Raw genomic sequence first — 56,794 nt, forward strand, 5'->3', positions numbered from 1 at the left:
CGCTGCCCAGCAACTTCCAGACCACCCTGTCGAGCTTTGCCGCCCTGGGCGTGGACGTGGCCCTGACCGAGGCCGACGTCACCAACGCCTCGACCAGCCAGTACGCCGGGCTGACCCAGGCGTGCATGAACGTCCCGCGCTGCATCGGCATCACGACGTGGGGCATCCGGGACAGCGACTCCTGGCGCGGCAGCGAGAACCCGCTGCTGTTCGATCGCAACAGCAACCCCAAGGCCGCGTACACCTCGGTGCTCAACGCCCTCAACGCCGCGTCCACCACGGTGCCGGGGACGAGCACGCCGCCGAGCACCCCGGTCAGCACGCCGCCGAGCACGCCGACCAGCACCCCGCCGAGCACGCCGCCGGTCACCGGGCAGCCGGGCACCTGCACCGCGACGTACCGCATGGTCAGCACCTGGGGTGGCGGCTACCAGGGTGAGGTCACCGTGGCCAACAACGGCGCCGCCACCCTCAACGGCTGGACCGTCCAGCTCACGCTGGCCGGCGGGCAGACCATCGCCAACGTCTGGAACGGCACCAACACCGGCACCAGCGGCACGATCAGCGTCCGCAACGCCGCCTACAACGGCTCCGTCGGCGCGAACGCCTCGACCACGTTCGGCTTCCTGGTCAACGGAAGCAGTGACGCGGCGCCCGGCAACATCTCCTGCACCAGCCCCTGACCGTCGGCCGTCCGCTCAGGAATACGGCCGGCCGGGCCGGCGCGTCAGGCGGTGGCGCGTTCGGGCGGCGGGCGACGACGCCGTGCGACCTCGGTCAGCGATCGCGGCGGCGCCAGGGCGTTGCGGTTGCAGAGGTTGGCCCCGGCGCCACGATCTCGTCGATCCGGTCCGAACACGAGCTGGCCGAGACCCGGGTCGCTCTCGGCCCGGCCTGGCGACGCTGGGGTGGCGTCGTCCAGCACCAGCGCGGCGCCCTGGAGAACGCCCTCGAGCTGCGGCATCGCGTAGCGCCGGAGGGACCGCCGCGGGCGGCGGTCCCTCCGGCGCGCTATCGAGCGGTACAGGTCGGGGTGCCCGATGGGCCGGTCCCTGTGCCCTGGAACCCGAATTCGGTGTAGCCACCGGCCGGGACGGTGCCGTTGTAGCCGACGTTGGTGAAGCTCACGGCGCCCGCGCTACCGCTGGCGGTCGCGTTCCAGGTGCTGGTGACCGCGGCGCCGGACGGCAGCGTGACTCCGGTCGTCCAGCCGGTCAGGGGGGCCGAACCCGCGGTCACCCGTGCGGTTGCCACGAACCCACCGTTCCACTGGTTCAGCGTGACCGACGCGCTGCAGCCGGAGCCGGACGGCGGCGTGCTGGAAGTGGTCGGGCCGGTGGTCGGGCTCGTCGGCGGACTGGTGGTCGGGCCGCCCGAGCCGGGCGTGATGGTGATCCGGTAGGCGTTGTTGGCCGCCATCGTGATCGGGACGGAGATAGACCCGCCCGACGGGGTGTAGGTCGAGTTCGCGATCGTGGTCGGGCCGGCCGAGGCGACCGTGCGGCCCTGCGAGGTGGTTTGCTCGACCTTGACGTTCACGGTGCCGCCGAGGCTGAGCGCATTGAGCCCGTTGACCGTGACAGCGCATGATCCGTTGCAGTTGCCGGTCATGATGCTGACCTCGTTGCGAGCGGCCGGTACCGCGGCGAACCCGTCGATGCCGGTCTGCGCGGGAGGGTTCGTCACGACCATGTTGCCGCTCATGGCCGCGTACCAGGTGTAGAGCCAGTACGCGGCGTTCGGGCTGCCGCCCCGGGCGGTCAGCAGGTCGCCCAGGGTGCCGGACTGGTTCCAGAAGGCCAGCTCGGCGTCGCGGATGCCGAGACGCTCGAACTTCGAGATGTAGCCTACGAGCGGGCCGGGCAGGCCGACCTCGCTGGGTGCCGCGTATTCCTCGATCGCGATCGGCCGGCGGCTGATGCCGAGCTGGTCCTCGAGCGCCTGAACCTTCGCCACGTCGCTGGCGATCTTCGAGGAGCTCGAGAGCTCGTGCCATGCCAGGACGTCCGGCACAGTGTTGGTGGCGACCGCGTTGCGGAGGAAGTTCTCCATGTCGCTGATGTTGTCCGAGAAGCTCGGGCCCTGAATGGGTTTGGTGGCGTCGAGCGAGCGGACCTGGCGGAAGGTCGTGGTCCAGAAGTTCTCGTAGGTGCCGTTGGCGGACTTCCAGGTGTTGTCCGACTCGTTCCACAGCTCGTACGCGGAGATGCTGTTGTAGTACGACGACGACTTCATCGTGTTGATCTGCGAAGTGATGAACGGCGTCCACGTGTTCCAGCTGAACTGATAGGGCCAGCCCGCGTAGTAGTCCGACAGCCGGTTGACCAGCTTCGCGCCGGCGCTGACGGCGGTCGGCGCCACCACCGAGATGTCGCCGGTGGGCTGCTGCTTGCCGCCTGCGGGCATCTGCACGAAGGTGTTCGGCTTGATCGCCTGGGCGAGGGCGAGGGTCGGCTGTGTCGCGTTGGCCAGGCCGTACAGGCTGCCGGTCGCGACATGCGTCACCGGCCGCAGGGTCTGGCCCGCGTTGACTACCAGGGTGTTGGAGGCGGCCGCGGCGGCCGCCGGGCTCAGCACGAAGCCGGCCGAAACCAGCCCGAGGGCCAGCGCCGACACCGAAGCGACGGCCGCGGCCCGGCGTCCTCGTCGCTGTTTCAGCGCCGAGAAGGTTCGAATCATGTTGCTCTTCCTCTTCTCACGGGAGCGGTCGTCACGAGATGCCAGGGCAAGGCGATCCGGACAGCACGGTGACAGCGGAGCGTCCCGCCGCTCCCGGGCACGGTGGCACTCGGGAAAACGGCAACGGCTTCGATCATTCAGTGGACCGTTAGCAGGGACGGCAGCTCGGAAAACGTTTTCCCGAACGTAGCCAGCCGAGGGCCGCGAGTCAAGAGACATGAATCAATACGTATGACCCCTGATGCGAATGCCGACCCGGGGGTACGCCCGGCGCCTACGCGGTGACGACGACGCTGACCGCCCACGGGACCTGAGGCGACGGGCACGGCATGGGCTCGTGGTTGCACCCCAACTACATCCTCGCCGCCTATATGGCCTCCGGAACATGACCGCCTGGATTCCCTGCCCTGGAGTGCGTCGGTGCCCAGGGGGTCGGCGGAGGCTGAAGCACAAGGTCAGGCCCGGGCCGTGTCGGCCCGGGCCTGAGTTCGTGTACGTGTTACCGGTCCGCGTTCTTTCGTTTCAGCGCCTCGACCACCGTGAGCGGCTGCGCCGGCGAGGTGGAGGCGGCAAAGGTGCTGTCGCCGTTATAGGTGGCGGTGATCTGGTAGTCGCCCACCTTGAGCTGAGTGGGCTTCAGGAAGCAGCCGTTGCCGGCGGCCAGGACGATCGTGCACACCGCCACCCTGCCGTTCTTGACGGTGACGTTCCCGGTCGGGGTCCCACTCACGGCCGGGACGACCTCGACGGTGAACAGCTCGGCGTCCTCGCTGCCGAACGCGATGACGTCCGCCGACTCGGTCAGGACGGTGGTGGTCGGCTCCTTGGCCACGACCAGGGTCTGCGAGGTGTCCGAGGACGGCGTGTCGGTGACGTCGCCGTTGTAGGTGGCGGTGAGCGGGTAGCTACCCGGCCGCAGCAGGCTGGCGGACGGGCTGCAGTGGCCCGTGCCCCCGCTCAGGGTGAACCCGCAGATCGGCGTCGACCCGGTGCTGATCGTGACGGTCCCGGTCGGCGTGCCGCCCCCGGCGTTCGTGACGCGGGCGGTGAGGACCTCGGTCTGCTCGCTCGCGAACGGCACCGACGGGCTCGACAGCGTCAGCGTGGTCGTCGTCGACTGCACGGGCACCACGGTGACCGTCCGGCTCGTGGCGGAGCCGGCGTAGACGCCGTCGCTGAAGTACGTCGCGGTGATCTCGTTGGTGCCGACCGGCAGCGTGCTCGCCCCCAGGGAGCACGAGGCGAGTTCCCCGAGGCTGTTCAGCATGCCGCTGCACAGGGTGGACGTTCCCGAGGACGTCGTGTCCGTGATGGTCATAGAACCACCCGGAGTGCCCTCAACGGTGCCCTGGGCGACAGCGTTGAACGAATAGCCCTGTTCCTGGCCGAAGACCAGCCGGGGATCGCCGGACACCGTAGACCCGAAGGGATCCGAGATCTGCATGCTCGTGGTGCTCGGCTGCAGGAGCACGGTGAGCGTCACCGGACCGGAGGTGGACGGGAACGTGTCCTCGTTCCCGTCGTAGTTGGCCCTGAGGGTGTAGGTGCCGGTCGCCAGCGCGCGGGCCGTCATCGTGCAGGTCGCCACGCCGCTGATGAAGCCGAAGCACAGCGACTTCCCGCCGCCCACGACTCCGAAGCTGCCAGTGGGGTTCCCGGCCGAGACGCCGACCGTCATCACATCCCGGTCCAAGGCCCCCGCGAACGCGGTGCCGCTCTGCAAGCTCAGCGACGTCGACGACCCGTCCTTGTCCGCCAGCGCCGGGCCGGCCGTCACCGTCTGCACCACGAGCGCGGCGGTCACCACGCTCGCCAGTCCGGCCAGCACTTTTCGCCATTTCATGGAAACCTTCCCCGTTTCCGCGTGGGCTTTGGTAGTGAAGCCCTCGCATGGTGCGCGGGTGGACTGAAACGGCGCTGAAGCGGTGCTGGAACCGCAGATCTACTGGACCGGGCCGGTCGCGACAAGCGGTTCCAGCTCCCGCAAGGGGTCATCTACGGCGGCTGGCCCTCCAGCAGCAACACCGCGTGGCACGGCGTCCTACGAGGTCGGTGCGGGAGTGGGTCCAGGAGGCGGTGACGTCGGTGACCTCGGCGTCGGTGCTCACCGAGCTCATCGACATCTCGCCGTGGCGGCCCCAAATTGGCGGCCCGAGCGTGGACCGACGATCGACGACCTCAGCGGGGCACGCCGGCGGGGCGGGCGGGGCCTGGTTCCCGACCCGGCCGGGAATCAGGCGACCCGCAGTGCCGCCATCACGCCGTCGCGGATCGGGACGATGCTGCCGACGTACCGGTCGTCCTCGGCGACCAGGCGGTTGTGCTCGCGGATCGCGGCAGTCTCGCCCGGCTCGCCCGGTGGGTGCAGGTCGCCCAGGCCGGTCGACCGGTTCGCGCCGATTCGCTCGAGGTAGGCATCCACATTCATGCGCACCAGCATCGAACTTGAACCCAGGTTGGCGCGAGGATGCCCGGAATTGAAGTCGCCGAAGACACGGCGTGGCTCGACGCCTTCGGCGTCGTGTCGAAGCATTGGTTGTCCCGTGGGTGACAATTTCCGTTTTCCGGTTGTCCCGCTCCCGGGTCGCGGACGTGACCTACACGCCAGTGGCGCCGTCGATGGACTGTCGGATCAGGTCTGCGTGACCGTTGTGCCGCGCATACTCCTGAATGACGAACGTGATGATCCAGCGAAGTGAGAAGTTGTCATGGCCCGACGTGGCGTCGAGGGACGGCGCAGCCGCAACGACTTCTCGAGATCTGGCACACTCAGCCTGCCAATGCGCGAATGCGGACGATATGTCGGCGGAATCCGCGTCCTCGAAGGAGGCGTCCGGACGATCTTGGGTTCGGTAGCTGTGTTCGGGCACTTCGCCGACAAAATCTCGAAACCAGACACCCTCGACGTCTGTCATGTGTCGTATCAGTCCGATGAGAGACAGATTCGATGCGGGGACGGGCGCGGAACGCAGCTCGTCATCGGATAACCCTTGGCATTTCCAGAGCAGTGTTTGCCGGTGGTACTCCAGCCAGTCGATCAGTGTGACGGACTCTGGCGCCTGCAATGGCGGTTGTGTACGGGCCACGCTGTATGCGCCCCCTCGCAAGGTCTGAAGACCGCTTCCTCAATGGTTGTCCGGTCCAGTCGAAGGCCCACAGTGGAGTCGTCGGCGCCGGGCTACTTGGCCTCGTGCGAAACGTCCGCAGTCTGTGTACGACGATCGTCGCCGCCGGCGTTGTCGTAGCCGCCCGCGGCAACGATCGTGGATCCCACCGCAGTGCGCTGGTAGAGCATCCGCCGCCCGCTGCGCCAGCAGGTGACCAGGCGGCAGCGACGCAAGATCGCCAGGTGCGCGCTGACGGTAGCCGGGGTCAGATCAAGTGAGCGGGCCAAATCGGTGGTCGACCGCGGCAGCGAGAGGCTGACCAGGATCTCGGCGCGGGTCCGGCCGAGCAGCGCGCCAAGTGCGTCCTCCTCGGTCGCGCCATCGTTGTCCTGCCACAGCGCACCGACGCCACGCGCGCCGTATGTCAGGCTGGGCTCACCGGCCAGGCCGAGCTCCACCCAGAGGTGCGGCCAGATGAACACGCACGGCACCAGCGTCAGGCTGCCGCCGTCGACGTCGTCCTCGGCCATGCTGGCGATCCGGATCGCGTTCTCGGTCAGCTCGATCGACGGGTGTAGGTCCTGCATCACCTCTTCGATGCCGCCGCGGGCGAACTTGCCGACTCGATAGGCGACATCGGCGTCCAAGACCGCGCGCAGCTGCGGCCAGTACGGCGCGACGGCGACCCGCCAGTACTGCTCGAGCGCGTCGGCCACCCGAGGCGGACCGTCCGCGCCAAGGTCGAAGAGCCTGCGCGCGGCGGCCGACGAGCTGAATCCGCGCCGGGCTTGCGTCAACTCGCCCACAAACTGCTCCAGCGGCCAGTCCGCGACGAGCTGGAGCTGCTGTTCGATCGTTGTCGTGGTGGCTGTAGCCCCGACGAACAGAAACTCCGCGACGTGTCCGCCGGGCGGGACGACCGCGCGGAGCAGCTCACGGTCGACCCGGCCGAGGTCCGGGCGGACGCGCTCGTACCAGCCGCGATGCAACGGGTGGATGGTGCCGGAGTTGATCATGTACAGGCTCTTGGCAGTTTCCGCCAGCGGCGAATACGCGAACCGCATCCGCGACAGGAATGCCGAGCTGAGCCGCAACCGGATCATCAGGCCAGTGTCTCGCACATGTTTTCAACCGTGCCCTGAACCTCGGTGAACTCCCTCGACCCGTCCGGATGCGCGACGAGCACGATGTGCCCCGACACGACGTAGATTCCCGGCGACGAGCTGCCGGCGAAGATGGGCGCGATGCCATTGCCCTCGAACACGAACTCGGTGCCGCCGTTTCCGTCGCGGGTCGCCCGCAGGGTGCCGGACCCGTCGCGCCGGGCCGACGCTCCGCTTTCGACGTTGGTGTACACGACACCGAGCGCGCCCTGGAACTCCTGCACCTCGGGGCTCCCGTCGGGGAACGTCCTCAGGACCCGGGTGAGCTCGTGGTCGTAGACCACCTCGCCGTGGAGCTCGAACGAGCAGGCAGCCCCGGCGGGCAAGGTGAACGACGGCGTCCGGGTCGGCACCCAGCCGGAGTTCCCGCCGGCCGCCGCCGCCTCTGCTGACGCCGCGGGGGCCGCCATCATCAGCCCCGTGCCGAGCGCAACCAGTGCCTTGACGAATATTCTCATGGCGACAGCGTGTGCGCGGTCGCCTGACGGGGCCACGATTAGTCCTACGTCTAATCATCGGGAAGTAGAAGGCTGCTGCCTCTCGATCCCGCCACGCACATCGCAGATCCGCGGGGCCGGGCTCCCTGGGCCGCCAGCATGTTGGGCGCTCATACCTGCGCACCTCCCGTGGCGCCAAGGAGGCACGTTGATCCTCTTGCCCATGATGGTGGGCCGACGGCAACGAAAACCGGGTGGCAGATGTGAACCTCGACGCGCGCCCGATCGGACCGGCCTTACCTTCCCAAAATGGTCGTCCAGGCGATACCCGCCGAGGTCCTCGACGGCTTCGATCTGATGGCCTCGATTCGCGGGGTGTCGCCCGGTTGCCTGGGCGGTGCGGACCGATCAGCCCGACCTGCTGTTCCGATGCTCGGGCCGGCTATCCGGTTCGCGGACGGCTGGTAGAGCGGTCGGCCCGCAAAATCCAGCCGTTGACCGGGGTTGTTCCGGCGGTTATCAACCTAAGTTGATCACCTGCAGGTTGAGCGGGAGCTGCCGTCGGTGCGGCCCGGCCAGTGCGGGACTGATGGGTGTCGGGGCGCCCTCGAACAGGATGTTCTCGTCGGTCACCGTGCCCGGGCTGGCGAATGTGTCGAACTGGAACGGCAGGCCGTCGGAGTCGAACGACGGGCTGTCCATGATGTGGAAGTGCAGATGCGGCCCGGTGGAGTTGCCGGTGTTGCCGAGCAGGCCGAGTACCTGCCCGCGGTGGACTCGGTCTCCGACCTTCGCGGTGATGCTGTGGGGTTGCAGGTGGGCGTAGAACGCGAAGTGGCCGCCGCCGATGTCGACCACGAGCCAGTTGCCGCCGGCGTTCTGCGGCGTCGGGAAGTCGGCGGGTCCGTTCGGCGGAGTCTGCTCCGGCTCGCCGTCGTGGGTACGCACGACGGTGCCGTCGGCGACGGACCGCACGTCTGCGCCGAAGTACCGGAAGCTGGAGAGGTTCTCCAGTGGACCGACGAACAGCCGGCGGTCCGGGCCGAGCTGGACGAAGTCGATGGCGAAACGCTCCACGGCGCGCAGGTTGCCGTCGATGGGGATGATGCCGCCGCGATGGCCGGTGGCCGAGTCGCAGCAGCCGTTGACCGCCACCCAGCCGGCACCACGCAGCGGCGGGGCGATGGTGATCGGCTGATGCCGTGACACCGTCGTCCGTCCGGCGAGGTAGGGCACCGGCGCCGGGAACCCGGGTGGGACGGAGTCGGGATCGAAGGAGATGGTGAGGCGGTGCACCAGGGTGCGCGGAAGCGGCGAGTGGGCCGGTAGCGAGGCGTCCAGCACGGCCAGGCCGGTGAGGCCGGCGCCGAGCGTACCGGTGAACTCGCCGCCCTCGGGGCGCCTGACCAGCGCAGCCAGCGCGGCGTCGCGGACCGTGGCCAGCACCGCGCCGGTGTCGGCGTCAAGCGTGTCGATCCGGGCGAGGGTCACCGGGAACGGTGCGACGTTGAGCAGTTGCAGCTCGTGCGCGAGGTGCCGGCGGTTGTCGGCGCCGAGCACCGCATTCGGTGGTGCCAGCACAGAGCCCACGACCAGCGTGAACGCCTCATTCAGGTTCGGCGGCGCCGCAGAGCCGCCGGCCGGGGCGGGACTGGTGGCGGACGCTGGAGCCACAGCGCCCACGGCCACCAGGACCGCGGACAGGACACCCGCCTTGATCCATTGCCAACGCATCACAAGCCTCCGGATTGCTGGTGAGAACGGGACGGGCGGTGCCCGACGTCAGGGCCTCCGGCGATGTACAGCCACCATCCGCGCCGGATGCGAGCAAGGACGCAGGTAGGAACACGACGCAACGGGAGCGCTCGGTCATGGGATCGCCAGATTGTCGGGTGCGTCCGCGCCGGTGGCGGACGGTTGCGCCACCGGGGACCTGAGCAGCAGCCTCACCGTACTCCCCATTGTTCCGGCCGGCGCTGCCCCAACGGCCTTGATGCCAAGTACGGCTACGCTCTCAGCCGCAGGATGTGGCTCGCGGCGATCCGACCGCGGCCCATGCACGACCGAACCGCCATGAAGGCTCTGGAGGTGGCCGAGCTGGTCACGACGGTCGACCAGCAGCCGCAACGCCACCGTGGTGTCATCCATGTCGACCTGTCGCAGGCTCGGGGTGCGCAGGGCGACCACGGCGACGTGTGCGCGTCGACCGGGTCGGTCTTGCGGCCTTGGCCGGTGGAGAACACCCGGGCCCGGGCGGACAGCTTCGCGGGAACGTCGAGGACGGGTTCGCCGTCGGCGACCAAGCGCTGGGCGACACACTCGTCGCCGCCATTGTCCAGTCGTCCAAGCAACGAAGCAACGCGAACTGCCGAAATGCTGGGACAGCAGTTTCACCTGCCAGTTCGTCGAGAGCCGGGTCGCCGACCGCTACGCGCGGGCCCGGAACTGCGGGGTCGGGTCGGTTGATCAGCCGGTCCGTCGACGGCGCCGGGGCTGGAGAACGACACCGAAGGCGCTGCAGGACGGGAAGACTTGGGTGGCGGCCATTGCGACGCCGTGATCTGGGCACCGGTGACTGGCAGGGTGGGCGAGATCTGGTCGAGCAAACGCTGCGCCAGAGTGGCGTCGATCTCGAGGTCAGCGCTGATGCGAACATCGGCCGTGGTTGCCAGGTCCACGACGTCGTCGCTGGTGAACGCATCAGCTCCGAGAGTACTCAGCCGCCGCGCGAACTCTTGGACATTGATCATCTGCAGCCTCATCGTCGGATTGTTGATGTCCACCGTAACCCCGCTTCGGTCGGCGGTTCCTGTGCCCACGTGCGGGCCACTGCGGCCAACAGTCGGTGCCAGCAACTGCGCCAGCTGCTCGGTGGTCCGCAACTCCTCGGTGAGCTGCTTGCGCGCGGGGGTCGGAAGGGGCGTCACGCTCTGTGTATCCTGTGCTGCCCCCGGGACGCCGGGAAATGCCGAGAACAATGCACTCGATCATGCTGAAAGCGATCCCATCGCATCGATACGCTATGTCAGACACTATTGGTTCGTCGTCATCAGGGTCGCCGGCCTGGGCGCGTTCGAGAAAGACAGGAGAAAGTGGTGCGGATCGACGACGTGACCGGACTGGCCGAGGCGCTGGCAGGTGTGCGCCGTACCACGGCGGACGGGCTGGCACAGTGGCGGTACCGGGGCTGGCTCGTCGCCCGTCAGCTCAACGATGTCCATCTCGTGATCCGCGCCGATTTCGACTACCGCGCCTCGGTGTTGCACCATTTTCCCGAAACCTTCAGCGTGCCGACCCGCTACCGCAAGCACATGATGGTTGTCGCTGACCTCGCCAACGGTGACCCCGGCGCCATCGAGGACGCCCTGGAAACCGCATGGCAGCTTCAGCGCAATGCCGACTGACCCCGGACGCGGCGCACGAAGCTGACCGCCGCAACCAGTGAATTGGCCGCTTCCGCGATCGAATCACTCATTTGCCGCGATTCGGACGCCGCTGCCCGCGTAGGGGATTCACGCCGGCTCCCAGGGGGTTGAACGCGCGGTGGCGTGGGGCGACGTGACGGCTGGATGCCACGGGTACCTGTCGGGCGCGCTCTGTCAGGTTGCACATCGGCGAATACTGCTCAACGCCCGGGCGGGTTTCCGGACTCATTGTCACCGGCGGCGACATGCCGCAGAACGGCGAAGAAGCCGGGGATTGGTAGGAACGGACGTTGCCCGTCCTGGTCGATCACGCCCATCTCGATCGTGCCGCTGTCCAGCCGGGGCCACGAGTCGGCCGGGAAGGTACGGTCCAGTTCGGGACGGGCGAACCGTCTCGGTGGCGGGATGCCGGCACCCACGAGCGGCCGCACCAAGGCTGGTATCCGCCCATGCCCGCCTCCGACGTACTCCAGATAGGCCAACGGGTCGCCTTCGAAGGCGGTTTCCACCAGCAACACCCGTCCCGAATCACCGGCGAGCGCAGCGATTCCCTCGGCGATGTTGACCCGCTTGTCCGGCGGGGTGATGTGCAGTACCCCCCGAATGAAGACGTTGACAGGTCCGATCTCGTCGGCAAGGGTCCGCATTGCGTCCGGGTCGGCCACGTCGAGGACCCGATACGAGACGCGTGGCTGCCCCGCGGATTCGATGTCTGCCAGCCGTATCGCGCTGGCCGACATGTCAACCCCCACCACCACCGGAAACCTCGCGGCCAGCAACCGGGTGAACCGGCCGTTGCCGCAGCCGAGGTCGACGACCGGCAGCGCCGGGTCGAAATGCTGATCGGCCTGCGCCTGGCACCAGTCCAACTCCGTCCGCTCGGCGACGTCCCAGAGCACCTCTCCACCGGGACCAGTGCGCCGCACGCCGGACCAGAACTGTTCCCAGCCCCGGGCGCCCTGACGTCGCAACCGGACCGAGGCCCGAATCAGCCCCGGCAGCAACAAGAACTTGCGGACGGACACGGCTTCCTCCTCCCACGCCGGCACTCGTCATCGTGCCCCATCGGGACGGCGAATCGTTGCGCCGAGAAGCCCACAGATCTCAGACCGAGCGCGACCAGCACAGACAGCTTCAGTGCCGATCTCCGAAGGGATCTGGTTGATCGGCTTGAGCAGCAAAGCCAAACGATGTGAGCCTCCCCGCTTTGATGGAGCTCCGCCAAACCGGGGGAAGCTCGGGGCGTGGGTCGGGCGTGGCGGACGGCGAATCGATGCGCGGTGACGCAGAGTCGGCGGACGGACGACCGTTCGGAAGATCGTCTTGCCGGTGATGGCGTGATGGCTTAGGACAGTGTTATGACTCGGCGTACGGCGGTTCCCCTCACTCTGTTGGCAATGGCCGGCGTGGCGCTGGTCGCGCCGCCGGCGGTGGCTGCGCCACCGGCACCCCGTACGGTGGTTGGGCTGGGCGTTGCCCTTCCGCTCGGCCCGGCCGGGCTGGCGGAGACGAGGACGACACGGATCTTGCAGCCCGGCGTCACCCTGACCCGGATCGTACGGGGTCGTACCGACCCGAGCGCCGTCTGGACGGTCGAGGTTGCGGTGCCGGCGGGTCCGGGATCACCCGATCCGGACACGCCGCCGGCCGCGATAAGCGACGAGCTGTCGGCTCGGGCCGCTGCCGACCGGCTCCGGGCAGCGGATCTCGATCCGCGGGTGGAGAAGGTGAGTACGCCGCCGCTCGTGGACTTCTCCGGTGACCTGGGCTGGCGGCTGCGGGTCGGTGAGACCGCGACGAAGGCGGCGGCCGACGCGATCCGCCAGCAGGTCCTCGCGACGGGGTTGAGCGGTTCCAGCGTCTACACCGGTTGGGACGGCGAACCCGACGACGTCGCCGGATCCACCGGGCCATGGCACATCGACGTTCTGACCATCGACCCCCGCACCTTCAGCGGCCGCCTCGACGCGACGTACGGGCCAGACCTCGAACAGCGCGAGACCACCAGCCAGCTGGCCACGCTGGAGGGCGCGGACGCCGCCGTCAACGCCGGCTTCTTCGTGCTCGACCCAGCCGCCGGTGCGCCCGGCGACCCGGCCGGGGTGGCAGCGTACTACGGGCGGCTGGTCAGCGAGCCGATCGCGGGCCGCCCGGCGCTGGTGGTGCGCGAGGACGCCCGCCGCACCTCGATCGTTCGGCTGCGCTGGCGTGGCGAGGTGGCGGGCCTCCCGCTTGACGGACTCGACCGTGTGCCGGGCCTGATCCGCAACTGCGGAGGGTTCGGCGATCTCCCCACCGATCTACCCCGACACGACTACACCTGCACCGATCCCGACGAGTTGATCGCCTTCGACGCCGCCTACGGCATGCGGACGCCGAGCGGTCCGGGAGCCGAGGTCGTACTGGACCGCAGTGACCGGGTCACCGAGATCCGCCCGGCCCGTGGCGGAACCATCCCCGCGGGCGGCCGGACCGTGCAGGCAACCGGAGCGAAGGTCGACGCGTTGCAGGCAGTCGCCCATCCGGGCCGCAAAATGGTGATCCGGGCAACGCTGATCGACCAGCGCGGCCGGCCGGTGCCGACCTCGCCGGTGACATCGATCGTCAACGGCGGCCCCGAGCTCGTCCGCGACGGCCGGCTGCACGCCACGCCGAGGGCCGACGGGATGGTGCGTCCGGGCGATCCGAGCTTCTACTACGGCTGGGTGCACAAGCGGAACCCGCGCACCTTCGCCGGGGTAGATGCCGAGGGTCGCACTGTGCTGATCACGGCGGACGGCCGCAGCACCTCGAGCGTCGGGCTGGGCATCGCGGAGACCGCCGCAGTGGCACGGGCGATCGGGCTGCGCAACGCGATCAACCTCGATGGCGGCGGCTCGACCACGATGGTGGCTGACGGCGCAGTGATCAACGTGCCGTCGGACGCGACCGGGGAGCGCCCGGTCGGCGACGCGCTGGTGGTGTTGCCCGCACGGTGATCCCGACGCGGTTGCCGAACATCGGTCAGGCGGCGGTCAGTGGTGGCATTCGGCCCGGAATGAAGAGCTCGGCGTCAGCGGTGGTACGCCCGGAGCCTTTGTGATCGGTTCGCGTTGCGAAGGAGGGGAAGTCGTCCGATGTCGTATCCCAGGTCGGCGACGTCACGTTCCTTGAAGCCGACCCGGCCCAGCTCCATCCGGCTGATTTTGGACTCGGAAGCACGGATCGGAAATCCCGCCTGCTCCCGGGACAGACCCTTCGCCAGCCGCAGGGCACGAAGCTGAGCGCCGAGCTGGATCCGGCGGACGGTCGAGCCGCCGCCCTCGCTTCCGGGCGGCATCGGATCGGGGTTACGCCTTCCGCCCGACGGCGGCGAACTGGGCGATGTCGGGAGCGGCCAGTGCCTCTTCGTCCGGCTTCCAGCGGGTCACCGAGACCACGCCGGGCTCGATGATCTCCAGACCGTCGAAGAGCGCCGCGATCCGCTCGGGGCTGCGCAGGTGGTATTTCGGCTCGGCGGAGATGTTCCAGATGCGCGCAGCCTCCACCACGGCCTCCTCGGTGTCGCCACCGTCGTACATCGCGAGATAGCTGCCCGAGGGAAGGCCCGCCAGCAGCCGGTCGACGATCGACTTCGCCGCCTCGTCACTCTCGACATGGCCGAGGATGCCCATGAGCATGAGCGCGACCGGCTTGGTGAGGTCGAGTGTCTTGCCGGCCTCGTCGAGGATCAACTCGGGATCGCGGAGATCGGCGTCGACGTAGGCTGTGGCACCCTCGGGGCTGCTGGTCAGCAGGGCCCGCGCGTGCGCCAGCACGAGCGGGTCGTTGTCGACATAGACGATGCGCGAGTCGGGAGCGGCCCTCTGCGCCACCTCGTGCGTGTTGTCGGCCGTCGGCAGGCCTGTGCCGATGTCGAGGAACTGCCGGATGCCGGCCTCAGCCGCGAGGTAGCGCACGGCCCGGGCGAGGTATTTGCGGGACAGCCGGGCGTACGTCCCCAGATGGGGCATCGCCGCGGTGATCTGGTCGCCGACGGCCCGGTCGGCCTCGAAATTGTCCTTGCCGCCGAGAAGGTAATTCCAGATCCGGGCGGTCTGCGGAATGTTCGTCTCCAGCTTTGCCGCGGTCGTGTCGCCGTCGCCGGCCGGGTGCTCCGTCACGTCCAAATCCTCACACTGGGAACGGGCCAATGCGTCCATAGTGGATCACGTCGATCTTGGGCCGAGCATACTCCCCGCTGACAGCCGCTCACGTCGGATACAAACAGCCTCGAAAAGGGGTAGCCGCGCTCGAGGTCACCGCCGCGCGCTCGGCATTCGGATGACGATCAGCGGTAGGCGCGCAGGAACGCGTCCACCCCGTCGGCGATGATCGCGTCGAGCTCCGGCGGTGGGGTGCCGGTCCGCCGGCCGGTGACCGCGTTCAGCGCGAGGCTGATCGTCAGGGCGGTGAAGTGCCGGGCCGCGAGGGCGGGATCGGGGGCCCGGATCGCCCCCTCGGTCGCCAGCTCGGCGAACCGCTCCTCGAGCATCCGCTCCGGACGGTCGCGTGCCGCCTCGGGCAGCTGGACGGACCGCTGCTGCGACTCCAGTCGGCGGAAGGCCAGGTAGTCGGAGGACGCGAAGGTCTGATCGGCGATGCGACGCCCGAACGCGGTCAACGCGTCGCGCAGGTCGCGGCCCGGCGGCAGCTCCTCGTCGATCGCCGTGCGGATGGTGCGGACCAGCGCGTCGTTCACCCGCTCGAGCACCCGCAGGAAGATCGTTTCCTTGTCGCCGAAATGGTCGTAGACGGTCCGCTTGGAGACCTGGGCGCGCGCGGCGATAGCGTCCACGCTCGCGCGCTCGTAGCCCTCGGTGATGAACAGAGCCTCGGCCGCGTCGAGGATCGCGGTCTTCTTGCCCTCGGACCGGCGGCGGCGCCCCGGGGTCTGGACCTCCGCGATAACCCTCGGCACGGCCGACAGCATACGCCCGCGTCACTCAGACCCACCGGAGGTGCGGTGTGCACGACGGTTCCGCGCCTGGTCGGAGGCGATCGGTGTGCCGTCCCTCTGATTCTCTCAGGCGCGCTTGCCGCGGGTCGATAAACTACACCGGACAGTGTGGTTTTCGAGGAGGGGTGTATGTCATCAGCAAGCGCGAGATCGGCCGTCGGCATCCGGGCCGAGAAACTGACCAAGAGGTACGGCGGCACCGTCGCGGTCGACGATCTGTCCTTCACTGCGGAACCGGGGGTGATCACCGGGTTCCTGGGGCCCAACGGAGCCGGCAAGAGCACGACGATGCGCATGCTCTTCGGGCTGACCACCCCGACGTCCGGCACCATCACGATCGGCGGCCGTGACATCGCCGACCTGGACGACCCGGCCCGCACCATCGGCGCCCTGCTCGACGCCCGGGCGGTGCACCCGCACCGCGCCGCGTTCCATCACCTGCTCGCCTTCTCCCAGGCCGCGGGCCTCGACCGGCGCCGCGTCCACGAGGTGCTCGAACTGGTCGGGCTCTCCGGCGCCGCCGACCGCCGGGCGGGGGAGTTCTCGCTCGGCATGAACCAGCGGCTCGGCATCGCCACCGCGCTGCTCGGCGACCCCGGCGTGCTGGTGCTCGACGAACCGCTCAACGGCCTCGACCCGGAAGGCATCCGCTGGATCCGCACCCTCATGCGCGATCTCGCACGGGAAGGCCGCACCATCCTGTTCTCCAGCCACCTGATGTCGGAGATGGAGCTCACCGCCGACAACCTCATCGTCGTCGGGCAGGGCCGCCTCATCGCCGAGGCCTCCCTCGACGAGTTCGTCCGGGCCAACACCACCCAGGCCGTCACCGTGCGAGCCCAGTCCCCGGCCCGGCTCGCCCGGGCGCTGGGCGCGGCCGGCGTCACCTTCACCACCCAGCCGGACGCCTCGTTCCTGGTCACCGGCGCCGACTCCGGCACGGTCGGCCGGATCGCCGCGGCCGAGGGGGTCGCGCTCGACGAGCTCGGACGGGTCCGCGAGTCACTGGAGGACGTGTTCCTCCGCCTCACCCACGACGTCACCGAGTACGAAGGTCTCCCGGCATGAACATTCTCCGTTCCGAATGGACCAAGCTCCGCAGCGTCCGCAGCACCTGGATCGCCGCCCTGAGCGCGGTGGCCTCCGGCGTCGCCCTCAGCGTGCTTGGCGCCTCCGACCTGCTCGGCACGTCGGCTTCCGACCTGCCCGCCGGCTGGGACCCGACCGCCGAGAGCCTCAAGGGCTTCCTTTTCGCGCAGTTGATCATCGGAATGCTGGGCGCGCTCAGCGTCACGCCCGAGTTCGGCACCGGCATGATCGGCACCAGCCTCGTCTTCGTGCCGTCCCGGTCCCGGCTGCTCGCCGCCAAGGCCACCGTGGTCGCCGCGATCGGTCTCGTGGTCAGCCTGGCCACCACGATGCTCAGCTTCGGCGTGGTGCAACTGATGCTGAACGGAGCCGGCCTGCCCGCCGCCGGCCTCGGCGACCAGGGAGTCGCCCGCGCGCTGATCGGCGGCACCCTGTACCTCACCCTCGTCGCCCTGCTCGGGGTGGCCATCGGCGCGCTGGTCCGGTCGGCGACCAGCAGCCTCGCGTTGCTGGTCGGGGCGCTTCTGCTGGTGCCGGCGCTCGGCCCGGGCCTACCCGGCGCCGTCGGCGACTGGTTCGGCGAGTACTGGCCGATCACGGCCGGTCAGGCCGCCTACGCGGCGGTGCCGGCCGACGGCATGATCGCTCCGGCACTCGGCCTGTTCATCCTGGCCGTCGCCGCCGCCGCGGCCACCGTCGCCAGCCACGTGACGTTCCGCGTGCGCGACGTCTGACGGCCGCGGGCGCTGCCCGGCCGGCTCGCGGCCGGCGGCATCGGCCCGGGTCAGTCCCCGCCGGGGACCGCGCCGTCGCCGGCCAGCAGCGGCACCGTACGCACCGATCGGCCCTCAGCGTCCAGGATGCGGCCCAGCAGCTTGACCACGCGCAGCACCACCGAGCGGTCCTGCACGCGCAGCGCCGCCGAGGTGCTGGGGAGGTAACCGCCAGATATTCTTACCCGAGAAAGTCTTGCTCCAGACGTTCCCGGCTCATACGATCTCTGCATGTCATCGCTTCCCAAGCCCGCCGCCTGGACCCACCCCCTGCCGGTCGCTCATCCACCCGCGGACCTGGCCATCTACCACCTGCCAACCGGCACGTACGAGACCCGGGCCGCTCTCGCCGTCCGGGGCGGGTCGTTCCGCGACAAACGCCACTTCGCCGCGTCCGCGGTCCTGATCCGGCACCCGGAAGGGGATCTGCTGATCGACGCGGGCTTCGGCGCCGGCGTCGCGGCCCACGTCGCGCTGCTTCCCCGGTTCGTGCGCGCCCCCTACCAGGTGGGCCGCACCGTGAGAGAGCAGCTCGACGACGCCGGCTACGACCGAGGCCGGCTGCTGGGCGTGCTGCTGACCCACTCCCACTGGGACCACACGAGCGGCCTCGACGGCCTGCGGGGCACGCCGATCTGGATGAATGCGAACGAGCGGCAGTACGCCGCCACCGACCCGGACGGAAAGGTCTTCCGTCAGGTGTCCCAGGGCCGCGAGATCCACGAGTACGGGTTCGCCGACCAGCCGTACCTCGGATTCGACTCGAGCTACGACGTGCACGGCGACGGCTCGGTGGTCATCGTCCTCGCCGGCGGCCACACCACCGGCTCCGTGATCGTCTTCGTGACCCTGCCGGCCGGCCCGCGGTACGCCTTCATCGGCGACCTGACCTGGCAGATCGACGGCATCCGCCGACGGGTCGAACGGCCGTGGCTGCTGAGCAAGCTCGCCGACAGCGATCCCGGCCGGCTGCGCCAGGACCTCCTGCGCATGATCGCCCTGGACGGGCTGATGCGGATCGTCCCCGCCCATGACCTCGGCTCCTACGACGACATCCCGCTGCTGACACGTGAAGCCGCGGCGCGGTCCCACTGAAGACGTACGGTTTGCCGATGCAAAGCCCGCCAGCACCGTCGCCCGAGGCCGCCGGCCCGAGCCCCACCATCGACTCCGAGATCACCTGGCTCCTGCACCGAGCGGCTCAGCGCATGCACGCGGCGACCGGCGAGGTGGCCGAGAAACACGGACTCACGCTGCGCGACTACATCGTGCTGAGCGCCCTCGTCAAGACGCCCGGCCTCACCCAGGGCGAACTCGGCAGAGCCCTGGGGCTGGACAAGACCACCCTGATGAGCCAGCTGGACCGTCTCGAACACCGAGCCCTCGTCGTGCGCCACAGCGCCCCCCACGACCGCCGCCTGCGCATCCCCGTCATCACCGACGACGGCCGGGCTCTGTGCGCGACGGTGGCCGACGCCTGCGCCGCCGTCGAGAGCTCCGTCCTCGACAGCTTCGGGCACGACCAGGTCCAGACCCTCCGCCGCATGCTCTTCACGATCATCGGCGACGCCGAGGACCGCGGATCGTGCCTCTGAAAACCAGGAGAAGACCATGACAAGCTTTTCCCCGTACGGGATGAGCGATCGTGCCGCCGCCGGCCGGGAGGTCTACGCCCGCAACTTCGCCGTGGACTCTGCGCAAGCCGAGCGGATCATGACCGAGCGCGCTGGTGCCGTCTTCACCCGGGAGGCCTTCGAGGCCGCCGGCGGCCCGGGCTGGCAGAGCACGGCCCTGACCGACCGGGACCGCGCCATCGCCGCCCTTGTGGCGCAGAACGTCACCGACCAACGCTTGACCACCTAGGCGCCAGTCCCTCGTGGGTTCGTCGCGTTGCAGACGCTGCCGGAAGGGCTGCTCGCGGCCCTGCTGCGTCGCTTCTTGCGAGGCCCGACGGCCGCACATAGCGGGCTCAACAAGCTAGATCGAATACCTGATTAGCAACCCTCGTCGATAGGCGCATGGCCCGACGGTCCGCCATCGGCATGTCCACCCACGCCTTGATGGGATCAACCGCCACACCCGACCCGCCGCCGACCGCCGCAAACAATGGCTTGACTTAACCAGGAACGCCGCCGACCATGTTGGGAGCGCTCCCATCGAAGAGGGTCAATAGCATAAGGGGCTTCTCATGAAACACCGCGTTGCCCTCGTGGCAGCGGCGGCAGCCGGCCTGTTCACCACCGGCGCGGTCGTAGCCGTGTCCACCGCATCGGCCGCGACGACCGGCTGTACGGCGACCTATACGGTCGTCAGCCAATGGCAGGGCGGATTTCAGGGCGGTGTCTCGTTCACCAACCTCGGCGATCCGCTGTCCAGCTGGAAGCTGGAGTTCACCTTCCCCGACGCCGCCCAGAAGGTCACCCAAGGCTGGAACGCCACCTGGTCCCAGTCGGGTTCGGCGGTCACCGCAGTCAACATGAGCTGGAACAACAGCGTCGCCACCAACGGTTCCGTCTCGCTCGGGTTCATCGGCAGCTGGGGTAGCAACAACGCGAGCCCGGCGTCCTTCAAAGTCAACGGCGTCACCTGCACCGGCAGCTCGACCACCACACCCCCGACCACAGCCCCGACGACTCCGCCGACCACCGCGCCGACGACTCCCCCGACGACGGCCCCGACGACTCCGCCGGCGGGCGGTTCGGCGCCCGCGCTGAAGGTCTCCGGGAACAAGATCGTGACCTCCGCCGGGACGACCTACCGTCTGCTGGGCGTCAACCGCGCCAGCGCAGAATTCGCCTGCGTGCAGGGCAAGGGCGTCTTCGACGGTGCGCAGCCCGACCAGGCCTCGGTGGACGCCATGAAGACGTGGAACATCCACGTCGTCCGGATCCCGGTCAACGAGCAGTGCTGGCTGGGCACCAACGGCACGCCGAGCGGGGCCACGTACCAGCAAGCGGTCAAGGACTACGCCACCCTGCTGGTGGCCAACGGAATCAATCCGATCATCGACCTGCACTGGACGTACGGCAGTTACAGCGGCGGCGGCAACGGCAACTGCACGGACGTCAACGCGACGTGCCAGAAGCCCATGCCGGACGCGCAGTACGCGCCACAGTTCTGGACCAGCGTGGCCAACGCGTTCAAGGGCAACAACGCGGTCCTGTTCGACCTGTTCAACGAGCCGTGGCCGGACAACGCCGACGGCTACGCCAGCGCGGCCAACGAGTGGAAGTGCTGGCGTGACGGCGGGACCTGCGGCGGCATCACGTACCAGGTGGCCGGCATGCAGAGCCTGGTCGACGCGGTACGCGGCACCGGCGCCACCAACATCCTCCTGCTGGGCGGCCTCGCGTGGTCCAACGACCTGACGCAGTGGCTGACGTACAAGCCGACCGATGCCGCGGGCAATCTGGTGGCGGCCTGGCACGTCTACAACTTCAACTCCTGCTCCAACACGTCCTGCTGGGACAGCCAGATCGCCCCGGTGGCCGCCCAGGTGCCGGTCGTGGCCGGTGAGATCGGCCAGAACTCGTGCGCGCACGACTTCATCGACCAGGTGATGACGTGGGCCGACACGCACAACGTCGGGTACCTCGCCTGGACCTGGAACCCGTGGGGCTGCAGCGGCGGCAACGTCCTGATCCAGGACTACACCGGCACCCCGACCGACAGCTACGGCTCCGGCTTCAAGGCACACCTGCTCACCGTCAACCCGTAGGCCCCACTCCACACAGCCTCGGCCGGCTCGCGCGACCACCTCGTGCGCGCCGGCCGAGGCGCGCTTGAAGTGGCGGGCGCGGTCGGCTACGCCGCCGCCGGTCCCGGCGGGGGACTGCTCGCCTCCGCCGTCGCGTTCAGCCACCTTGTTCGCATTCGTCCCGCTCGGCGCTTCGACCGGCTGCGGGACGACCGACGCGTGCGGGTCTTCGTCGACGGCGCCGAACCGGCCGCCGTCGGCGTGATCCTGGGCTCCGCCGTCCCGCTCACCCGGGCGCTCGGGCGGCCCTGGCAGTACGCCGTCCTCGCCGGCGCCGCAGTCCTCATCCTCGTCCTGCGCCGCGGGCCGGTCCGCACGCTGCTCGCGGCCGCCGCTGCCGGCGTCATGCTGGTCCTGACCGGCGGAGCCCTCCACAACGACCCTGGTGTCCGAAACGTTTTCGACGTCCAGCGAGACCTGTCTAGCAGGACTTAGCTCTCGTCGATCGACAAACCTTTCGATAGGTAAGCCCTTGCCGAAAAGGTTTTCGTCCGCCATGCTGGCGAACCAGTGATGACTGTCGATGCGATGGGCATCGCGGCCCCCACCGAGCCGCAAGGAGAGGACCATGCCGAAAGGATTCCGCCGGATGCTCGTCTCGGCGAGTACCGCAACGGCGGTCGCGCTGGCGGTGGCCAGCGCGGTCGTCGCCCATGCCGCCGCTGCCGGCTGCCAGGTGACCTACGCGGTCAGCTCGCAGTGGAGCGGCGGGTTCGGCGCCACCGTCACCATCACCAACCTGGGCGACCCGATCGACGGCTGGACGCTGCGGTGGTCGTACGCGGCCGGGCAGACCGTCACCCAGGCCTGGAACGCTACGGTCAGCCAGAGCGGCGCCGCGGTCACCGCCATCAACGTGGGCTACAACGGCACGATCGCGACCAACGGCAGCGCCGGCTTCGGGTTCAACGGATCCTGGACCGGGTCCAATCCGGCGCCGACGGCCTTCACCCTCAACGGCATCGCCTGCACCGGCGCCGTCACGCCCACCACGCCGCCGGCGACGAGCCCGCCGACCACCACCCCGCCGGCCACCCCGCCGACCACGCCGCCGACGACCCCGCCGACCAGTTCGCCCCCGTCCAGCGCGCCGCCGGCCGTCCCCGGTACCCCGGGCACGTGGACCGCGGTGCCGGTGAACCCGTACAACGGCGGCGCCGGCACGTTCATGTGGCTGCTCACCGACGGCAGCATCCTGTCCAACGGCAGCGACCTGCACCAGTGGGTCAAGCTCGTGCCCGACCAGTTCGGCGATTACACCAAGGGCACCTGGAAGCAGCTGGCGACCAGCCCGTACGGGGTCGGCGCCGCGCAGGAGCAGATCCTGCCAGACGGCCGCTTCTACCAGGCCGGCGGCGAGTACGTCTACCAGTGGCCGTCCGGGAGCTCGTCGAACGACCACAACGGCGTGCAGTTGTACGACCCGGTGGCCAACACGTGGACCCTCGGTCAGTCCGGTCTCTACGGCAACCTCTGGGACACCGGCACGGCACACCTGAAGGACGGCCGGATCGTGTCGAGCGACCAGCGGCAGGCGCGTACCCAGATCTTCGACGGGAAGACCGGCAAGTGGACGGCGGGACCGAACCGGCCCGCGCCCGCCGCCGAGGACGGCTGGGTGCCGCTGCCGGACGGCTCGATCGTCTCGATCGGCAACGGCGGCGCGTACCGCTTCGACCCGGCCGCCAATGCCTGGTACACCGTGGCGCGCCCGCCCTCCTCGTACGCGAACGGCAGTGTCGACACCTCGACCGTAACGCTGATGTATGACGGGCGGATCCTCGCCATGGGGCACAACACCTCGGTCATCTACACGCCCGGTGCGCGGCCGAGCGACCCCGGTTCGTGGCAGCAGGGCCCGGCGATCCCGCAGGGTTCGTTCACCGACGACGTGTATGCCACGCCCGAGGTCAACGGCAAGGTGATCTTCGATTCGGTGCAGTGCAGCTGGCTGACCAACGAGTGCGGGTCCGCGTCCGGCGCGAACGTCAACGAGTTCGACCCGGCGACCAACACGATCGCGATCATCAGCAAGCCGAACGACGCCCGCGGCGCCCCGGTCAACTTCATCAATCTGCCGAACGGTCAGGTCCTGGCCGCCGCGGGCAGCCGCAACTGGGTCTACACGCCGATCGGCGGCCCCCGGGACGCCTGGCGGCCGACGGTCACGTCGATCACCGGCAGCGGCACCTATCACCTGTCCGGCACGCAGCTCAGCGGCCAGGTGAGCCTGGGTGAGGACGACTACCAGAACCCGCAGAACTACCCGATCGTCTACCTGAAGGACAGCGCCGGCCACGTCTACTTCGCCCGCAGCTTCAACTTCAGCTCGATGATCACAAGCCGGCCGGGCGAGGCGCAGACGGCCGACTTCACCCTGCCCTCCGGCCTGCCGCGCGGCACCTACACGTTGTATGTCTCGGCGTGCGGTGTCTCGTCGGCCGGATACTCCTTCACCTACTGAGGCAGCTGATGGCGCGCTTCCGTTCCGCCCCGCTCGCCGCCACGACGGCCGCTCTGGCCGTCGTGGCGGCGGCCGGCGCCTTCGCATTCGTCCGTTCCGGAGCCTCGGCGGCGGCTCCGGTGCCGACCGAACGGGAGGCGCGGGCGCTCATCGACAGATATCGCACCGACGCCGCCGCCGGCATTTCCCGGGACATCCGGTACGCCGAGGCGGTGCGCACGATCGGCGCCTGCTCCGATCCGCCGGGGACGTACACGATCTCGTCCCGGTTCAGCATGATGCCGCCATCCGGCACGGACGGCGCCGCGGCCGTCGATGCGCTGCGACAGCACTGGGCCGATCTCGGCTACCGCGTCGTCACCGACGTGCCGGGGCAGAACTCGCAGCTGCTCACCGAAGATCCGGCCACCGGCTTCCGGGTCGGGATCAGCCGGCGCGCGGCAGACTTCCTCCGCCTCGTCGTCTCGTCGCCGTGCTTGGCGTTGCCGTACACGCCGGCGTCTCCGGTGCTGCCGGCGGAGCAGGCCGGCGTTCGCGCGGCGTACCAGGAGTATGTGGCCGGCGTGCTGGATCGGCTGACCCAGGACGTGGCCGCGCTGCGGACCGCGGTCGGAGGGCGGGACCGGGCGAAGGCCCGCGCCGCCTGGCTCACCGCCCAGCTGACCTGGGATCGCGTCGGCGCCGCGTACGGCAGCTTCGGCGACTACGCGGACGCGATCGACGGCCTGCCGCAAGGGCTGCCCGGCGGTGTCCGGGATCCGGCCTTCACCGGTCTGCGCCGGATCGAGTACGAACTCTGGCACGACAAGCCACTCGGCACGCTGCGACCGATGGTCGACGCCGTCGCCGGGCAGGTGGCCGCGCTCCGTGCCGACCTGCCCGGCTCGGCGCCCGACGCGATCGACCTGCCCCTGCGGCTGCACGAGATCCTGGAGGACGCCTTGCGCTTCCACCTTGCCGGGCTGACCGACATGGGCGCCGGCGCCGGTCTGGCCGAGACGGCGGCCGACGTGGATGCCACCGAGGCCCTGCTCGACTTGTTCGGTCCCCTGCTCGACGAGCGCAGCCCGGCACTGCGACCGGCCGCCCACGCCGGACTCGAGAACCTCCGGCACGCGCTGGCCGCCGCGCACGGGTCACCCTTGGAAGCCCTCTCTCCCGCCGTACGCCGCGACATCGAGGCCGCCCTCGGTGGTGTCCTGGAAACGCTCGCCGGATCCCCCGGCCTGCTGGAAGTGACCGGATCATGACCGTCAACCGCCGCGACGTCCTCAAACGGCTGACCGCGGGCGCGGTCGGCGCCGCCGCCGTGGCCGCCCTGCCCGGCGCGCAGCCCACGCTCCGCGCGGTCGCGGTCGCGGCCGGCGCGGAGGCGCCGTCGTTCCACGGACCGCACCAGGCGGGAATCTTCACGCCGCCGCAACGCAGCGCCGTCTTTGCGGCCTTCGACATGACCGTGCCGTCGGCCGGCGCGCTGCGGCAGACGCTGCGGACCCTCACCGCCCGGGCCCGTTTCCTGACCACCGGCGGCGAGCCGGACGCCGGGCCGATCACCACCCCGCCGGCCGACAACGGCGTGCTCGGCCCTGTCGTCCCCGCGGACCGGCTGACGATCACCGTCTCGGTCGGCGGCTCGCTGTTCGACGGGCGGTTCGGCCTGGCCGCGCGCAAGCCCCGCGCGCTCACCGCGATGGGCGTCTTCCCCGGCGACGCGCTCGACCCGGCCTGGTGTCACGGCGACCTCCTTCTGCAGATCTGCGCGGATAACGCGGACACCGTCCACCACGCGCTGCGCGACATCGCCCGGAACACCCGCGGAAGTCTGCTGTTGCGGTACCGCCGCGCCGGATTCCTGAACCCGCCGCGACCGTCCGGAGCGCCGCGCAACCTGATGGGCTTCAAGGACGGCACCAGCAACCCGATCGCGGCCGAGGGCGCCGACCTGATCTGGGCCGGTGCCGACGAGCCGGACTGGGCGGCGGGCGGCAGTTACCAGGTGCTGCGGTTCATCCGGATGCACACCGAGTTCTGGGATCGGGTGTCGCTGGCCGAACAGGAGGCCATCATCGGCCGGCGGCGGGACAGCGGGGCGCCGCTCGACGGCTTCGACGAGTTGGACAAACCCGATTACGAGCGGGACCCGGCGGGCGCCCTCACCCCGCTCGACGCGCACATCCGGCTCGCCAACCCGCGGACCGCGGAGACCACGGGCGGCCGCATCCTCCGTCGCCCGTACAACTACGACGACGGCCTGATCCCCGGCGGCAACCTGGACGCGGGTCTCATCTTCTGTGCCTACCAGCGGGACCTTCGGCGCGGTTTCGAGGCAGTTCAGAGGCGGCTCGCCGACGACCCGCTCAACGACTACATCCGGCCGTTCGGCGGCGGCTACTTCTTCGCCCTTCCCGGCGTGACGTCCGCACAGGATTGGTACGGCCGCGGCCTGCTCGACTGAGCCGGGCGCCGGCAGGTGAGGATGGGGCCGAAGTCCGCCGCGCCGCCGGGGAACGCGACGTCGGGCGGCCCCGATCTGCAGCGGCACGACGTAGTTGGCGAAGGCGAACAGGGTTGGCGTGGCGAACAGCAGCAGCATGATGGTGCCGTGCACCGACGGTGACCTTCCGCCGGGGGACTTGCCGGCGGCGCGGCCGGAGGCGAGCCGGCCGTCAGCCGTTGTGTCGCTGCTGGCATGGGACGCAGAACCGGGCGTGCGGCAGGACCGCCAGCCGCTCGGCCGGGATCAGGGTGTCGCACTTGTCGCAGCGGCCGTAGCCGCCGTCCGCGATCGCAGCGTTGATCGGGGTACATTCCGAGTCTCTTCTCCCAGATCACCGCCCGCATGACTGGTCCGATCAATGAGCCTTTTTCGTACGCCCAGCAGAATGATGGCGCCTTTTCGATAATGGCGACGACCCTCCGCACCCGTGTTGCAGCGATTATCTGAGCCTTGAGGAACTCGAGGCGGAAGGTCTCATCGCTTTTGCGTCAATTCTGCTTACGTACGCAGCCATTCCAGTAGGTCGCGGTTGATGACCTCATGCTGTGTGGTGATCATGCCGTGCGGGTAACCCTGGTATGACTTGAGCGTCCCGTTCTGGACGAGCTTGACGGTCAGGGGACCCGCGTCGTGGAACGGAACGACCTGGTCGTTGTCGCCGTGCATGACCAGCGTCGGGACCGAGATCTTTTTGAGGTCCTCGGTGAAGTCCGTCTGTGAGAAGGCCACGATGCTGTCATAAGCGGCCTTCGCGCCGCCCATCATGCCTTGGCGCCACCAATTCTGGATAAGGGCCTCTTGCGGCTCGACGCCGGGCCGGTTGAAGCCGTAGAACGGGCCGGCTGCGACCTCGCGGTAGAAGCCGGAGCGGTTGCTGGCCAGTTGCGCCTGGAAGTCGTCGAAAACCTTCTTCGGCGTGCCCTCCGGGTTCTTGTCGCTCTGCACCATGATCGGCGGAACCGCGCTGATCAACACCGCCCGGGCGACCCGGCTCTCGCCGTGCCGGCCGATGTAGCGCGCGACCTCGCCGCCGCCGGTGGAGTGACCCACGTGGATCGCGTCGTGCAGATCCAGGTGGTTGACCACGGCCGCCAAGTCGTCGGCGTAGTGATCCATGTCGTGGCCGTCGGCGACCTGCTCGGAACGCCCGTGGCCGCGGCGGTCGACTCCCACGACGCGGTATCCCTGGTTCAGGAAGAACATCATCTGGGGATCCCAGTCGTCGGAGGACAGCGGCCAGCCATGGCTGAATACGATGGGCTGCCCCGACCCCCAGTCCTTGTAATAGATCTCCGTGCCGTCATTCGACGTAACAGTAGGCATTTTCCGCTCCTTCGCCGTACATCGCTTTTACTCGCGAAGTCTGTCGTGTGCAGTTACTTTGTCCCGCGCGCGCAATTGCATGCGAAATGATGCATAACTCTGGGCCTCATCGCTGGCTCCCAGCGGCGAGTGGAAAGCGGGATCTGTGTATACAATGAGCGTACGTGTCGCGACGTTTCACGATGTGCTGAAGGCGACATATCCGAATGGCGGCGGAAAGGCATTTCCGTCAGGTAGGGCGTTGGCCACGTACACCGGCGCGGACGGCGAGCCGGTGCTCACTCGCCGCACGTCCAGGGACGGCACATCCACCGGATATACGCCGACGACAACACCCCGGATCGTCCGCTCCGCCGATATCACTAATTGTGTATCTCATGCACAAAAATCCCGGCATGCGCAAAATCGACCGCCTGATACCGCGTCGAATTATCACTCGGTCTCCGCAGGTCGACGCGCGAAAGCGCGGTGTGCCCGACTTAGGCCAAGATCGTTAGATCCTGCCTTGGCTGGTGGTGTTGAGCTGCGGGTTCGCTCGTCGGCTCGAGCGAATGTGCGCACTAATCGTCGAGTCCGTACGGTGAGTCCAGCGTCATGGTCTCTCAATCGCTGTGGGCCTCTGAACCGGCCCGCCGCAGTCGTCCTGGAGGTCGCGTGCGCATCAGCCTTGGCGATGTGTCCCTGTGGTTCGATGTCTCCGGCCCGTCAGTCATCCCGCAGGGGGACACGACGGTGGAGCGCCCGGTCCTCGTGGCCGTCCACGGCGGCCCCGGCCTGGACCACATGACGGTGAAGTCCGCGCTGGAGCCGCTGGCCGCCGATTTCCAGGTCCTGTACTTCGACCTGCGCGGCCACGGCCGCAGCGACCGCAGCAGCGCCGAGTCCTGGAACATGCGGACTTGGGCTGACGACCTGCGGCGGCTGTGCGACGCGCTCGGGCTGCGCAAGCCGGTCATCCTCGGCAGCAGCTTCGGCGGGGACGTCGCGCTCACCTACGCGGCGCTGTTCCCCGATCACTCTGGCGCCATCATCCTGGCCAACACGACTGGTGGCCACTGGGACGATCCACGCGTCATCGAGGCGTTCGGCCGCGTCGGCGGCCCCGAAGCGGCCGCCATCGTTGAGCGCGTCCGCACATACCGCCGGGGCGGTTACGCCGCGGACGCCGAGGATCTCCAGGCTGAGTTCACCCGCGTCTGCTACCCGCTCTACAGCGCCACGCCGGGCTGGGCCGAGGAGTCCCGCCGGTTCCTGGCCCGGATGATCAGGAACCCGGACGTCGCCGCGCACTACGACAGCCACGAGGTCTTAAGCTTCGATCCCTGGAGCCTGCTCGGCGCCGTCCGGTGCCCCGTCCTGGTCCTCGCCGGCGAGGACGACCCGGTCTGCCCGCTGCCCGTGGTCGAGGAACTAGCCAGCCAGCTGCCGGCCGACACCACCCGCCTCGTGCGACTTCCCGGGGCGCGTCACACCATCTTCCGCGACCGCCCGGACCTCGCCTTCCCCGCCGTCAAGACCTTTGTCGCCCAGATCAGGCAAAGCCACCCCGCCAGCTGACCCGCGCTGCCCGGCCAGGAAGACTGGACCACAGCCCGCCAGGTTCGCAAACTGTACGGACCCGGCCACCACTGGCCACGGCTCCCTTGCCCCTGATCTTGAACACAGAACGTCACCCAACGGGCGGCGGTGTTCAGGTAGAGCCTCGTTGTTCAGATAGGTGTTCATGTAGCCGGTCGATTGTTCAGAGAACTGATCCATACAAAGGAGGTTCCCCAACGCATCCACGGTGGCCCAGGTGCGCACTAATGTGGCCTAACTCGGGTCACTCGGTCTCCGCAGGTCGACGCGCGAAAGCGCGGTGTACGCCCAAGTCCGCTGCCGTCGTCCTGGACGCGCTCGGGCGCTACGGTCGCAGCAGCCCGAGGTCACGGCCCCGTGCGACGACGTCGTTGCGGCTGGAGCACTGCAGTTTCCGGCGGATCGAGACGAGGTGGGCCTTCACGGTGTTTCGGGAGATGTACAGCTCCGCGCCGATTTGGCCGAGGGACAGATGGGTCGGCAGTAGTTGGAGCACCCGCATCTCGGCCCTGGTCAGCGCCATTGCGCTCGGGACCGGGACTTGCCCACCGTCGGTGACGAAGCGGGCCAGGACCCGGCTCAGTTGCTGTCGGAGTGTTCCTTCGGTCAGCAGTCCGTCCAGCTGCCGTCCGGCTTCCTCCGCCTGGAAGCGTGCAGCGACGAAGTCGCCCAACTCGAGGAAGGTCTCGGCGAGCGTGATCGCCACCTGGGTCGACAACCAGGGGATCACCGCAGGTAGAAGTGTGGTGTTTATCCGCAGGACGGTGCCGGCGTAACGCCGGGCGGCCACCTGGTTCCCCTGGTGGGCGGCGACTCGCGCGGCGGCGACGTAGCCCAGGATGCTGAACAGGTGTTCCTCTATCCCGGCGGTCTCGATCAGGTTGACCGCCTGGCCGGCCTTGTCTTCCGCGCCGGGCCAATCGTCCCGGTCCGCCGCGAGTAGTGACAGCTCGGCCAGGGCCCCAACGGCGGCTGTCGGCGGTCGTCCCTCCGCGCCGAGCCGGGCCGCCAGGCCAAGTTCCTTGACCGCCACGTCGGCAGCGCCTTTCAGCGCGTGGGCGATGCCGAGCGCCGCCATTGCCGCCGGAAACCACGGGCTGCCGGGTGGCTCATATTTCGTAGCTGCCTGCGCGTCGAGCAGCATCTGGTCGACTCCCAATGCTCCCAAGGAGGCCCGCAGGACCGTGACGGCGGACGCGAGCGAGCTGCTGCCGTCCGGAAGTGGACCATCGAACGATCCGCGCTCCGCGGCATGCAGGCAGCGCTGTGCGCCCGGCATGTCTCCGATGAGCGCCAGGGTCCACGCCGCGGTGATCGCCAAGGGCGGGTAGCTGGCCAGGCCGTCCTCGCCCAGTGCCTCCAGCCATCGGCGGATCGTCTGAAGCCGGCCGGCGGCGACAAAGTCCGGCGCGTGCCGGTTGATCAAGCGGGCCGCCGCGAGGGTATCTCCACCTGTCAGCCGGTGCTCGATCGCGTTCTCGAGCTGCCCCTGCTGCTCGTACCAGTCGGCGGCGCGCCGGTGCACCCGGGACTCCTCGCCGGGTTCGCGGCGTCGGAGTTCGGACCGCAGCATCTCGGCGACCAGGCTGTGGTAGCGATACCACTCGCCGCGCCGGTCCAGCGGGACCACGAACAGGTTCCGTCGCGCCGCCTCGGCCAGCCGAACCGCAGAGCCGCGACCGCCGAGCACATGGTCGCAGAGCGCCCCGGACATCTGGCCGAGCGGGGCGGTGCGTAACAGGAACTGGACCGTGTCCGGAGATTCGTGGACGAGAAACTCCTCCCGGAAGTAGTCGACGATGTACGGATCGTCTCCGGTGAGCCGTCTCGCCGCGACGGCCGGATCCGACGCGGTCCGGATGGCCCGGGTGGCGAGATAGACGCCGGCCGGCCATCCCTCGGTGCGCTGGACGAGTGTGCCCACGGTGTCGTCCGAGGCGTCCACACCAGCGCGGGTGAGGATCGCCCGAACCTCCTCCGTCGTAAATGCCAGGGACTCCACTCCGAACTCGACGCAGCGGTCCTCGCTGCGCAGTCGACCGAAGCCGAGCCTCAGCCGGGACCCGATCGCGACGTGGAAGCCTGCCGGGAGGCCGGCGGCGAGCACGCGGATGAAGTTCATCGCCCCGACATCGCGCAGCTCGTGAACGTCATCGAGCACCAGAACAGCCCGCCGGTTCCAGTTCCGCAAGGACATCAGAAGGTGGCCGAGCGCCGTCAAGTGCCGGGACCCCTCGCCGACCGCGAGAGCCCGGAACACGGCCGGGTCCAGCGGCTGGATGCGGTCCAGCGCCAGAGCGACGTGGCCGGCGAGACGGACGGGGTCCCCGTCGGCCTCATCGACTGTCACCCAGGCGAACTCCCGGGTGTCCTCGGTCGCCCACTGGCTCAGCGCGATCGTCTTCCCGTAGCCAGCCGGCGCGGTCACCAGGATGAGCGTGATGCGCTCAGGCGTCGCGGCGAGAGCCTCCAGCAGCCTGGTACGCGCAATGAGACCCTCCCGGTGGACCGGGCGCTGAATCTTCGCCTCGACCACAGCGAAAGGAGGCTCCGAGTGCCGGTTGCGCATCATCCACCCGTCCTCGGCCGAGCGGCAGCTCGGGCCGCTGCCACGTCGTTGAGCAGTCGCTACACGCTACAACGCTGCCCGAGCGTCCGCTCGCTGGCGTGTCCTGCTGCATCTGGCTGTGGCAGTCGGGGAGTCAGGTTCGAGCGAAGCCCGCCGAAGTCGCACAACGGCGTACGCACCCTGATGCTCGACCCGGTGACACACGAACTGCTCGGGCCGGTCACGGCAGGGCCGGCGTCGCGGTATTTGTTCACCGGCTGTACGGGCTCGATGGAATCGGCGGAAAGAATCCTCGCCGAAGAACAATTGGTCGAGTGAAGCCGGTTGCCGAGTCAAGGGGTTATGGCGCCGCGACTCCTTGACCTACAGGCCGTGCGGCGGGTCAGCGTGACGCAGATGGTGGTGACCCCCGCCCCGGTAACAGCCACGGCGACAACCGGGGCGGCCCCTCGAAGAGGCCACCCCGGATTTTCCTGCCCGCCGTTGCTCAGCGCAGCCGGGCCGTCTGCCCGTCGGCGTAATAGTGAGCTTCGCTCGGATAGGTTCCGACGCAGACGTACGCCTGAGCCAGGAAGGTCTGGCTGGTACTAGGCGAATAGATCCGAGGCGTCCAGCACATCGTCTGACCGGGTTCGACGTACCGGTTCCCGCCGCTGGAGTTGCACGACCACTTGGCGCCGTCCGGGGAGCGGAAGAGGAGCGCGTTGCCCCAGTAGCCGGAGCGAAGCGGCGAGTACATGACCATGTATGCCCAGTAGTAGGACCCGCTTCGGCACAGTTGCACCGCCCCGACCGCCTGGCCGCCGACGTTGAGCCGCAGGTAGTCCGCCGACACGACGCTGCCCGCGCCCTGCGAGTGCTGGCAGTTGGCCGCGGCGACCACGGACTGGGTACCACTGGCGGCGTGTGCCGGGCTCGCCATACCGCCGACCGCCAGTACCAACAGGGCGATAATCGCAAGAAGTCGTTTCACCGGGAGCTCCTCAGCCACAGTTGATCCCGTACAGGATCCTGTCGGTCTGAATGCCGGCCATTCCACCGACGTCGACGCACCTGTGGGACATGTCGACGCCTGCCGGCGTGTACACCGGCCCCGCGTAGTACTTGTAATATCCCTCGTCGCAGCCGACGCTCGGGCACGCCGGCCACCTCGATCCCGACGGCCGGATCTGCGCCAGCGAGTACAGGTTCGCGCCGTACGCGCTGCCGGCGTGGTTGGCGACGAGACAATTGCGCTTCGCGGTGGACGAGTAATAGACGTCCAGGTACATGTTGACCTCGCCGGTCGCCTGGCTGGTCTCCGGGTAGTGGGTGACCAGCGAGTAGGACGATCCGCACGGTCCACCGGCCAGAGCCGAGACCATGCCGGTGAGGTTCCTCGAGTGGGCCTGAGCGGACGCCGGCGCGGCGAGTCCCATCAGGAGGGCGGCTATCGCCCCGACCAACGCCAGAGATCGCTGAGCACATGTCTTTCGCACTGCTTTCCTCCATGGTGTCGCCATCAGCGGATACGGCTGCCTTGCACCCCCCGGGCACGGCAGACCTTCTCGACTGAACACCACCGGTTGGACCGGCCGGCGTGTACCGACCGAATCCGAACGCGGTCGGCACGTCCACCGTCGTTAACCTAGGACGCACCCGGGACATCGACCCCGACCAGGAGGTGAGACATGCCGTCAGGGTTCCGGCGGGAGCTGGCCGGCCAGCCGGTCGACACCTTCGCGGATCCGCCCGACCCCGGGCAGGCCCTCACCCTCGACGACATTGTCGAACGGCTGCGGCTGTTGAAGGTCTGGGCCGGCGACCCGTCCTACGAGACCATCAAGGACCGCATCAACGCGGCGTGGTCCGAGGCCGGGCGACCGACCGGTGAGCTGGCCGGCAAGACCACCGTGGTGGACTGCTTCCGGTATGGCCGGCGGCGGCTGAATTCCGACCTGGTGATTGCGGTGGTCGAGGTCCTGCACCCCGATGTCGGGTACGTGACGCAGTGGCGCCAGGCGATGCGTGTGATCGGCGGAGAGACAACGGCGGCGGCGCACGTCCGGGTCCAGGACGAACTGCCCCAAGACCTGGCCGAGTTCACCGGCCGCACCGTCGAACTGGACCGCCTGCGCAGCGCACTGCAACGCGGTCAGCACGACGGCGGCGCGGTGGTGATCTCGGCGATCGAGGGCATGGCCGGGGTCGGCAAGACCCAGCTTGCCGTCCACGCCGGGCACCTGCTCGCCCGGGAGAGACCCTTCGAGCACGTCCTGTTCGTGAACCTGCGAGGGTTCCACCCTGACCCGGCCCAGCCGCCGGCCGATCCCGCCGCCGTCCTGGACGGCTTCCTGCGCCTCCTCGGCGTGCCCGGTCACAAGATCCCGCACGATCTGCTCACCCGCGCCGCCGCATTCCGCGGTCGCGTCGCCGGCACGCGCACGCTGGTGATCCTGGACAACGCCGCCGACGAGGACCAGGTCCGCCCGCTGCTCGCGGACACTCCCGGCTGCATCACGCTGGTCACCAGCCGGCGAAGCCTCACCGCCCTGCCGCCCGCGACACACCTGACCTTGGATGCGTTCACCGCGGAGGAGGCCGTGGTGTTCGTCACCCAGGCCGTGTCCGGGACCCCGGTCGGCAAAGATCCGCAGGCGCCGGCCCGGATCGCCCGGTGCTGTGGCTACCTGCCGCTGTCCCTGGGACTGGTCACCGGACACATCCGCGGCAAGCCCGGCTGGACCCTCACGGATCACGCCGACCGGCTCGACGAACGCCATCACGATCGCCGCTTGGACACCGGTGTGGAACTCGCCCTCCACCTGTCCTACCAACGCCTGTCCGCCGACCGGCGACGGCTGCTCCGGCTGGCCGCGCTGCATCCCGGCCAGGACTTCGACGCGTACGGCGTCGCAGCCCTGTGCGATCTCGACCTGTTCTCCGCACAGGCGCACCTGCGCGATCTGCGCCGCGACCACCTGTTGCAAGAGGCCAGCCCCGGCCGGTACACCCTGCACGACCTCGTCCGCGCCTTCGCCACCAACCTGGCCGGCGACGAAGACCCGCCACCCGAACGGCACGCGGCGCTGACCCGTCTGTTCGACTACTACCTGGCCGCGACCGCCGCCGCGATGGACACCCTGCACCCCGCCGAGGCGCATCGGCGCCCGCGGATCCCGTCGCCGGCCACCTCGACTCCGGTGCTGACGGAGGCGGGAACGGCCCGTGACTGGCTGGACGTCGAGCGCGCCGCCCTGGTCGCGATCGCTGCGCGCACCGCCACCCACGGCTGGCCGAGCCACACCACTCGGCTATCCACCATTCTCTTCCGCTACCTCAACGGCGGATACAACAACGACGCCCTGACCATCCACGGTCACGCCCACCACGCCGCCCGCAACACCAACGACGCCAAGGGGCAAGCACACGCGTTGACCAACCTCGGCGTCGCGTACGTCCAGATCGGCCGGTTCGCTCAGGCCGTCGACCACTTCGAGCGCGCCCTGAACCTGCACAAGCTGACCGAGGACCGCACCGGCCAGGCACGCGTCCTGACCAACCTGGGCATTGTCGAAGCGCGGCTGGGCCGCTACCGGCGGGCCGCCGACCGTCACGGGCAGGCGCTGACGCGCTACCGGCAGGCCGGTGACCGTACCGGTGAGGCCCGGGCGTTGGGCAACCTCGGCTTCGTCGCGGCGCGGCTAGGCGACTACCAGCCGGCCGCCGAGCGCTACCGCCAGGCCCTCGCCCTGTGCCGGCAGACCGGCGACCACGTCGGCGAGGCCTCCATGCTAGGCAACCTGGGCGACGTCGAGGTGCGGATCGGCCACTACGACCTGGCGGCTGAACACATCCAACAGGCAATGACCCTGTACCGGCAGCGCGGCGACCGCGACGGTGAAGCGTGGACGCTGGACAGCCTGGGCATCCTGCACACCCATCTCGACCAACCCACGCAAGCCGTCGAGCACCATCAACAGGCGCTGTCCATCTTCCGCCAGGCCGGCGGACGCGACGGCGAAGCCTATGCGCTCAATGGACTCGGAGAGGCAACCCAGGCCGCCGGTCAGTCCACCCACGCCGTCGCCCACCACGGTGCCGCGCTCGGCATCGCCGCCGACATCGGCGCGCTCGACCAGCAGGCCCGCGCCCACGCCGGCCTTGGCCGCGCCCACCACACTCTCGGCGATCTTGACCAGGCTCGCCAGCACTATCACCATGCGCTAGCTCGCTACCTCGATCTCGGCATGCCGCAGGCCGAACAGATCCGCGCCCAAATGACCGCGGTCGGCGAGACCCCAGCAGCCGACGCAGGTTCAACTGAACGTCAGTAGGACCATGGCGCTGGTGCGGCCATGTGTGCTCAGGGTCTCCCGGCCCTCGAAGGGCATCCGAGCGCGTTTCCCGGACCGGCGATGCGGCCGGAGAGAAGCCCCTCGTCCGCTCCGGCGAGGTGCCCGCCTGCAATGATCAGGTGTCGAGGAGCCGGGGCCACGTCAAACCGTCACACGTCGACTCCGCACGAGGCGGAGGGACCAAGTCGAGGCGTCACGCCGGGGCCACCAGAGACCGTCGGAATCAAATGCACGTTGCGCCATTATCTGTCCGTTGGCCGATAAGGGCGCGTTATTTGCCGTTGCCATCGAGCTTTGTTCGTTGTCACCGAAGTATGTTCGCAGCGCGGTTGCTGCCATGTGAGTTTGTCTGGCTGCGGCTTGCTCCCGGGCAGACGAATCGCCCGCGCTGTTGACGCAGCGACCGCCATGATGGGCGGGCGGTTGTCCTGGCGTTTCGCTCGGTACGAGCGGGTAGCCGCTGATCATGCCAGTTGGGCTGAGCGGCGCGGCCTCCACGCCGCCAGGCGCGCGTTTGGACGTGACAGTCATACTCGCTACGTGGATGTTGGCGCGCGTCTGCTCCAACTGGTCGGGTACCTGTTCTGCATCGCCGCTGTATTCGTCGGTATTGCTGCCGGGATCTTGACGCTGATCTCCAGCCGGTTGTCGGCCCGTGGCCGGATCGCCGGGCGTTCCCCGTTGTCCACATGCGCCCAAGTCTCGGCCGCGGCGGCCGGCCCCGGACCGTATCGCTTGTCTGGGCACACCGGAAACCCAGCGCAAGGAGACTTTCCGGCGCCATTGTCGGGCATGCTTTGTGTCTGGTACCGGTTGCGGGTCCACCGCCGGTACCGGACCACGGTGATGCGACCGGACAACGAGGGGGACTGGCGCGAGTTCGAGGTACTGGCCGAGGAGCCCGTCTGGGAGTGGGACTGCGGCCCGTTCCCGCTCCAGGATGCCACTGGCGCGGCGCTTGTCGCTCCGGCGCTGCTCGAACATTCCACCGCCCTCTCGCCGCGCCTAGGAGGCCAGCGTGGCGCCTCCGCGAACCTCGCCGCCGGGTTCGGCAGGGCCATGGCGGCCGAACCGACGGCTTCCACCGCCTACCAGTGGGTCAAGGACCTCGCCAAGGACCGCTACCCCGCGCGTACCACCGTCAACGAGCTTTACCAGGAAGGCGCCGAGGAAAGCCGCTACCGCAGCGGGGCGATCGGCACGCTCCGCGCCCACGCCCTGCTGCCAGACTCGCTGCTGCGCCACTTCGCTGACCCGGCCACGAAGACCCTCGGCTATCGCGTCACGGAAGAGACCATCCCACCGGGCTTGCCACTGAATGTATTTGCCCTTGCCACCGTCGTGGATGGGCGGACAATTCTGACCAACCCATTTGCGGACGTCCCGGCATTGTCCGTCGAACAACTACCGTCCGTCCTGGCCAGCGGCGCGCGCCGAAGCGCCCGCTGGATCGTACTGTTGGCGATCGCCGCATTGCTCCTGCTCGCCGCGGCGCTGATCCTGCTTGTTCCCACGGTGAGATCGGGACGGTAGCCCGAGGCGTCGCTCGTGGCCCGAAACATCCACGAACTCGAACCTGGACTCGTCGACGCCCCAGTCTCGATCTGCCCGCACCCACAGACTGATCGTTCAACCTCATAGCCAGCCCAGGATTGATCGGTGGGTAAGAAGTGCGGCAATGAGCCAAAGTGCGCAAAGATCGATTTGACTAGCATGCCGCTGACCGCTCGGGTGAGAGCTAGTGGTGTTGCACAACGTGACGGCTGATCGACGTTGTCGAATATCGGCACCTTGTCGACGAGCGACATACCGCGCCGTCGGACTCACGCAGGTGCACCTCCACCCAACCCGGCCACTCGAGATCGACCCATCGAACCGCCTCTGCGCGAAGGCTGGCGCAGTGTCATGCCGCCGATGGTGCACGCAGGTGCGGGATGAGTCGTCACGCTGCGTGCGCCCGATGCCCAGCCGAGTGCTGAACCGCTACGCGAACGCTCCGATCGCCAACACCGCGCTCAGCGGACTGCCGGCCGCCCAGAGCCGGGAAGCTCTCCGCGCGCCGGGCAATCCTCAGCTCAGTTCTCCCGGCCGCAGCTGAAGCGCGCCACGCCGGCCGCCATCTGGATACCGCCGAGGAGGTGGGCGAGCAGCAGCGGGTCGGAGTAGTACTCGGCCTTGTGTCCCATGGCGGTGTAGAAGGCGCGGCCCCCGTCGTACGGCTGGCACCAGGAGATCGGGTGGTGCCGACCCATCCCGGGCGAGCCGCCGGGGACGCTGTATCCGCGCGGGTCGTAGGTCCGTTCGTCCACCTCGGCGAGGACCCGCACGCTGTCCCGGGGGTTGGTGCGGAAGTTGTACCACTCCTCCTCCCGCTGCCAGCGGCGCGGCAGCGCCCGGGTGGCGGCGGTGTCACGGCCGAGGATCTTCACCGTGGCGACCTGGAACTGAGCGTTGACCGAGCCCGGGTGGTCGCGGAAATACGCTCCGACGAGTCCGCCGTACCAGGCCCAGTCGTACTCGGTGTCCGAGGCGGCGTGGATACCCGCGTACCCGCCGCCGGCGCGGATGTAGCGCTCGAAGGCCGCCTGCTGCGCGTCGGTCAGCACGTCGCCGGTGGTGCTCAGCCAGATCACGACGTCGTACCGGGCGAGGTTCGCGTCGGTGAACGCCGCGGCGTCCTCGGTCGCGTCGACCGTGAAGTTGTGCTGGGCGCCAAGCCGTTGGATCGCGGCCACCCCGGCCGGGATCGAGTCGTGCCGGAATGCCGCGGTCTTCGAGAAGACCAGCGCGCTGAACCGGTGGTGCCCGGACGCCGCCGAGTTGGCCGAAGCCGCGGCAGGCGGCCCCACCGGCCCGGCGAGCCCCACCGCCACAACCAGCGTCACCAGAAATCTGACCAGGCGCTTCATGACTGCTCCTCAGCGTCTTCGGTACGCGCATACCGGGCCCTCGATCGAAGCCTATGACTTTTGTCCGGACCGGGGAAGACGTCCGCCTGAACACGGAATGCCGCAGCTCGCCGGTACGGCGAGGACTCGGACGCGTCGATCGAGGCGACGCCGTTCCAGGAGGCGAAGTGGGCCCGGGCTGGCGAAGCTGGTGATGTCACCGATGTCACCGATCAGCCGGGCTCAAGTAATGGGACCTCTCCCGTGACTGGTCGAGGATCAGCAATCACGGGTTGTCCGTCGCCGTACGGGATCGGCGGTGCTTTTGTTGTTGTTTGTCGCCGTAGGTCATGAGGTCGGAGCGCTGCTCTGAGAAAGAGGGTCTGTCGCCCGAGATGGGGTGGCTGACCAGCTGGCGAGGAGTTTGAGTCGGTCTTCGGAGGCGGTGCCGGGTTCGGCGGTGTAGATGATCAGGTTGTGCACGGCTCGGCTGGACAGGGGCAGGTCGAGGTGCTGGAAGGTCAGTTCCAGGTGGCCGACCTCGGGGTGCTGGAGTCGTTTGATGCCGTCGTGGCGGATCAGGACGTCGTGCGCGGCCCATTGGTCGCGGAACTCGGTGCTGAGGGTGGACAGCTCGCCGATGAGGTCGCGCAGCGCCCGGTCGCGGGGCTCGCGAGCGGCCTCGGCGCGCAGCAGGGCGGCGGTGGCGTTGCCGGCGGCGTCCCAGTCGACGAAGAAGTCGTGTGCGCCGGGGTCGAGGAAGATGTAGCGGGCGATGTTGGGGCGGCCGGGCTTGTCGATGGTGGCGCTGTCGAACATCGGCGCGTACAGGGCTCGGGCCAGGGGGTTGCTGGCGATGACGTCCGTGCGGCCGTTGCGCGCGAACGCCGAGGACATCGTCATGGAGTCGAGCAGCCACTGGACTCGGGGCGGGACCTCGACGTCCCGGCGACGCGATGGCGTGCGCCTGGCGGCCCGCGATGACTGGGCCAGGTCGAACAGGTAGGTGCGTTCGTCGTCGTCCAGTCGCAGGGCGCGGGCGACCGCGTCGAGGACGTCTTCGGACACGCCGCCGATGTGACCCTTTTCCAGCCGCGTGTACCACTCTGCGCTCACGCCGGCGAGGACGGCGACCTCCTCGCGCCGCAGCCCCGCGACCCGGCGACGGGCGCTGGTCGGCAGCCCGGCCTGCGCGGGGGTGATTTTGGCACGTCGGCCGGCGAGGAAGTCGCGGATCTCGCCGCGGTTTCCGGGCTGCTGGTCCATGTCCTTCACGGTATCCGCCGGTCGCGGCGCGAGGGGGGTAGAGGTTGTACCCCCATAAACGCGACCTTCCCCGGTCGCGGCGATCGCGGTCTTCTGGGATCGAACGCGTAATGGAGGTAGGGGACATGACGAGCAAGACACTGACAGTGCCGGCGGTGGCGTTGGGCACGTGGGCCTGGGGAGACAGCGGCGAGGCGGGTGACGGCTATTTCGGCAGTCAGCTGACCGCTTCCGGCCTGCGCGAGGTCGTCGAGAAGGCACAAGCGAACGGGTTCACCTTGTGGGACACCGCGGTGGTGTACGGCATGGGTCACTCGGAGACGGTCCTCGCTCAGGCGCTGAAGGGCTACGCCCGCAGCGAGTACCAACTGTCGACGAAGTTCACCCCGCAGGCCGCGGGCGACGGCGACAATCCGGTCGCGGAGATGCTGGAGCAGAGCCTCGACCGATTGGGTACGGAATATGTGGATCTGTACTGGATCCACAACCCCGCCGACGTGGCCCGCTGGACGCCGCTTCTGATTCCGCTGCTGCGGAGCGGCAAGATCAAGCATGTCGGCGTCTCGAACCACAACATGGAGGAGATCGCTCTTGCCGACCAGATCCTCGGCGAGGCCGGCTTCCGCGTGGAGGCGATCCAGAACCATTACAGCCTCCTGTACCGCAGCTCCGAGCGCGCGGGCATTCTCGATCACTGCCGCGAGCACGACGTGCGGTTCTTTTCCTACATGGTCCTCGAGCAGGGAGCGCTGACCGGCAGGTACGGCCCGGCCCGTCCGTTGCCGGCGGGCAGCAACCGGGCGGCCACGTACAACGGCATCCTGCCCAAGCTCCAGACGCTGACGGACAGGATGCAGGCGATCGGCCGGGACCGAGGCGCGTCCGCCGCCGACGTCGCCACCGCCTGGGCCATCGCCAAAGGGACCACCCCGATCATCGGCGTCACGAAGGCGAGTTACCTCGACGGGCTGGTCCGAGTTCGCGGCTTCGAGCTCGCCGACGAGGAGATCGCGGAGCTGGAGGCGCTGGCGGACGCCGCGGACGTCGACACGCGCGGCTGGTGGGAGCAGGAGATGTAGCAAGCACTATCTGAGCGTCTTCTTCGGGCCCGTGGGTCAGCGCGTGGGAGTGCGTCGAGGTCGCGGCGGCCGGCGGAGCTGGTGGTGGCGAGGTGGCCCTGGCGGATCTCGAGTGTTGCGGGTCAGGGCTGGTTGCCCGCGAGAGCGATTGCGCGCGTCTCGGGAACTCCCAGCATCAGCAGGCTCGTGATCGTCGCTGCTCGGGCGCCGAGGGTCCCGTTCGGCAGGTCACTGTCCGCGATGGCGAACACGACGCCGTAGGCAACCTGGCTCAGAATCCCGGCCGGCAGGTGCCGTGCGAACACGTCGCTGTCCTGGCCGCGTTTCACGAGCTCGGCGAGGAGCTCATCGAGTGGCCCGAGCAGGCCGTGGATCGCTTCGCCGTACTCGCCACGGCGCAGCGCCAACAGCACTCGGTACCGGTGCGCCACCGGCCAGAGGCGGGCGATGAATTCGACCCACGTTGCGTCCGCTTCTGTGTCGGAGGCATTGACTTCGGTGAGCACGGCTGTCATCTCGGTGACGGCCCGTTCCGTGAGTGCCCGAACCAGGTCGAGGCGCGAGGGGAAGTGGCCGTAGACGGTGCGACGGACGACGCCGGCAGCGGAGGCGATGTCGCCCATTCCCGCGTCGGGGTTCCCTCCCAGCACATCGAGGGCGACGTCGAGGATGCGATCACGTGTCTCGTTCATCGAGCGCACACGGGAGGACTCGGTCGGCACGACACCATCATTGCACACCAGTGTGCAAATAATCACACTGCACACTGGTGTGCAATGAAATAGGCTGCACAGCAGTGTGCAACGGAGAGTTGTGCTGTGCTTCGAAGCTCAGGAGAAGAAGGCAATGACCGCACCGACGCCGCCAACCGCGGCCCTCATCCGCCCGTTCACCGTCTCGATCTCGGATTCGGAGATCGACGATCTGAAGCAACGACTGGCCAGAACTCGATGGCCGGATCCGGAAACGGTGGGCGACTGGTCGCAAGGGGTTCGCGTAGAGAACGCCAGATCTCTGGTCGACTACTGGGAGCACCGCTACGACTGGCGGCGCTTCGAGTCCGAGCTCAATCGCTTCCCCCAATTCCTGACCACGATTGATGGGCTGGACGTCCACTTCATCCACGTCAGGTCCAAGAATCCCGACGCGATGCCGCTGATACTCACGCACGGCTGGCCGGGCTCGATCGTCGAGTTCCTGAAGCTGATCGGCCCGCTGACCGATCCGGTTTCGTTCGGCGGGGACGCCGCCGATTCCTTCGACGTGGTCGTACCGTCGCTGCCCGGGTTCGGGTTCTCCCAGAAGCCCACGGGAACCGGGTGGACGGTATCGCGCACCGCGAGCGCGTGGGTGGAGCTGATGAAGCGTCTCGGCTACCCGAGATGGGCCGCGCAAGGCGGCGATTGGGGTGCCGTCGTCACCACCGCCCTCGGGGCCATGCAACCTGAGGGGCTTCTCGGCATTCATCTGAACACCCAGTACGCCTTTCCCGCCCAGATACCCGACACCTTGTCGCCCGAACAGCATCACGCCGTGGAGACCCTCGCCCTCTACACCGGCGAACTCGGTGGGTCGAACCACCTTCAGGGCACGAAGCCGGAGACCGTCGGATTCGCCCTGGCGGACTCTCCCGCTGGTCAGGCGGCCTGGATCTACGAAAAGTTCCAGTCCAAGACCGACAACCGCGGGTTGGCCGAGGACGCCCTCGGCATCGACGACATGCTCGACGCGATATCGCTCTACTGGTTCACCAACAGCGCAGCGTCGTCCGGCCGCATCTACTGGGAGAACAAATCACGCACTTTCGCCGGCCCGAAGCTGACTCTTCCTGTCGCGGTGACTGTCTTCCCGAGGGACATCCCACACCTGCCACGAAGCTGGATCGAAGACACCTACAGCAATCTGATCCACTACGGCGAGGCCAACAAGGGCGGGCACTTCGCGGCCTTCGAACAGCCCGAGATCCTGGTCAGCGAAATCCGCACCGGCCTGCGCACCCTTCGTTCCTGACGCCACCACCTCGCCGTGCTGTACCTGATCCAAGACCTTGGTATCCCGCATCTTCGTCGCATTGAGCGGCGCATGCGCAGCCACCGCGGTGCTGTTGCGGACCGGCGCCCCTCGCGCATGACCGCCATCTCGTCGGTGCAGTCGGTCAGCACTGTGGACGGTTACCAGGCGTCCGGCCGGCACGCCGCGGCCGGGCGGTAGAGCCGGGGGCACGGTCAGATGTAGCGGCGGGCGGTGGAGGCGCGCTGGGCGGCGTCAAGGGGGGCCAGGCGCGCCTCCACCGACTGCGGGCGGGGGCGCCGGTGGGCGAGCACCCAGGGCATGCCGCGTAGTGCGTCCCACCAGGCCAGCGCCGAGGTGCGGTCGTGCGGCACCGCGATGGCCAGGTAGGCGGTGCGGCGCAGGGCCGGGGCGATCGGCCGGCGCAGCCAGGTGAACCAGAGGGTGTTGCGAAGGCCCACGCGGCGGCGCAGGCCGGCGTCCCGTGCGGGGGAGGCGGCGTGGTGCACAACCAGCCGGTCGAGGTAGCAGAGTTCCCAGCCGGCACTGAGCAGATCGGTGGCCAGCAACTCCTCCTCGCCGCCCAGCCACAACCGGGAGCTGAAGCCGCCAACCGCGCGGAAGGCTGCCCGCCGTATTACGGACGCGCCGGCCAGGAAGCTGCCGAGCGCCGGGCCGGGGAGCCAGTCCGGGCCCGGCACCGGTGAGTCGTGCAACTCGGCGACGATCGGGTCGTCCCGGGCGCCCGGCTCGACGACGATCCGGGCGTTGACGACGCCGAGACGGGGATGGGCGTCGAGCACGTCGGCCGCCGCGGTCAGGCTGCCCGGTTCCCACCAGGTGTCGTCGTCGCAGAACGCCACGTACGGCGTGCGCAGGCGCTCGACGCCGAGGTTGCGGCCGGCCGCTCCCGCGTTCCGGGACAGCGCCAAGACATCCACTTGCGGGAACTTCTGGCGTACGGCGTCCGCAGTGCCGTCGGCCGAGCCATTGTCGACCAGCACCACCGGCGGCCGCTCGGGCAACCCCGTCAGGCGCGCAACCGCGTCCAGGGCCTCCGCCCGACGCTGATGGGTGATGACGACGATGCCGATGCGCGGATCCGTCATGACATCCCGTTCAGGTGTTGTCGCGGCCCGCGAAGGCGGCCGCGATGGTCGTGCTCGCCGAAAGCTCCATGGCGGCGAGCCTGTCGATCGAGGGTCATCCAGCGCGAGGGTGCATGCCCAACCTGTCGGGGCACGAAACTCGGCGGTTCGATCGCGTCCGCCGTCCGCGTGCGTGGTGATCGTCGGCGCGGCGGGTGACGCGGTACGGCCCTGCTGTCCGCCCGGTAAATCGGCCCGCTTGATTGGCCGGCACCTGAATGGGTATCCCGCACGCCATGTCGTTGATCACCGCAACCGGGAACTACGGTGCCGGCCCGGCACCGATCGAGACCGACGACGTGACGATCGTGGTCGCCACCCGTAACCGGCCGGACCGGCTGGCCGAGACGGCGGCCCACCACCGTGCTCCACTGATTGTCGTCGACAACGCTTCCGACGAGCCTGTCCGGCTGGCCGGCGCGGACGTGGTGGCGTTGGACACGAACATCGGAGCGGCCGCCCGCAACGTCGGGGTGGAGCGGGCGCGGACGCCGTACGTCGCGTTCGCTGACGACGACTCGTACTGGGCGCCGGGATCGCTGGCCGCGGCGGCCGCGCTGTTGCGGGCCCATCCGCGGACCGCTCTGGTGGCAGCCGAAGTACGCGTCGGTCCGGCCGGGCGGCTCGATCCGGTCTCGGCGGCGATGGCAGCCGCCCCGCTCGGCACGCCATCCGGCGGCGCCGGCCCGTCGATCCTCGGCTTTCTCGCCTGCGCGGTGGTGGTGCGGCGCGACGCTTTCCTGGCGGCCGGCGGATTCCTGCCCAGGTTGTTCATGTACGGCGAGGAGGCGCTGCTCGCCATGGACCTCGCCGCGGCCGGCTGGCTGCTGTGCTACACCCCGCCGCTGCAAGTGCGGCACTTCCCGGAGCCGGCCGGACGTGACCTGCGGGGCCGCCGCCGCCTCGAGACCCGCAACCGGGTCCTGACCGCGCTGCTGCGCCGGCCGCCGGCGGTGATCGCACGCACCGCCACGGCCGCGCTCGGCACCAACCCGGCCGCCCTGGCCGACGGGCTCCGGCACGTGCCGTGGGCATTGCGGCACCGCCGCCGCCTGCCCGGCCCGGTCGAGGAAGCCCTGTGCCGACTGGCCGCCGAACCGGATCGCGGACCCGGCACGGCGCCACCGTGACGCCGCACGTGGGTATAGGACGCTCACCTGCGGATATGCCCCGGACGAGACACCGGACTGACCTGGCAGCGCGCGGTCCGGTTGACGCCGCCCTCGTGACCGTAGTCGCGCAGGTGGCCGAAGCGCATCTGCGGCACCGACCTGCACCTCGTCCGCGGCAACCATGCCCGGCATGAAAGAGGGCACGATCATCGGCCACAAGGCAGCCGCCCGCTGAACCGACACGGTGCTCGTGCTGCTGCGCAGACTTCTGAGGGTCGGCCGCGTCCATGCGGGTGTCGCCCTGTGCCTTGGCGGACGGTTGGCCTCGCGCCGTCGCGTCACCCGCCGGGGCTTCTGATCTCGTCGGGCAGGCGCCACGGTGCCCGCGGTGGCCGGGCGTAGGGGATGCGCGGCGCGACGGGCCTGGTGCGGCGTAGGGGGTCGGCGGCCTGATACCACTGCCGGCAGAAGACAAAGATGAGCACGACGTCGATGAGGTCTCCGCCGTAATACATCAGCTCGGCGCCGGGGCGGCTTTCCCCGAGGAGCACGCCGGCCGGCGGGTGGCCGTAGAGGTACTTGGCGAGGATCGCGTGCGCGCTCAGGAAGGCGATCAGGGCGATGGCTCTGATCGGCGGCCGCGGCCGATGTGGGGCGGGGTCAACGCCGACTATGCCGGCCGTGAACAGGTACCCCGCGGCGACGATGTGGGCGTGGACGGCTACTTGTGCCCCTTGATGTTCACTCATGGCGTGGTAGAGGGACGTGGTGTAAATGACCCACAAGCCGCCGCCATTGAGGACCGCGGCGGTGACCGGGTGCGTCACCGTGCGCACGAGGCGGCTGGCCAGCAGGTGCGACACGGTACGGGCGCGGACGACCGGCAGCGCGCGCAGGGTCAGGGTCACTGGAGCGGCGAGTGCCAGCAGGAGCGGGGCGGTCATGCCGAGCAGCAGATGGCCGGCCATGTACAGAGTGAAGTCCCGGTGAGCCGCACCGGCGAGCGGGCCGGCCAGGGCGGCCCCCGCGGTGACGAGTCCCGCGATCCAGCAGGCGGTCCGCTCGGCCGGCCACCAGCCGCCACGGCGGCGCACGACCACGGCGCCGGCGACGTAGGAGACGGCCGCCGCCATCAGCACGATCGAAAAGAGCCAGGACACCACCGAGCTGTCGTGAGGCATGGCGGGCATGGGCGTCAGGCGGGCCGGCGCCGGGCTCGTACCAGCAGCACCGCCCCGGCGACGATCAGCACGACAGCGATGATGTTCCACGTCCAGTCGTAGGGCGTCATGTCGACGTGGTAGCGGATCTGGTGCAGCCGCATGACCTTGTGCTGCACCGTGCCGTCGTAGAGCTGGAAACCGCCGGTACCGATCAGCAGCCCACCCCACCACTGCAGAGCGTTGAGGACCATGCGGCGTCGAAGGTCGGCGAACAGGAACAGCCCCGCGATGGTGGCGAACCAGCTGAAGGCGTGGAACAGCCCATCGGAGATCAGCCCTATGGCCGGCGTGGACCTGTCGTAGAAATGGTGCCAGTGCAGCAACTGGTGAAAGATCGCCTCGTCGAGGAATGCGGCGATGCCGACGCCGAGCAAGACACCGGAGAGCACGTTGCGGCCGGTGGCCGCCGCCTTCCGCTGCATGGCTTCGGTGGGGAATGCCGCGGGCATCCGGGAGACCCTTCCGTCGGGAGGCTACGGCATTCCCACCTCCTGACTGGATAAACCAGTCACCGCAGTCCAGCGCGGTCTCAGTAGCGGCATACCTGGGGCGTGAGGCGGCGGCCGGTAGGGAGGCCGGGTCAGACGCCGTGGCTGATCAGGGTCGTTGCGGTTCCGGCGAGGTCGGTGCCGGCCTCGCCGGCTTGGATGCACAGGCGCAGGTACGCGTCGTCCGGGCTGCATCGGTTCTCGGCCCTGATGAGATCGAGGGCGAGCTGGATGGTGGCGCGGACGCTGAGCGCCTCGGCGTAGCCCGCAACGAGTTCCCGGCCGCCGTCGTCGAGGCCGGACACATCCTTGTCGGTGGTTTCCCGAGCCGGATGCCCGTGCACCGACGATATGGCGGCGATGAGCGGTGCCATCGCGGCCTGGTCGTGGCTGTAGACGTTGAGTACGGCAACGGCTTGCCCGCGCCCGGAGAACAGCGGGACCGAGACCGACGCCTGCAGGCCCATCCGAGGTGCTTCCTGATGGAATCCGGGCCACTGCACGGTCGTGTCGATGTCGGGTACGCCGACCGGGGTGCCCTGGGCCAAGGCCTCGAGGCAGGGGCCGGCGTCGTCGGCGTACTGGGCGTCGTCGACCGACTGGATCTGGTCGTCGCTCACCGCCACGGTGATGTACTCGTCGCCCTGTAACGCCGTGATCGAGGCGTATCGTGCGGCGGCTACCCGTTCGGCGGTGAGCTTGGCGATGGTCCTCAGGCGGTCGCGCAGGTCCGACGAGCGCTCCGGGGTCGCCGCCAACCTGATCATGGCGCTCGCCAGGGCGCCGTGTGCCGGCGTCATCGGGCACCGTTCCGGTCCAGCGGGCCCCATTCGTCGGAATTCTGGGCCTCGACCAGTTGCTCGGCCCGGATCAGTGCGGCGTCGGCGATCCAGGCGACCGGCCGGCGCACCCTGACCAGCGGTTCGTTGTCCGGTCCGCGGCCGCACTGGTCACCCACCAGCACCCACGGGCGGACGTTGGGCCCGCGCAAGTGCCGCAGGTGACGATAGTCGTAGAGTCGGCGGGCGACCCAGAGCCGCAGGGACCGGTCGCCCCACCACTGTTCGACGGCGAGCGGGTTGGCCGACAGGCCGGGCAGCGGCACACCGGTCAGCGAGTCCCGGCTGGTCTCGTCCTGGCGCAGGTCCACCGCCGGGCCGGCCGACCACCGTACGAACAAATGGTCTTCGTCGGCCGATGTGGTGACCAGCTCGGTGAGATCATCCAGATCGGCGATCGTGGGCAGGTTCTCGTACACGGGCTCCCGCGTGCCCCGATTCGCGGGCGTTAATCGTCGTTCGGCCGGACCGAACCTGTGCGGATGAGGCCGGCAATGCCTCGAAGTGGCCACAAGACCAGCCACCGCGGCTTGACGGCTACCCGGCAGGCGATCCGTCAGGCGGGGTCACGTTGCGCAGCAGGAGCGTCTCGGCGAGGCAGGTCCGGACGAATTCGGCCAGGTGCAGGCTCTCGTTCGGGCCGTGCGCGGCGCAGCGCCGATCAGCCGAACGCCTTCGAGAACCCCGGCCTCCCGGCGGAAGCGATCGTCCGGGTAGTCGATGGTGCCGGGCCCGCGCTCGGTGAGTCCGTCGACGGCGACCTCGCCGTTGTCGTCGTGCAGGGTGCTCAGCAGGCTGTCCCAGAGCGCGGGGTCGCCGGCCGGTTGGACGTCGTGGTGGGCGTAGATCAGGACGGTCGGTGCGCCCGGCGGCGCGGGCCGATGCCCGATGACCGCGGGCTGCCCGCCGGCCCAGACGATGAACGTCTCGAGGCCGCAGCCGTGCAGCAGTTCGGCGACGGCCTCAGCGGACCGTTCGACGTGCGCGTGATCGAATCCGCCGAACGCGATCCCCGGGATGCGGATCAGCCGTTCAAGATCGGCGCGGACGCCGGGCATCTCCCGCTCGATCGCCGCGCGCAGTTCCTTCCCGGTGCGGGTCATCAGTGCGGCCTACCCGCCGGCGGGCGCTTCAATCAGGGGTGCTGATCACGACCCGATCCGATCCACGCCGTCAGGTGTACCCGGGGCCGAAGCGTGGTACTCGGCCGGGCATGAACCACGACAAGACGCCCGTCCTCGAGGCCATCGACCAGTACCGCCGCAGCGATGACTACACGTTCTCGCTCCCCGGCCACCGGTTCGGGCGGGGCATCGACGACCGCACCGCCGCGGTCCTGAACCGCAGCACCTTCGAGGCCGACGTGATCATGGCGAAGCAGGCCGTCTCGGAGGCCGAGGAGTTGATGGCCGACGCGGTCGGCGCCTGCCATGCCGTCTTCACCACCTGCGGGTCCAGCATCTCGATCCACACGGCGATGCTGACCGTCACCGGTCCCGGGAAGAAGATTCTGGTCGACCGGAACGTGCACAAGTCGGTGGTGGCGTCGCTGATCCTGGCCGGCGCCCACCCGGTGTGGCTGCGCCCGTGCTGGGACGAGGAGCGGCAGATCGCTCACCCCGCCTCCGCGCGCGATGTGGAGGCCGCACTCGAGCGCGAGCCGGACGTCTCCGCGGTCCTGATGATCACCCCGACCGAGTACGGCACCGGCGCCGACGCGCGCCGCATCGCCGAGGCCTGCCACCGCCGCGGCCTTCCGCTGCTGGTCGACGAGGCGTGGGGGGCGCACTTCCCGTTCCACCCGGTGCTGCCGACGGCGGCGATCCAGGCCGGCGCCGACCTGGTGGTGCAGAGCCTGCACAAGGCGGACGGCGGCCTGTGTCAGGCTTCGATGATCCAGGTCGGCGGCGACCTCGTCGACCCGGTGGACCTGCGGCTCCGGCTCGACCTGATCACGACCACCAGCCCGTCCGCCCTGTTGTACGGCTCGATCGACGGATTCCGGCGCCGCATGGTGATCGAGGGCCGCGGGCTGCTGGAGGAGGCCATCGGGCGGGCCAACGCGCTGCGGGACCGGCTGGCCGCCCTGAAAGGCCTGTCCGTGATGGATGAGTCGATCATCGACCAGCCGGGAGTCGCCGAGTGGGACCCGCTCAAGCTCAGCGTCGATGTGACCGAGCTGGGAATCACCGGTTACCAGGCCAAGGAGTGGCTCCTGGAGCAGCACAAGCTCACCGTCCAGCTGGGCGACACCCGCCGGGTCGTGTGCTCGCTGACCTACTCGGACGACGACGTCGCGTTCCAGCGGCTCGGCGACGCGCTGGAGGCGCTGGCGACCGACCCGCCGGCCGCCGACCGGGAGGCGCCGCGGATCCCGCCGCTGCACGAGTTCGATCTCGAGCAGGCCATGCCGCCCCGGGACGCGTATTTCGGCGAGACCGAGCAGGCCGCCGACCCGGCCGGCCGGATCAGCGCCGAGATGATCAGCCCGTACCCGCCGGGCGTGCCGGCGGTCCTTCCCGGCGAACGGTTCAACCGGGCGGTCGTCGACTACCTCCGGGCCGGCGTCGCGGCCGGGATGGAGGTCCCCGACGCCTCCGACCCCAAGCTCGGGACGTTCCGGGTGGTGCGTGGGTGACCATCCCGCCGCTGCCCGCGCATCTGCAGGTCGAGGTCACCTCGGCCTGTAACCTGCGCTGCACGATGTGCCTGGTCCGCTACCGCCCGCCGGTCAACAAGCTGGCCGGCGCGATGCGCCCGGAGCTGTTCCGCCGACTGGTCGACGAGGTACCGGTGCGCCGGCTCACCCTGCAGGGCCTCGGCGAGCCGCTGTTGTCGCCGTACCTGCCCGAGATGATCGAGACGGCGGTGGCCCGCGGCGTCCGGGTCGGCTTCAACTCCAACGCCACCCTGCTGAACCGGCGCCGGGCCCGGGAACTGGTCGAATCCGGCGTCGACTGGCTGCACGTCTCGCTCGACGGCGCCCGCCCGGCGGTCTACGAGGCGATCCGCGAGGGCGCCTCGTTCGAGACCGTGGTCGGGAACCTGGCCGGCCTGGTGCGGGCCAAGCGCGACCGGGCGAGCGCGACCCCGTGGATCCGGGTGGTGTTCGTGGCGATGCGGGACAACGTCGCCGAACTACCCGCCCTGGTCCGCCTGCTGGCCGGTGTCGGTGTCGACGAGCTGCGCGTGCAGAACCTGTCGCACGACTTCGCCGACACCGACCCGTCCGGCGCGTACGGCGAGATCCGCCAGTTCACCGCGACACAGGCACTATGGACCGACGAGGACAACGCACATGCCCGGTCGGTGTTCGCCGAAGCAGCCCGCGGGGCTGCGCGGACCGGCCTGAGTTTGCGCCTGCCCGCGCTGGCCGACCAGGGCGGCGGCAACTGCACCTGGCCCTGGGACGCGGCCTATGTGACCAGCAGGGGATTGGTGCAGCCGTGCTGCATGGTGATGGGCGACGACCGCGTCGTGCTCGGCGACCTCAACGTCTCCACCTTCGCCGAGATCTGGACCGGCGAGCCCTACGAGAACTTCCGCCGCCGCCTCGACAGCGCCGACCCACCGGACGTCTGCCGCGGCTGCGCCCTCTACCGCCACACCTTCTGAAAACCCAGAAACCCGCGAGGAACACCGCGTTCTGCGCCACCCGATCCAGCGCTGGATGATCCAGAAGCGGTCGCCCACGGATCACTCCGAGGATGACGTGGGGGCACGGAGATCATTTCCCGGACGGCGATCCGATGAGCAGGGATCTGCCTTCGCACGGTCGCAGCGCGATGCTGAAGGCGTGCTCGTCGTCCACCTCGGTGATGCGGGTGTCGGTTAACATGTCGGTCACCGCGGCGCCGGCGGGCAGGTGGTCGCTTGCCAGCCGGTCGGTGACGGAACGGTCGGAGAAGTTCAGGACCGTCGCCTGCATGCGGCCGGTGTCGAGCCGGTGGATCATCGCCAGGACTGCCGGGTGGTCGGTGGCCGGCACCTCGACCTGGACGCTGGTGGCGATCCGGTGATCGTTGCGGACGCGCAGGATGCCGGCCAGCCGGCGGACGTACGAGTGGGGATCTTCGAGCTGCGCGGACAGGGATCCGTAGAGGCTGACGCCGCGTGGGATCCGCGACGCTGATGCGGTGGCGTCGGGTCGGTAGTCCATCAGGTCGTAGGCGCCGCGGTGGATCCAGCGGGTGTCGCCGGACGACAGCAGGTCGGGGATCTGCCGCCGGGGCAGGGTGAGCATCCCGCACAGGTCCCAGCCGGAGATCGCGAAGACTCCCGGTTGCAGGGCGTTGAACATGGCCAGAAGCAGATGCGCCTGCTTGATCATCTCGATCTGGGCGGCGTCCAGGCCCGTGAGGTCGCGGTAGCCGAGCGCGGCGGCAATGATCGTGGCGGTCGTGCAGGCGATGCCGTTGGTGGTGAAAATGCTGTTGTAGGGGGCCGCTTCACCGGTCAGCCGCTCGATCAGCTCGCGGCGGACCAGGCCGGCCAGTTCGGCGCCGGGCATCTCCCGGCCGCGGAACAGGAACAGGTCGTCGCGGTGCGAGCCGGCGAAGTGCACCATCTCGTACGTCATGTCGTCGTGGTTCTGCAAGGCGTGAACCAGGCGGCCCGGCGGGAGGCCGAGCCGCAAGGCGAGGTTGAGGGTCAGCCGCAGGAACTCGGTGTCGCCGGTGGCCAGCGCGTGTGCGTACGCGGGCCGGTTGACGAAGTCGTACGACAGGTCGGGGCCTCGCTCGGAGGTCTGTTTGATGTCGTCGATGGCCAGGTTGAGCTCCTGGAAGGTGAATCCGCCGACCTTGCGGACCATGCTCGCGATCAGCTGGTTGACCGCACCGGACAATGGGTGTCCTTCGGACCAGGCGGGCGCGCCGGGTCGCGGGTTAGGTTCCACCGCGAGGAAGCCGTTGGCGTCCAGCCGCAGCGCGCCGGCGCCGAGATGGCCGAGCGAGTGCAGGGCGTCCCCGATGACCAGGCGCATCCCGGCGAACGTCGGGTCCAGCCAGTTGATCGTGGGCTGACCGTCCTTGAAATAGTGCAGGTAGACCCACCGCCGTCGAATCCCGTCGACGCCGGTGACCGGCGCGGTCGCACTCCAGTTGGTGTCCTTGACTCCGTCCTCCTGGAAGATGACCCGCTGCAGCCGGCCGACGATGTAGCCGGCTTCGTGTAACCGGTGCTCCGCCGCCGGCCCGAGATTGACCGAGTCCCGCCCGGCGGGCACCTCGGGCAGGTGGTGCCAGTCCTCGGGCGGGATCTCCACCATGTGGTAGATGCCGGGATAGTCGGCGACCTTCATCTCGGCCAGCCGGAAGTCGGGGCCTTTGCCGGTGTGGCCGGGCACGATGTCGTCGATGATCACGCCGCCGTGCGCCGCGGCCACCTCACACATCCGCCGGAACTCGGGTTCGGTGCCGAACACTTCGTCGATCTCGGTGCTGATCCGGTCGAAGTGCCCGTCCACGCTCGGCGTCGGCTCCCGGCCGAAGATCCCACCGGCCCGTTTCAGCGGGCCGGTGTGCACGGCCGTGATCCCGATCGTCTCGAAGGCGCGCCACAGGTCCTCGTCGCCCAGGGTGCCCAAGAAGCTGCTACCCGGCTTGGTAATCATCGAAGGCGGGTACGCCGTAAACCACACCGAGGACCGGCCCACCGCCGCCGGGTTCGGGTTCCCGAACGGGGTCTGCGACAACGCGGGAACTCCGGAGAACTGGCCGGCGATCTGTTCCGCGTTCGCCAGCATGGATTTGCCCTGCAGCCAGGTGACGTAGTCGTTGTCCTCGGTGGCGCCCACGTCGCCGCTGCCTCCCCGGTGTAGTTACCCCTTCATCTTCCGGCAGCCGGGCGCATCCCGCGACCGCAGCACGTTTGCGACTGACCGCGCGGGCACAGCGGGCGCAGGACGCCGTCCAGGTCGTAGCGGCGCCAGACTCCGCGGACTCGACGCCGACGGGCCGGGAGAGAAACGGCGGGCAGCAATCTCTCGGGATGCTTTTACTCGTCGAGGAGGCGGGTCAGGACGCCGGTGATCTCCAGCACGCGTCGGACAGGAGGTTGCAGGTTGCGCACCCGGAACGCGACACCCCGCTGAGAAGCCTGGTGATATGCCCGGTCGAGTGCCGCGATGCCGGAGGAATCGCAAAATGTCAGCTGTGCGAGGTCCGCGACCACGGCGGTGGTCCCGTCGGCAGTGATGGCTTGAGTGAGCGCAGCTTCCAGATCGCCGACGGTCGCCATGTCGATCTCCCCGGTCACGAGGAGACGGAACGTCCCATCACCGGTCGTCATCGTGCTGACCATCATGCCGGATCTCCCTCCTGCCCTGCGGCGCGCGCAGGCGGTGACGTAAATGCGCACGGCTCCGGCCGCCGGCATGGTCCTGCCCCGGCCCGGCCGATCCGAAGCTCGACACGAACCGTATCGCCGATCTCTGACCGGGCAGAGGGCTGGCCAGGTGACTGGCGCATGCCGATACCGGCGACTGTGCTGGGGCCGGGCGGAAGGACGCCGGTGCAAGTCTGCTTCCGGCCCACGGCAGCCAATGGCTTTGTGTAAGGCCCGCCGGGGTATGCGGACTTCATGATTGGACGTTACGAGCACGCGGTGATCGACTGCCCGGACCCGCGGTCGCTGGCGGACTTCTACGTGCAGCTGCTGGGCATGCAGGTGGAGCGCGACGAGGACGGCTGGGTCGTGATCAGGGACGAGGCCGACCGCCATCGGCTGGCCTTTCAACGGGTACCGGATCTGCGGGAGCCACGCTGGCCTGACCCGGAGCGCCCGCAGCAGTTCCACATCGATGTCATGGTCGACGACATCGAAGAGGCAGAGAAGGCGGCGCTGGCGATCGGCGCCACGCGCCTGCCGCACGAAGGACCAGATTTCCGGGTGTACGCCGACCCGGTCGGCCACCCGTTCTGCCTATGCACGGCGTGAGGCCTTTCGGCGTCAGCAGCGTCGGTCTGGGCTGGTCGTAGACCGGCGAACGCATCACCCGGGACCGGGCGGAATAGTCCCGCGTCGGCGGGGAAACCGGGGACTATGACATCACGGACCGCGAGGAGGAAGGCATCGAACAGGCCGCCGCGGGTCTGCGCCGCGACGGCCAGAACCAGATCATTTCGGTACGCGCCGACCTGGCGACCTTCAACGGCGTCGAAGAGGTGTACGCGGCGTCAGCCGCGCACGAGCGCGTCGTACACCTCGGCGAACCGTACGCGTCGTCCCGCGTAGTACTCGGCGTGCTCGGGCCGGGGCTCGTACGTCGCGCCGGTGGCCCGGGGCGCGCGCGGGATTTCCGGTGCCAAGACGTCGAGCGAGAGTAGCGCCGTGCCCCGCTGCGTGGCGCGGCGCCGGGTCACGTGCGTGACGGGTCGGCCGAGCACGTCGGCGAGGACCTGGAGCCACTGAGGCTGGTCGTTGCTGACCCGGCCGGCCGCCGCGACCTGCACGACCTGCGGGGCGGCCGGGTGCAGTTCGTCGGCGACGCGTGCGTAGGTCATGGCCACGCCCTCGACTACCCCGCGGAACAGGGCGTCGGCGTCCGTGGCCGCCGACACCCCGGTGAACACGGCGCGCGCTCCGCCGACCCAGCCCGGCGCGCGTTCACCGGTGATGTACGGCAGCACGAGCGGGGTGGCGTCGCTCGGCGGCGCGGTGAGGACGTCCGCGAGCGCCGGGCTCAGGCGCAACGTGCTCTGCGCCCAGCTGACGGCGCGACCGACGTCGTTGATCGCCCCGCCGAGCAGCGTGCGTTCCGCGTCGACTCGGTAGTTCCATAATCCGAACGGCAGGGGATCAGCCGGGCCGTCGAGTAGTACACGCAGTGCGCCGCTGGTGGCTGTTGCTGCGGTCATTACCGTGGCGTCGGTGGCCGCGGATCCGATGTTGCTGGCGAAGCCGTCGGTGATGACGGGAAACCACGCAGCCTGGGCGAGGGCGGGCCAGCGCGGCGGGGCCGCCGACGGTGCCGGCTGCGTCATGTCCAGCGGCGAAGCGAACTGGTCGGCGCTGACGCCCGCGGCGGTTAGCAGCTCGGCGTCGAGCTCGCCGGTGCGACGGTCGAGCAGGCCGGTCCACGCGACCGTGGACGTCCCGGCGAGCGGCTGCCCGATCAGCCGTGCCCAGACGTACTCGCCCAGGGACCACCAGAACGCGGCCTCGGCGAGGATGCGCGGCTGCGCGGCGGTGAGCCAGCGCAGGCGCGGGGCGTGATAGCTGGTGTGCAGGCGGGTGCCGGTGCGCTGCTGCACCGCGTGTTCGTCGAGCTGCTCCCGAAGTGCAGTGACCGCATCGGCGCTGCGGGAGTCGGCGTAGGTCAGGCACGGGGTGAGCGGTCGCCCGGCCGTGTCGACCGCGATCAGCGAGGCGGCGAAGGTGTCCATCGCGACGCCGGCGATGCGCGTGCCCAGCCGTGGGTCGCCGGTCACGGCGTCGAGGACCTGCTCGACCTCCGCGGTTACCTGGTCGGGGTCGATGACCGAGGTGCCGTCGGGCGCGACCGTGAAGGCGTGCGGAACCTTGTGCTGCAGGCCATTGACCCGTCGGCCCGATGCGTCGTGC

52 protein-coding genes and 3 pseudogenes (1 of these 55 cut by a window edge) are annotated in these 56,794 nt (G+C 69.2%); 23 read left to right on the top strand and 32 right to left on the bottom strand.

Annotated elements, in window-relative coordinates; translation table 11 throughout:
* A partial coding sequence (locus ACIA5D_RS49230; RefSeq protein ID WP_396037655.1) for an endo-1,4-beta-xylanase occupies window positions 1–683 on the top strand: 683 nt, incomplete at its 5' end.
* A gap of 44 nt (window positions 684–727) precedes the next feature.
* Here ACIA5D_RS49230 and ACIA5D_RS49235 read toward each other — a convergent pair.
* The 9 genes from ACIA5D_RS49235 to ACIA5D_RS49275 form a co-directional block, all read right to left on the bottom strand.
* On the bottom strand, window positions 728–964 hold the full coding sequence (locus tag ACIA5D_RS49235) for a hypothetical protein (RefSeq protein WP_396037656.1): 237 nt from the start codon (window positions 962–964) through the stop codon (window positions 728–730).
* A 47-nt stretch (window positions 965–1,011) separates the two neighbouring features.
* On the bottom strand, window positions 1,012–2,679 hold the full coding sequence (locus ACIA5D_RS49240) for a cellulose binding domain-containing protein (protein WP_396037657.1): 1,668 nt from the start codon (window positions 2,677–2,679) through the stop codon (window positions 1,012–1,014).
* 499 nt (window positions 2,680–3,178) lie between these two features.
* A complete protein-coding gene (locus ACIA5D_RS49245; RefSeq protein ID WP_396037658.1) occupies window positions 3,179–4,522 on the bottom strand; it encodes an Ig-like domain-containing protein in 1,344 nt (447 codons plus the stop codon).
* 390 nt (window positions 4,523–4,912) lie between these two features.
* On the bottom strand, window positions 4,913–5,107 hold the full coding sequence (locus tag ACIA5D_RS49250) for a hypothetical protein (RefSeq protein WP_396037659.1): 195 nt from the start codon (window positions 5,105–5,107) through the stop codon (window positions 4,913–4,915).
* Window positions 5,108–5,276: 169 nt separating this feature from the next.
* The gene (locus tag ACIA5D_RS49255; protein ID WP_396037660.1) at window positions 5,277–5,765 is read right to left on the bottom strand and encodes a DinB family protein; all 489 of its coding nucleotides are present in this window, start codon (window positions 5,763–5,765) and stop codon (window positions 5,277–5,279) included.
* Between the two features lie 92 nt (window positions 5,766–5,857).
* Entirely contained in the window at window positions 5,858–6,889 is a 1,032-nt protein-coding gene (locus ACIA5D_RS49260) for a DUF5937 family protein (RefSeq protein ID WP_396037661.1), read from the bottom strand.
* Window positions 6,889–7,407 carry a hypothetical protein gene (locus ACIA5D_RS49265; RefSeq protein WP_396037662.1) on the bottom strand — a complete coding sequence of 173 codons (519 nt, stop codon included), beginning with the start codon at window positions 7,405–7,407 and terminating at the stop codon, window positions 6,889–6,891. The genes ACIA5D_RS49260 and ACIA5D_RS49265 overlap by 1 nt, the downstream gene beginning before the upstream one ends.
* A 498-nt stretch (window positions 7,408–7,905) precedes the next feature.
* Complete coding sequence (locus ACIA5D_RS49270; protein ID WP_396037663.1) at window positions 7,906–9,120, bottom strand: M23 family metallopeptidase; 1,215 nt, start codon at window positions 9,118–9,120, stop codon at window positions 7,906–7,908.
* A 656-nt stretch (window positions 9,121–9,776) separates the two neighbouring features.
* Entirely contained in the window at window positions 9,777–10,313 is a 537-nt protein-coding gene (locus ACIA5D_RS49275) for a hypothetical protein (RefSeq protein WP_396037664.1), read from the bottom strand.
* A gap of 168 nt (window positions 10,314–10,481) precedes the next feature.
* Here ACIA5D_RS49275 and ACIA5D_RS49280 point away from each other — a divergent pair, with 168 nt between their 5' ends.
* Window positions 10,482–10,790, top strand: coding sequence for a hypothetical protein (locus tag ACIA5D_RS49280; RefSeq protein WP_396037665.1), 309 nt, complete (start codon window positions 10,482–10,484; stop codon window positions 10,788–10,790).
* 221 nt (window positions 10,791–11,011) lie between these two features.
* On the opposite strand, the gene ACIA5D_RS49285 is transcribed toward ACIA5D_RS49280, so the two are convergent.
* The gene (locus ACIA5D_RS49285) at window positions 11,012–11,860 is read right to left on the bottom strand and encodes a class I SAM-dependent methyltransferase (protein ID WP_396037666.1); all 849 of its coding nucleotides are present in this window, start codon (window positions 11,858–11,860) and stop codon (window positions 11,012–11,014) included.
* A 348-nt stretch (window positions 11,861–12,208) separates the two neighbouring features.
* On the opposite strand from ACIA5D_RS49285, the gene ACIA5D_RS49290 reads away from it, so the two are divergent.
* Window positions 12,209–13,789 carry a phosphodiester glycosidase family protein gene (locus ACIA5D_RS49290; protein WP_396037667.1) on the top strand — a complete coding sequence of 527 codons (1,581 nt, stop codon included), beginning with the start codon at window positions 12,209–12,211 and terminating at the stop codon, window positions 13,787–13,789.
* Window positions 13,790–13,938: 149 nt separating this feature from the next.
* Here ACIA5D_RS49290 and ACIA5D_RS49295 read toward each other — a convergent pair.
* The 3 genes and pseudogenes from ACIA5D_RS49295 to ACIA5D_RS49305 form a co-directional block, all read right to left on the bottom strand.
* Window positions 13,939–14,130: pseudogene (locus tag ACIA5D_RS49295) on the bottom strand (helix-turn-helix domain-containing protein); the annotation flags it as partial.
* 10 nt (window positions 14,131–14,140) lie between these two features.
* Window positions 14,141–14,953, bottom strand: coding sequence for an SAM-dependent methyltransferase (locus ACIA5D_RS49300; RefSeq protein WP_396037668.1), 813 nt, complete (start codon window positions 14,951–14,953; stop codon window positions 14,141–14,143).
* A gap of 167 nt (window positions 14,954–15,120) precedes the next feature.
* On the bottom strand, window positions 15,121–15,750 hold the full coding sequence (locus ACIA5D_RS49305) for a TetR/AcrR family transcriptional regulator (RefSeq protein WP_396037669.1): 630 nt from the start codon (window positions 15,748–15,750) through the stop codon (window positions 15,121–15,123).
* Window positions 15,751–15,918: 168 nt separating this feature from the next.
* On the opposite strand from ACIA5D_RS49305, the gene ACIA5D_RS49310 reads away from it, so the two are divergent.
* Both ACIA5D_RS49310 and ACIA5D_RS49315 read left to right on the top strand, forming a co-directional pair.
* Complete coding sequence (locus ACIA5D_RS49310) at window positions 15,919–16,857, top strand: ABC transporter ATP-binding protein (RefSeq protein WP_396037670.1); 939 nt, start codon at window positions 15,919–15,921, stop codon at window positions 16,855–16,857.
* On the top strand, window positions 16,854–17,612 hold the full coding sequence (locus ACIA5D_RS49315; RefSeq protein ID WP_396037671.1) for an ABC transporter permease: 759 nt from the start codon (window positions 16,854–16,856) through the stop codon (window positions 17,610–17,612). Before ACIA5D_RS49310 ends, ACIA5D_RS49315 begins: the two co-directional genes overlap by 4 nt.
* A 50-nt stretch (window positions 17,613–17,662) precedes the next feature.
* On the opposite strand, the gene ACIA5D_RS49320 is transcribed toward ACIA5D_RS49315, so the two are convergent.
* A complete protein-coding gene (locus ACIA5D_RS49320) occupies window positions 17,663–17,788 on the bottom strand; it encodes a hypothetical protein (RefSeq protein WP_396037672.1) in 126 nt (41 codons plus the stop codon).
* A 94-nt stretch (window positions 17,789–17,882) separates the two neighbouring features.
* Here ACIA5D_RS49320 and ACIA5D_RS49325 point away from each other — a divergent pair, with 94 nt between their 5' ends.
* The 8 genes from ACIA5D_RS49325 (at window position 17,883) to efeB (ending at window position 26,327) form a co-directional block, all read left to right on the top strand.
* Window positions 17,883–18,746: an MBL fold metallo-hydrolase gene (locus tag ACIA5D_RS49325; protein ID WP_396037673.1), complete on the top strand. Its 864-nt coding sequence runs from the start codon at window positions 17,883–17,885 to the stop codon at window positions 18,744–18,746.
* A 17-nt stretch (window positions 18,747–18,763) separates the two neighbouring features.
* Window positions 18,764–19,246 (top strand): MarR family winged helix-turn-helix transcriptional regulator, encoded by a 483-nt coding sequence (locus ACIA5D_RS49330; RefSeq protein WP_396037674.1) that lies wholly within the window; start codon window positions 18,764–18,766, stop codon window positions 19,244–19,246.
* A 16-nt stretch (window positions 19,247–19,262) separates the two neighbouring features.
* Entirely contained in the window at window positions 19,263–19,514 is a 252-nt protein-coding gene (locus tag ACIA5D_RS49335) for a hypothetical protein (RefSeq protein ID WP_396037675.1), read from the top strand.
* A 325-nt stretch (window positions 19,515–19,839) separates the two neighbouring features.
* Window positions 19,840–21,369: a cellulase family glycosylhydrolase gene (locus ACIA5D_RS49340; protein ID WP_396037676.1), complete on the top strand. Its 1,530-nt coding sequence runs from the start codon at window positions 19,840–19,842 to the stop codon at window positions 21,367–21,369.
* A 69-nt stretch (window positions 21,370–21,438) separates the two neighbouring features.
* On the top strand, window positions 21,439–21,843 hold the full coding sequence (locus tag ACIA5D_RS49345) for a chromate transporter (RefSeq protein WP_396037677.1): 405 nt from the start codon (window positions 21,439–21,441) through the stop codon (window positions 21,841–21,843).
* Between the two features lie 133 nt (window positions 21,844–21,976).
* A complete protein-coding gene (locus tag ACIA5D_RS49350) occupies window positions 21,977–23,872 on the top strand; it encodes a cellulose binding domain-containing protein (protein ID WP_396037678.1) in 1,896 nt (631 codons plus the stop codon).
* Between the two features lie 8 nt (window positions 23,873–23,880).
* Window positions 23,881–25,122: an EfeM/EfeO family lipoprotein gene (locus tag ACIA5D_RS49355; protein ID WP_396037679.1), complete on the top strand. Its 1,242-nt coding sequence runs from the start codon at window positions 23,881–23,883 to the stop codon at window positions 25,120–25,122.
* Window positions 25,119–26,327: an iron uptake transporter deferrochelatase/peroxidase subunit gene (gene efeB, locus ACIA5D_RS49360; RefSeq protein WP_396037680.1), complete on the top strand. Its 1,209-nt coding sequence runs from the start codon at window positions 25,119–25,121 to the stop codon at window positions 26,325–26,327. Before ACIA5D_RS49355 ends, efeB begins: the two co-directional genes overlap by 4 nt.
* A gap of 26 nt (window positions 26,328–26,353) precedes the next feature.
* Here the strand turns inward: efeB and ACIA5D_RS49365 are convergent.
* The 3 genes and pseudogenes from ACIA5D_RS49365 to ACIA5D_RS49375 form a co-directional block, all read right to left on the bottom strand.
* Window positions 26,354–26,483, bottom strand: a pseudogene (locus tag ACIA5D_RS49365) (cbb3-type cytochrome c oxidase subunit I); the annotation flags it as partial.
* 55 nt (window positions 26,484–26,538) lie between these two features.
* Window positions 26,539–26,670: a TraR/DksA family transcriptional regulator gene (locus tag ACIA5D_RS49370; RefSeq protein ID WP_396037710.1), complete on the bottom strand. Its 132-nt coding sequence runs from the start codon at window positions 26,668–26,670 to the stop codon at window positions 26,539–26,541.
* A 197-nt stretch (window positions 26,671–26,867) separates the two neighbouring features.
* Window positions 26,868–27,692, bottom strand: coding sequence for an alpha/beta fold hydrolase (locus tag ACIA5D_RS49375; RefSeq protein ID WP_396037681.1), 825 nt, complete (start codon window positions 27,690–27,692; stop codon window positions 26,868–26,870).
* Window positions 27,693–28,346: 654 nt separating this feature from the next.
* Between ACIA5D_RS49375 and ACIA5D_RS49380 the strand changes: the two genes are divergently transcribed.
* On the top strand, window positions 28,347–29,249 hold the full coding sequence (locus tag ACIA5D_RS49380) for an alpha/beta fold hydrolase (RefSeq protein WP_396037682.1): 903 nt from the start codon (window positions 28,347–28,349) through the stop codon (window positions 29,247–29,249).
* A gap of 346 nt (window positions 29,250–29,595) precedes the next feature.
* Here ACIA5D_RS49380 and ACIA5D_RS49385 read toward each other — a convergent pair whose 3' ends face one another.
* From ACIA5D_RS49385 to ACIA5D_RS49395, 3 genes are all read right to left on the bottom strand, one after another.
* A complete protein-coding gene (locus ACIA5D_RS49385; RefSeq protein ID WP_396037683.1) occupies window positions 29,596–31,842 on the bottom strand; it encodes a LuxR C-terminal-related transcriptional regulator in 2,247 nt (748 codons plus the stop codon).
* A gap of 484 nt (window positions 31,843–32,326) precedes the next feature.
* A complete protein-coding gene (locus ACIA5D_RS49390) occupies window positions 32,327–32,812 on the bottom strand; it encodes a hypothetical protein (RefSeq protein WP_396037684.1) in 486 nt (161 codons plus the stop codon).
* A gap of 10 nt (window positions 32,813–32,822) precedes the next feature.
* Entirely contained in the window at window positions 32,823–33,203 is a 381-nt protein-coding gene (locus ACIA5D_RS49395; protein WP_396037685.1) for a hypothetical protein, read from the bottom strand.
* 306 nt (window positions 33,204–33,509) lie between these two features.
* Here ACIA5D_RS49395 and ACIA5D_RS49400 point away from each other — a divergent pair, with 306 nt between their 5' ends.
* On the top strand, window positions 33,510–36,155 hold the full coding sequence (locus ACIA5D_RS49400; RefSeq protein ID WP_396037686.1) for a tetratricopeptide repeat protein: 2,646 nt from the start codon (window positions 33,510–33,512) through the stop codon (window positions 36,153–36,155).
* Between the two features lie 561 nt (window positions 36,156–36,716).
* The gene (locus ACIA5D_RS49405) at window positions 36,717–37,709 is read left to right on the top strand and encodes a hypothetical protein (protein ID WP_396037687.1); all 993 of its coding nucleotides are present in this window, start codon (window positions 36,717–36,719) and stop codon (window positions 37,707–37,709) included.
* 542 nt (window positions 37,710–38,251) lie between these two features.
* Here ACIA5D_RS49405 and ACIA5D_RS49410 read toward each other — a convergent pair.
* The gene (locus ACIA5D_RS49410) at window positions 38,252–39,085 is read right to left on the bottom strand and encodes a ThuA domain-containing protein (RefSeq protein WP_396037688.1); all 834 of its coding nucleotides are present in this window, start codon (window positions 39,083–39,085) and stop codon (window positions 38,252–38,254) included.
* 327 nt (window positions 39,086–39,412) lie between these two features.
* Window positions 39,413–40,330, bottom strand: a complete 918-nt coding sequence (locus tag ACIA5D_RS49415) for a helix-turn-helix transcriptional regulator (RefSeq protein WP_396037689.1) — start codon at window positions 40,328–40,330, stop codon at window positions 39,413–39,415.
* 125 nt (window positions 40,331–40,455) lie between these two features.
* Here ACIA5D_RS49415 and ACIA5D_RS49420 point away from each other — a divergent pair, with 125 nt between their 5' ends.
* Window positions 40,456–41,409: an aldo/keto reductase gene (locus tag ACIA5D_RS49420; RefSeq protein ID WP_396037690.1), complete on the top strand. Its 954-nt coding sequence runs from the start codon at window positions 40,456–40,458 to the stop codon at window positions 41,407–41,409.
* A 122-nt stretch (window positions 41,410–41,531) separates the two neighbouring features.
* Here ACIA5D_RS49420 and ACIA5D_RS49425 read toward each other — a convergent pair whose 3' ends face one another.
* Entirely contained in the window at window positions 41,532–42,131 is a 600-nt protein-coding gene (locus ACIA5D_RS49425) for a TetR/AcrR family transcriptional regulator (RefSeq protein ID WP_396037691.1), read from the bottom strand.
* Between the two features lie 124 nt (window positions 42,132–42,255).
* On the opposite strand from ACIA5D_RS49425, the gene ACIA5D_RS49430 reads away from it, so the two are divergent.
* The gene (locus tag ACIA5D_RS49430) at window positions 42,256–43,419 is read left to right on the top strand and encodes an epoxide hydrolase family protein (RefSeq protein ID WP_396037692.1); all 1,164 of its coding nucleotides are present in this window, start codon (window positions 42,256–42,258) and stop codon (window positions 43,417–43,419) included.
* Window positions 43,420–43,491: 72 nt separating this feature from the next.
* A complete protein-coding gene (locus ACIA5D_RS49435) occupies window positions 43,492–43,620 on the top strand; it encodes a hypothetical protein (protein WP_396037693.1) in 129 nt (42 codons plus the stop codon).
* Between the two features lie 14 nt (window positions 43,621–43,634).
* Here the strand turns inward: ACIA5D_RS49435 and ACIA5D_RS49440 are convergent, their stop codons facing one another.
* Window positions 43,635–44,528, bottom strand: a complete 894-nt coding sequence (locus tag ACIA5D_RS49440; RefSeq protein WP_396037694.1) for a glycosyltransferase family 2 protein — start codon at window positions 44,526–44,528, stop codon at window positions 43,635–43,637.
* Window positions 44,529–44,803: 275 nt separating this feature from the next.
* Here ACIA5D_RS49440 and ACIA5D_RS49445 point away from each other — a divergent pair, with 275 nt between their 5' ends.
* Window positions 44,804–45,697 (top strand): glycosyltransferase family 2 protein, encoded by an 894-nt coding sequence (locus ACIA5D_RS49445; protein WP_396037695.1) that lies wholly within the window; start codon window positions 44,804–44,806, stop codon window positions 45,695–45,697.
* Window positions 45,698–46,017: 320 nt separating this feature from the next.
* On the opposite strand, the gene ACIA5D_RS49450 is transcribed toward ACIA5D_RS49445, so the two are convergent.
* From ACIA5D_RS49450 to ACIA5D_RS49470, 5 genes and pseudogenes are all read right to left on the bottom strand, one after another.
* The gene (locus ACIA5D_RS49450) at window positions 46,018–46,869 is read right to left on the bottom strand and encodes a cytochrome c oxidase assembly protein (RefSeq protein ID WP_396037696.1); all 852 of its coding nucleotides are present in this window, start codon (window positions 46,867–46,869) and stop codon (window positions 46,018–46,020) included.
* A gap of 5 nt (window positions 46,870–46,874) precedes the next feature.
* Complete coding sequence (locus tag ACIA5D_RS49455; protein ID WP_396037697.1) at window positions 46,875–47,351, bottom strand: DUF2243 domain-containing protein; 477 nt, start codon at window positions 47,349–47,351, stop codon at window positions 46,875–46,877.
* A 131-nt stretch (window positions 47,352–47,482) separates the two neighbouring features.
* A complete protein-coding gene (locus ACIA5D_RS49460) occupies window positions 47,483–48,190 on the bottom strand; it encodes a GAF domain-containing protein (RefSeq protein ID WP_396037698.1) in 708 nt (235 codons plus the stop codon).
* The gene (locus ACIA5D_RS49465; RefSeq protein WP_396037699.1) at window positions 48,187–48,648 is read right to left on the bottom strand and encodes a DUF6098 family protein; all 462 of its coding nucleotides are present in this window, start codon (window positions 48,646–48,648) and stop codon (window positions 48,187–48,189) included. Before ACIA5D_RS49465 ends, ACIA5D_RS49460 begins: the two co-directional genes overlap by 4 nt.
* 216 nt (window positions 48,649–48,864) lie before the next feature.
* Window positions 48,865–49,332 (bottom strand): annotated as a pseudogene (locus ACIA5D_RS49470) (hypothetical protein); the annotation flags it as partial.
* Window positions 49,333–49,442: 110 nt separating this feature from the next.
* Between ACIA5D_RS49470 and ACIA5D_RS49475 the strand changes: the two are divergent.
* Both ACIA5D_RS49475 and ACIA5D_RS49480 read left to right on the top strand, forming a co-directional pair.
* Window positions 49,443–50,867 (top strand): aminotransferase class I/II-fold pyridoxal phosphate-dependent enzyme, encoded by a 1,425-nt coding sequence (locus ACIA5D_RS49475; RefSeq protein ID WP_396037700.1) that lies wholly within the window; start codon window positions 49,443–49,445, stop codon window positions 50,865–50,867.
* Window positions 50,864–51,844 (top strand): radical SAM protein, encoded by a 981-nt coding sequence (locus ACIA5D_RS49480; RefSeq protein WP_396037701.1) that lies wholly within the window; start codon window positions 50,864–50,866, stop codon window positions 51,842–51,844. The genes ACIA5D_RS49475 and ACIA5D_RS49480 overlap by 4 nt, the downstream gene beginning before the upstream one ends.
* A 112-nt stretch (window positions 51,845–51,956) precedes the next feature.
* Here ACIA5D_RS49480 and treS read toward each other — a convergent pair whose 3' ends face one another.
* Together treS and ACIA5D_RS49490 are read right to left on the bottom strand one after the other, a co-directional pair.
* Entirely contained in the window at window positions 51,957–54,026 is a 2,070-nt protein-coding gene (gene treS / locus ACIA5D_RS49485) for a maltose alpha-D-glucosyltransferase (protein ID WP_396037702.1), read from the bottom strand.
* 200 nt (window positions 54,027–54,226) lie between these two features.
* Window positions 54,227–54,535 carry an STAS domain-containing protein gene (locus ACIA5D_RS49490; RefSeq protein ID WP_396037703.1) on the bottom strand — a complete coding sequence of 103 codons (309 nt, stop codon included), beginning with the start codon at window positions 54,533–54,535 and terminating at the stop codon, window positions 54,227–54,229.
* Window positions 54,536–54,811: 276 nt separating this feature from the next.
* On the opposite strand from ACIA5D_RS49490, the gene ACIA5D_RS49495 reads away from it, so the two are divergent.
* On the top strand, window positions 54,812–55,168 hold the full coding sequence (locus ACIA5D_RS49495; protein WP_396037704.1) for a VOC family protein: 357 nt from the start codon (window positions 54,812–54,814) through the stop codon (window positions 55,166–55,168).
* Window positions 55,169–55,407: 239 nt separating this feature from the next.
* On the opposite strand, the gene ACIA5D_RS49500 is transcribed toward ACIA5D_RS49495, so the two are convergent.
* On the bottom strand, window positions 55,408–56,794 hold the 3' portion of the coding sequence (locus ACIA5D_RS49500) for a gluconokinase (RefSeq protein WP_396037705.1). It continues 95 nt past the right edge of the window; 1,387 of the gene's 1,482 nt are visible here — the last part of the coding sequence; its start codon lies beyond the right edge, outside the window; the stop codon is at window positions 55,408–55,410.

This window comes from Actinoplanes sp. NPDC051513, assembly GCF_044454685.1.
Classification (GTDB): domain Bacteria; phylum Actinomycetota; class Actinomycetes; order Mycobacteriales; family Micromonosporaceae; genus Actinoplanes.

Coding starts and splice junctions, on each gene's coding strand:
- ACIA5D_RS49375 (WP_396037681.1), bottom strand. CDS start 27,692: ATGCCTACTGTTACGTCGAATGACGGCACGGAGATCTATTACAAGGAC.
- ACIA5D_RS49435 (WP_396037693.1), top strand. CDS start 43,492: ATGCGCAGCCACCGCGGTGCTGTTGCGGACCGGCGCCCCTCGCGCATG.
- ACIA5D_RS49495 (WP_396037704.1), top strand. CDS start 54,812: ATGATTGGACGTTACGAGCACGCGGTGATCGACTGCCCGGACCCGCGG.
- ACIA5D_RS49490 (WP_396037703.1), bottom strand. CDS start 54,535: ATGATGGTCAGCACGATGACGACCGGTGATGGGACGTTCCGTCTCCTC.
- ACIA5D_RS49410 (WP_396037688.1), bottom strand. CDS start 39,085: ATGAAGCGCCTGGTCAGATTTCTGGTGACGCTGGTTGTGGCGGTGGGG.
- ACIA5D_RS49460 (WP_396037698.1), bottom strand. CDS start 48,190: ATGACGCCGGCACACGGCGCCCTGGCGAGCGCCATGATCAGGTTGGCG.
- ACIA5D_RS49355 (WP_396037679.1), top strand. CDS start 23,881: ATGGCGCGCTTCCGTTCCGCCCCGCTCGCCGCCACGACGGCCGCTCTG.
- ACIA5D_RS49240 (WP_396037657.1), bottom strand. CDS start 2,679: ATGATTCGAACCTTCTCGGCGCTGAAACAGCGACGAGGACGCCGGGCC.
- ACIA5D_RS49330 (WP_396037674.1), top strand. CDS start 18,764: ATGCAAAGCCCGCCAGCACCGTCGCCCGAGGCCGCCGGCCCGAGCCCC.
- ACIA5D_RS49260 (WP_396037661.1), bottom strand. CDS start 6,889: ATGATCCGGTTGCGGCTCAGCTCGGCATTCCTGTCGCGGATGCGGTTC.
- ACIA5D_RS49455 (WP_396037697.1), bottom strand. CDS start 47,351: ATGCCCGCGGCATTCCCCACCGAAGCCATGCAGCGGAAGGCGGCGGCC.
- ACIA5D_RS49440 (WP_396037694.1), bottom strand. CDS start 44,528: ATGACGGATCCGCGCATCGGCATCGTCGTCATCACCCATCAGCGTCGG.
- ACIA5D_RS49445 (WP_396037695.1), top strand. CDS start 44,804: ATGTCGTTGATCACCGCAACCGGGAACTACGGTGCCGGCCCGGCACCG.
- ACIA5D_RS49310 (WP_396037670.1), top strand. CDS start 15,919: ATGTCATCAGCAAGCGCGAGATCGGCCGTCGGCATCCGGGCCGAGAAA.
- ACIA5D_RS49325 (WP_396037673.1), top strand. CDS start 17,883: ATGTCATCGCTTCCCAAGCCCGCCGCCTGGACCCACCCCCTGCCGGTC.
- efeB (WP_396037680.1), top strand. CDS start 25,119: ATGACCGTCAACCGCCGCGACGTCCTCAAACGGCTGACCGCGGGCGCG.
- ACIA5D_RS49415 (WP_396037689.1), bottom strand. CDS start 40,330: ATGGACCAGCAGCCCGGAAACCGCGGCGAGATCCGCGACTTCCTCGCC.
- ACIA5D_RS49450 (WP_396037696.1), bottom strand. CDS start 46,869: ATGCCCGCCATGCCTCACGACAGCTCGGTGGTGTCCTGGCTCTTTTCG.
- ACIA5D_RS49430 (WP_396037692.1), top strand. CDS start 42,256: ATGACCGCACCGACGCCGCCAACCGCGGCCCTCATCCGCCCGTTCACC.
- ACIA5D_RS49350 (WP_396037678.1), top strand. CDS start 21,977: ATGCCGAAAGGATTCCGCCGGATGCTCGTCTCGGCGAGTACCGCAACG.
- ACIA5D_RS49265 (WP_396037662.1), bottom strand. CDS start 7,407: ATGAGAATATTCGTCAAGGCACTGGTTGCGCTCGGCACGGGGCTGATG.
- ACIA5D_RS49340 (WP_396037676.1), top strand. CDS start 19,840: ATGAAACACCGCGTTGCCCTCGTGGCAGCGGCGGCAGCCGGCCTGTTC.
- ACIA5D_RS49290 (WP_396037667.1), top strand. CDS start 12,209: ATGGCCGGCGTGGCGCTGGTCGCGCCGCCGGCGGTGGCTGCGCCACCG.
- ACIA5D_RS49420 (WP_396037690.1), top strand. CDS start 40,456: ATGACGAGCAAGACACTGACAGTGCCGGCGGTGGCGTTGGGCACGTGG.
- ACIA5D_RS49335 (WP_396037675.1), top strand. CDS start 19,263: ATGACAAGCTTTTCCCCGTACGGGATGAGCGATCGTGCCGCCGCCGGC.
- ACIA5D_RS49250 (WP_396037659.1), bottom strand. CDS start 5,107: ATGAATGTGGATGCCTACCTCGAGCGAATCGGCGCGAACCGGTCGACC.
- ACIA5D_RS49235 (WP_396037656.1), bottom strand. CDS start 964: ATGCCGCAGCTCGAGGGCGTTCTCCAGGGCGCCGCGCTGGTGCTGGAC.
- ACIA5D_RS49385 (WP_396037683.1), bottom strand. CDS start 31,842: ATGATGCGCAACCGGCACTCGGAGCCTCCTTTCGCTGTGGTCGAGGCG.
- ACIA5D_RS49475 (WP_396037700.1), top strand. CDS start 49,443: ATGAACCACGACAAGACGCCCGTCCTCGAGGCCATCGACCAGTACCGC.
- ACIA5D_RS49395 (WP_396037685.1), bottom strand. CDS start 33,203: ATGGTCTCGGCTCTGGCCGGTGGACCGTGCGGATCGTCCTACTCGCTG.
- ACIA5D_RS49400 (WP_396037686.1), top strand. CDS start 33,510: ATGCCGTCAGGGTTCCGGCGGGAGCTGGCCGGCCAGCCGGTCGACACC.
- ACIA5D_RS49245 (WP_396037658.1), bottom strand. CDS start 4,522: ATGAAATGGCGAAAAGTGCTGGCCGGACTGGCGAGCGTGGTGACCGCC.
- ACIA5D_RS49315 (WP_396037671.1), top strand. CDS start 16,854: ATGAACATTCTCCGTTCCGAATGGACCAAGCTCCGCAGCGTCCGCAGC.
- ACIA5D_RS49270 (WP_396037663.1), bottom strand. CDS start 9,120: ATGCGTTGGCAATGGATCAAGGCGGGTGTCCTGTCCGCGGTCCTGGTG.